Genomic DNA, 56,476 nt, shown 5'->3' with positions numbered 1-56,476 from the left:
CCACGTCGACCACGATATAGTCGGGACGCAGTACCGGCAGCAGCTTCTTGGCCTGCGGCACGAAGATGGCCGGGGAATACGAGGTATATCCCGCATTGTAGGTCTTCAGGCAGGAACCGCGCTCTGTCTTGAAGTATTTTGCAACGTGATACGGCAGCGTGTTCTTGTCGTCGTAGCCTTCCATAAAGGAATCGCCGAGGAACAGGACCGAAACCGGGTTTTCGCACTCGGCCTGCTGTGCCGAATCGTCGGTGATCCTGATGCCGTTCGCGTCAAACGATCGCTTGTAGCTGAAGCCGGTCGAATCGCCGTAGATGCACAGATTCTGGTCTTGCGGTGTCGGCTGATGGTTCACCACGTCGGATTGCCAGTTCAAATTGACACCAGCCATTTCGAGATCGTACAGCGGACCGAAATACTGCTGCAGCCGAAACCCAATCTCAAAGATCACGGCCCACGTGATGACCAGCAGTACCGCCGATCCGACGAGGTGAAACCCCCGCTTCATTGAACGTCTCCGGCATGAATTCCGAACAGATCAGTAGATACCCAAATTCGTTGCATGGCGATGGGTCTGTCGATTGGCGATCACCAAAGCAGACCGGTCGTGCTGGCAAAAAGAAGCGGTGACCGGGGTGGCGGCCCGGCCTCCAGCAATGGCAATAAGATCAATTACCACGTTGCGGTGCCGCGTTGAACTTATCGTTCGTAACCGCTAAGGCATGACCCAAATTGGGGAGGGGACGCAGTGGATACGGTACAGCCTACGGCGGTCGCGCTTGATGAGGCGACGGTGGCATTCCGCTTGGCCGACGCGCGGGTCTATACGGCGGTGGAAAAGGCCCGGCTTTCGGTCGCGCATGGCGAGTTCGTCGCCATCGTGGGTCCCACCGGATGCGGGAAATCGACGCTGCTGAACGTCGCCGCCGGCTTGTTGAAGCCGGCCGCGGGCGCGGTGCGGATTTTCGACCAGCCGCTCACCGGGCTCAATCGGGACGCCGGCTATCTGTTTCAGGCCGATGCGCTGTTTCCCTGGAAGACCGCGATCGACAATGTCGCCATTGGCCTCGAGATCAAGGGCGCGCCGCGGGCGATGGCGCTGGAGCGCGCGCAGGGCTGGTTGACGTCGGTCGGGCTCGGCGCGTTCGGCAATCGCTATCCGCATATGCTGTCCGGCGGGCAGCGCAAGCGCGTTGGGCTCGCGCAGGTGCTGATCCGCGATCCCAAGATCCTGCTGATGGATGAGCCGTTCGGGCCGCTCGACGCCCAAACCCGCCAGATCATGGGCAATCTCTTGCTGGAACTATGGACCGCCGACCGCAAGGCGGTGCTGTTCGTGACCCACGATCTCGAAGAGGCGATCGCGCTGGCCGACCGCGTGGTGATCATGTCGGCGGGACCCGGCGCGCGCATCATCGGCGACTGGAAGGTGGCCTTGCCGCGCCCGCGCGACATCTCGGAAGTGCGGATGGAAAAGCAGTTCCACGAGCTGCACCGGGAAATCTGGGGCGTTCTGAAGGATGAAGTGATGAAGGGTTACGCGCAGTCTTCGCAAGCGGCGGAGGCCTCCTGATGTCCCGCCTGACGCTGCTGTTCTGGCAATTGATGGTCGCCGTGGTCGCGCTCTCGCTGTGGCAGTTCTTTGCCACCGTGCCGGTGTTCGGCCGCATGCTGCTGCCGCCGTTCTTCTTCTCGACCCCGGTCGATGTCGCCAGCCAGATCTACAAATGGTTCGCGACCGGCGTGATCTGGAAGCATCTGATGATCACGCTGTGGGAGTCGGTCCTGGCCTTCGTGATCGGTTCGGTCGGCGGCGTGCTGGTCGGCTTCTGGTTCGCGCGCCAGCCCCGCGTCGCCGCGGTGTTCGATCCCTATGTCAAGATGATGAACGCGTTGCCGCGCGTGGTGCTGGCGCCGATCTTCGCGCTGTGGCTCGGGCTCGGCATCTGGTCCAAGGTCGCGCTCGGCGTGACGCTGGTGTTCTTCATCGTGTTCTTCAACGTCTATCAGGGCGTCAAGGAGGTCAGCACCACCGTGCTCGATAATGGCCGCATGCTCGGCATGAGCGAACGGCAGTTGACGCGGCATGTGTACTGGCCCTCGGCGCTGTCGTGGATGTTTTCCTCGCTGCATACCGCGGTCGGTTTCGCCGTGGTCGGCGCCGTCGTCGGTGAATATCTGGGATCGGCGGCCGGCCTCGGCTACCTGATCCAGCAGGCCGAGGGCGTGTTCGACGTCGGCGCTGTCTTCGCCGGCATGTTCGTGCTGTCGGCCTTCGTGATCCTGATCGATTTCGGCGTGACGCTGGTCGAGCGGCGGCTCTTGGTGTGGCGGCCGGCGCCCGTGGCGCGGGATTGATCGACGCCGTCGGAGGCCGCGGCCTTGTTACAGACGTCTGCTTAATTGTTACTCGCCTTCGGCGAGCGAACTGACGCATGATCAAGCCGGGCCGACCCATGCGCGGCTTCGATCGGCGCGACCGCCCGAAAGCAAATGATCCCCGCACAGGACGCAACCCAATCCGATGAGACATTGCTGCGCTACGCCGGCTGGCGTGTCGTGCTCGCCTGTTTCCTCATGGCGCTGTTTCTGTTCGGCTTTGGCCTTTACGGTCATGGCGTCTACCTGGCCGAGCTGCAGCGTCTGAACGGCTGGCCGGCGGCCCTGATCTCGGGCGCGAGCACGGTGTCGCTCCTGCTTGCCAACATTTTCGCGATGTTTACAAACGAACTCATGACCCGGCTGGGTCCGCGGCGGCTCGTCTTGTTCGGAATTGCGGCACTGGCGACGTCGATGACGCTGCTCGCGTTCGCGGTCACTCCGTGGCAGCTCTACATCGCGTTTGCCCTGATGTCGCTTGGATGGATCGGGATGGGGACGATCGTGAGCGCGACCATCGTAAGCCTCTGGTTCGTCCGCCGCCGCGGTCTCGCCATCAGCCTGGCCTTCACTGGCGCCAGTTTTAGCGGCGTCATCGTGACGCCCTCGCTGGTGTATCTGGTCGAACGGTTCGGCTTTGCCGCCGCGATGCTGACCGGAACCGCGGTCATGGTCGCCGTTCTCGTACCTGTCACGGTCGCCTGGATCGGCCCGCCATCGGCCGGAGGTCCGGCTGATCCGCTGCATGCCGAAACGGCTTCCGCCTCGAGCGACATTTCGCGCGCGCAGCTCATCCGCCGTGTCGCGTTCTGGACCATCTCGATCCCGTTTGCACTGGCGCTCGTGGCCCAGATCGGTTTTATCGTGCACCAGATCGCCATGCTCGAGCCGAAGATCGGCCGCGCCAATGCGGGTCTGGCGGTTTCGGTGATGACATTGATGGCGATCGCCGGCCGCTTCGGCCTCGGCATGGTCGTCGACCGATTCGATCCGCGGCGCGTCACCGCTATCTCGATCGTCAGTCAGGCGGCAGCACTCCTGAGCATCCTGTATTTCGATGCGATTCCGATTGTACTGGCTGCCTGCGCGGTATTCGGCTTTTCGGTCGGCAATCTCATCACACTGCCGCCGCTCATCATGCATCGCGAGTTCAGCGCCGCGAGCTTTGTCGTCGTCATGGGGCTGTCGAATGCGATCAGCGGAACCATTGGCTCATTGGGGCCCGCCTTTCTCGGTGTCGTTCAGAGCTGGACCGGCGGGTACGAGACGCCCATTGCGCTCTGCATCGCGCTACAGCTGATCGCGGCGGTAATCGTGGTCCAGCGCGGGCGGCCGGCCGCGGCGGAGGGGCGGGGGTTGGGTCTCTCGTCGTCCCGGCCTTGAGCCGGGACGACGGTGATACCCTCAGTTCAAGATCTTCGTGTCATCCGGCGCCTGCGGCGGGGTCTTGATCGCGATCGCCTTGATTGTGCGGCCGACAGGCTTGGTACCGCCATGCGGGGTGCCTTTGGGGATGACGACGAGGTCGCCCGGCTTCACCGTCACTTCCTTGTCGCCAAGCCAGATCGTTCCGGTGCCTTCGAGGATGTACTGAATCTCGTTGGCGTTGGCATGCAGATGCTTCGGCGGGCTGCCATCCTGGATCGCGATGGTCACGCCATCCGCGGAGACCAGCATTTTGTTGCGCATGCCGCCGGCGTTGAGAGGAGACAGCTTGTCCCCTTCGAGATCGCCGGTCGAGATGACCTGCGCGGTGATGTTTTCGGCGGCAAGGGCCGGGCGCAGCAGATGCGTGACGCCGCAGCCGGCGGCAAAGGCGGTGGCAATTGACAAGGTGATGGCGATACGATTCATGGATAGTCCTCCCAGGGAAACTTTTGCGGCGGAATGCTACGCCGCGAAGCCGCACTTCGCCAGCGCGACGAAAGACCACGCATCCGCGATGGAATAAACCGCAGCGAGCGGACCAGCGTTGCAATAATGGCCCTCGCATTGTCGGCAAAGTCGCCTTCTCAAGGCCTGTGCACTGCATTATCCTGTCGGCAACCCATCGGAGGAAACCATGAAGAAAATTGTTGGCCGGCTGGCCGGGGCGCTGCTGGCGCTGGTCCTGACGTCAGGCTTTGCCGCAGCGCAAAGCAAGGTCACCATCGCGATCGGGGGCGGATCCTGCCTGTGCTATCTGCCGACGGTGCTGGCCAGGCAGCTCGGCGAATACGAAAAAGCCGGCCTTGCCGTCGAGCTGGTCGATCTCAAGGGCGGCTCGGATGCACTGAAGGCCGTGCTGGGCGGCAGCGCCGACGTGGTTTCCGGCTATTTCGACCATTGCGTCAATCTGGCGGCCAAGAAGCAGGAGCTGGTGTCGTTCGTGGTCTATGACCGCTATCCGGGGCTGGTGCTTGTCGTGTCGCCCTCGCACAACAAGGAAATCAACTCGATCAAGGATCTAGCCGGCAAGAAGGTCGGCGTCAGCGCGCCGGGATCCTCGACCGACTTCTTCCTGAAGTATCTGCTCAAGAAAAACGGCCTCGATCCGACCAGCGCCTCGGTGATCGGTGTCGGCCTTGGCGCCACCGCTGTCGCGGCGATGCAGCAGGGCCAGATCGACGCGGCCGTGATGCTGGATCCATCGGTCACGGTGCTGCAGGGCAGCTATCCCGACCTCAAGATCCTCAGCGACACCCGGACGCAAAAGGATACGCTCGAAGTGTTCGGCGGCGAATATCCGGGCGGCTCGCTCTACACCACGGCGGCATGGATCAAATCCCACGAGAAGGAAGTGCAGGCTTTGACCACGGCGATCGTCAACACGCTGACCTGGATTCGCTCCCATTCGCCGGAAGAGATCATGGCGAAAATGCCGGAAGAGATCGTCGGCAAGAACAAGGAGCTGTATCTGGCGGCGCTGAAGAACACGATCCCGATGTATTCGCTGAACGGCAAGATGGACCCGAAGGGCGCGGATGCGGTGCTGGCGGTGTTCAGCGAAAGCTCACCCGAGGTGGCAAAAGCCAACATCGACGTCACCAAGACCTACACCAACAAATATGTCGATCAGGTCAAGAAGACGACCGGCTCGAGCGCCAAATAACACGTGAAGTCGTGCGTGACGCAATGTCGGAAGTGATGCGGCGATGAATGGCACGACACCACCGGTCATTCATCGCGTTACCTCGCTCGATCTGCCGGTCGAATCCTGGTCATGGCCGTTCGCCGCCGCGCGGCGGGCGGAGATCGATGCGCATTTCGCGCAGGCGCAGCGTGACAATCCCGAACTGTGGAACGGGCGCGTGCTGCTCGGACGCCATCCTGTGTTTGCCGGCAGTCACCTCACGGCCGGCTATTTCGAGACTGATTTCGCGAGCTTCCTGGCCTTGCGTGACTGGGGCTTTCCGGACCGGGACGTGTTCAACGGTTTTGGGATGGGCGCGCTGCGCTGCGCTGACGGCGCATTCGTGCTCGGCGAGATGGGCCAGCACACCTCGAACGCCGGACGAATCTATTTTCCGTCAGGCACGCCCGATCTCGACGACGTCAGGGATGGCGCGCTCGACATATCCGGCAGTGTGGCGCGCGAGCTCGAGGAAGAAACCGGTCTCGTGCCGGGGGAATACCGGAGCGATCCGGATTGGCATTGCGTCTACACCGGCCCGGCGCTGGCAATGATCCGGCTGTTGCACGTCGATATATCGGGCGAGGCATTGCGCAGCCGGATCGAGGCCAATCTCGCTTTGCAGCAATCGCCCGAATTGTCGGCCATTCATCTGGTGCGCGGAACGCGCGATCTCACCTCAGCGATGCCACGCTTCGTGACGGCGTTCATTGAGGCGCAGTTTGCGGCGTAGCGAGGACATGGGTCGAGCGTTTCATACTACGACACGTGGCGCTTTCGCTTTTTGTTGGCGCTCGCCTTCTTGACGATTGCTCTTTTCGTTGGCGTGCTTGCGACCGTGCCGGCCGACCGTCGCTCGGCGGCGGTCGCCGTCTTGCGGTTCGACAGCTTGAGTTTGGTGTAGCCAAGCACCCGCTCCATCGCGATCCGCGCCTTCTCGGCGTCGCCGCTCTCGATCGCGCGTGCGGCGGCGGCATGATTGGGCAAATTGTCCCGGAACCAGCCGGCGCTGCCCACCGCGACAATGAAAACCGTGCTCAGGATGGTGTCGATGGCGCCACGGAAGCCTTGCAGCACCGGGTTGTGCGTGGCGTCGAGGATCGCGAGATGAAACGCCTTGTCCGCGGCGATGGTGCTCGCCTGATCCTGCGCGGTTTCCATCGCGGCCAAAGCCGCATTGATGCGCCAGCGGTCGTTCTTGGTGGCGCGCTCGGCGGCGAGCGCTGCGGCCGCCGGCTCGATAATCGAGCGGACTTCCTGGATTGCCAGCAGAAGATCGCGGCCCGGCTCGTCCTTGCCGACCAGCCAGCTCAGAACGTCGCGGTCGAGCAGGCTCCATTCACTGCGCGGCAGCACGTGGGTGCCATGCCGGGGGCGGACGCTGACCAGTCCTTTTGCGGCGAGCGTCTTGATGGCCTCCCGCACCACGCCGCGTCCGACGCCGAAGCGGGTTTCGAGATCCGGCTCCGGTGGCAGGGCCGCTCCGACCGGAATGAGATCCTGCGCAATTTCGCGGCCGAGTGTCGTCAACACGTTGCGGATGCGCCCCGGCTTGACACGCTTGTCGGCGCTCTTCGGCTTGGCCACCTCCTTCTCCTCTTGACGTTGTTGAGATTTGGCTGAGATTGCGATTTGCTAGCATGGGTGATGTATGCTAGCAATCATCCGATGTTTAACATCCGATGATTGAGCGGCTGCGCGCATCGGTTGTGCTGCGACTGATATTTTTTGGATGCCGAGGTGCCGCGACAGTGTAACCTTGGTTATTGCCTTGACATCACACGGCGCTACCCGTGTGATGTCGAAAAGAGATACGACAAAAACAAAAAGGTGCATCGCACCATATACAGGGAGGATTTGATGCCGGGGCACAAGGTTGCGCGCCTGTTTGTCGGGCTGTCCGCCGCGGTGGCGGTGCTGGGGATGGCGGTTGCCGCCGAGGCCCAGGAAAAGAAAATCAAGATCGGCGTGATTTACGACCTGACCGGCCCGCTGGCCGGCGGCGGTTCCGAGCTGCAATACACCGGCGCCAAGATCATGCTCGACCATTTCAGCAAGACCGGCGTCGAAGGCTACAAGATCGAGGCGGTTTACGCCGACGCGCAGAGCAAGCCCGATGTCGCCATCAACGAGGCGATCCGCCTCGTCGAGCAGGAAAAGGTCGACATGCTGCTCGGCTTCTTCTCGTCGGCGCAATGCGTGCCGGTGGCCGCCCGCGTCGAGCAGCTGAAGAAGTTCATGTGGATCACCACCTGCATTTCCTCGGCGGTGCTCGCCGACAAGAATTTCAAATATATCTTCCGCCCGCAGGCCAGTGGCGATCAGTTCGGCTTGATGACGATGGATTTCATCGCCCAGAACTCCAAGGAAAAGTTCGGCAAGGAGCCGAAGGACCTGCGGGTTGCGATCATCCATGAAGACGGCGCCTATGGCGTCGACGTGTCGAAGGGCAACGAGGCGGGCGCCAAGAAGGCCGGCTTCAACGTCGTCCTGAAGGAGGGCTATTCCGCCACCGCGCCGGATCTTTCCGCGCTCGTCACCAAGCTGAAGCGCGGCCGGCCCGACGTGGTCTTCCACACCGGCTACAACCCGGATATCACGCTGCTGCTGCGCCAAGCGCGCGAGCAGGGCCTGAAATTCGGCGCGCTGGTCGGCCATGGCGCGGGCTACGGCGTCTACGAGAAGCTGAAGGAAGGCCTCGGCGCCGACGTCAACTACGTCTTCAACACCGACCCGATCTCGATCTGGCTTGCCAACCAGAAGTCGATGGATCCGAAGCTGCCGCCGATGATCAAGATGGTGGGTGAGGAGTTCGACAAGGCCAAACCCGGCGTCGCCATCCGTTCCGCCCATGTCGGCATGGCCGCGTCCAACACCTACGTATTCATGACCGAGGTGCTGCCGCGCGCGATCAAGAAGTATGGCGGCGTCGATCCCGAGGCGTTGCGCAAGGCCTCGCTCGAAGTCGATTTGCCGGAAGGCGGCACCATGCTCGGCTTCGGCGTCAAGTTCTACGGCGAAGGCCAGCAGATGGCCGGCCAGAACGAACGCTCGTTCCCGGTGGTGATCCAGTATGTCGACGACAAGTCGTATGTGGTGTGGCCGAAGAGCCAGGCGCAACGCGAGGCCGTGTTGCCCCTGCCGAAGGGCACCACCTTCAGCAGCCAGTAGGTTAGCGGAGTATCTGGGGTGCTGACGGTGAACGGGTTGGTGAAGCGCTTCGGCGGCTTCACCGCGGTCAACAACGTATCGTTCCGGGTCGAACAGGGCGAGATTCTCGGCCTGATCGGGCCGAACGGCTCCGGCAAGAGCACGATCTTCAACATGCTGTCGGGCACGCTGGTCCCGACCGCCGGCTCGATTCTGTTCGACGGCGCGGAGATCGCGGGCGTCGCGCCGCATCGCATTATCAACCGCGGCATCGGCCGCACCTTCCAGATCCCGCGGCCGTTTCACCGGCTCAGCATCTTCGAAAACGTGGCGCTGGCCGGTTACTACGGCCAGGGCAGCCACAGCCGCGCCAAGGCCGATGAGGCCGCCGAAAAGGCGCTTCATATGGTCGGCCTGACCACCGATCGCCATGCCACCGTCGACGGCCTCGGGGCCGCCGGCCTGAAGAAGCTCGAACTTGCGAAAGCGCTGGCGACCGGGCCGAAACTTCTGCTTGCCGACGAAAGCCTCGGCGGCCTCGACGAGAAAGAGATGGATGCTGCGGCGGACATGCTGCGCAGGATCCGCGACGAACTCGGCATCACCATCATCTGGGTCGAGCACATCATGGGCGTGCTGATGCGCGTGGTCGATCGCGTCATGGTGCTCGACCACGGCGAAAAGATTTCCGAAGGCTTGCCGAGTGCGGTGTCGAGCGATCCCCGCGTGATCGAGGTCTATCTCGGCACCGATGCGGATTCGACTCTAGCCGCGGCCGGGGAAGCGCGCCGGCGGGCAGGGGACTAGGCATGCTCGAATTGAAATCGGTCGATGCGGGTTACGGCACTTTCCAGGCGTTGTTCGGTGTCAGCCTCGACGTCAAGGCGGGCGAGGCGGTCGGCGTGATCGGCCCCAACGGCGCCGGCAAGACCACGCTGATGCGGGTGATCTCCGGCCTGATCCGGCCCACCAGAGGCTCGATCTCGATGGAAGGCACCGACGTGCTGGCGACCCCGGCGCATCGCATCGTCAGCCTCGGCATCGCGCATGTGCCGGAAAACCGCCGGCTGTTTCCGCGGCTCACGGTTGACGACAATCTGAAGATGGGCGCCTACATGGAAGGCGCCCGCGCCAAATATGCCGAGCGGCTGGAATTCGTGTTCGACCTGTTTCCGCGCATGAAGGAACGCCGCAGCCAGATGGCGGGCACCATGTCGGGCGGCGAACAGCAGATGTGCGCGATCGGCCGCGCGCTGATGTCGAACCCGAAACTGCTGCTGCTCGACGAGCCGTCGGCGGGTCTGGCGCCGGTCGTGGTTCAGCAGGTGTTCGAGCTGGTGAAGCGGATCCGCGCCAGCGGGCTGACGGTGCTGATCGTCGAGCAGAACGTGCAGCAGGTGCTGCGCGTGGTCGATCGCGCCTACCTGCTCGAGGCCGGCAGCATCCGCGCGTCCGGTACCTCGGCGGAGATGATGAGCAACGATACGATCAAGCAGGCGTATCTCGGGGTTTAGCATGATGACGTTTGGCGCGTTCAGACAGTCTCTCGTCATCCCCGGGATGAACGCAATTGCGTTCACCCGTAGGTGCGCGCTCTTGCGCGCCTCGAAGGATAAGTACCCGTGGCCCATCCTTCGAGGCTCGCTGCGCTCGCTCCTCCCGAGTGAGCGCGAATGCGCTCATCCGGGGATGACGGCTGCGCCAACTCAACCAAATGTCGTCACGGTCTAGGGCAAAGCGATGCAGGGATTTCTTGATATCTTCGACATCTATCTGCTGGAAGCCGTGGTCAACGGCATCCTGCTCGGCGGGGTGCTGGCGCTGTTGGCGCTCGGGCTCAATTTGATCTTCGGCGTCATCGACGTGACCTGGATCTGCTATGCCGAGCTGGTCATGATCGGCATGTACGGCATGTACTATCTGGTCCAGTTTTACGGCCTGCCGTACTGGGCGGCGGCGCCGCTGACCATTTTGCTGGTGGCGCTGCTGGGGGCAGCATTGCACTACATCGTGATCGCGCCGCTGCTCACCGCGCCGCCGATCAACCAGCTGCTCGCCACCGGCGGCGTGCTGTTCATCCTGCAGAGCTTTGCCACTGTCGCCTTCGGCATCGACTTCCGCAATCTCGGCATCCGCCTGCCGGTACTGGCGCTCGGCGAGATGCACTTCAGCTATTCGCGGCTGTTGTCCTTTGCCGCAGCCCTGATCGGCATGGTCAGCGTCTATTTCTTCATGACACGCACCTATACCGGCACCGCGATCCGCGCCATCTCGCAGGACCGCCAGATCATGTCGCTGATGGGCGTCGACACCAAGCGCATCTACCTCGTCACCTCGGCGCTGGGCGGGGCGCTGGCGGGGCTGGCTGCCTGTCTCCTCGTGCTGCAATACGACGTGCATCCTTTTGTCGGCCTGTCGTTCGGGCCGATCACCTTCCTGATCTGCGTGCTCGGCGGGCTCGGCAACTTTGTGGGCGGCTTCATCGCGGCGTTCGTGTTCGCCGAGATCATTTCGCTCGGCGGCCTGTTCTCCGACCTCGAATGGGGCTACGTGCTCGCCTTCGCCTTCTTCATCGTCATGATGTTCATCCGGCCCGCGGGCCTATTCGCGAGGCGCTCGTGAACGCGCGAACCATTGCCTGGGTCGTCGGAATAGCGGCGCTGATCGCGCTGCCCTTCGTCTATCGCCAGCCCTATCATCTGCACATCCTGGTGCTGATCCTGATCTGGTCGTTCGCCTACACGTCGTGGTCGATCATGGGCCGCTTCGGCCTGGTGTCGCTCGGCCATGGCGGCTTCATGGGAGTCGGCGCCTACGTCACGGCGCTGCTCTGGAACCATCTCGGCGTCTCGCCGTGGATCGGAATTCCCCTCAGCATGGTGTGCGCGGGTTTGCTCGCGGTCATCGTCGCCTATCCCTGCTTCCGCTACCGCATCACCGGGCATTATTTCGTGCTGGTCACGCTGGCGCTGTCCGGCATCGTGCTGCAGGTCATTACCGCGACGCGCGACTACACCGGCGGCTCGCTCGGTTACACGCCGAACCGCACCAAGGGCAGCCAGTTGCTGGCGCTGCAGTTCGACGACAAGACGACGTGGTATCTGATCGCGCTGTTCGTCTGGGTGGTCGGACTTCTGATCTGGCAATGGGTCGACCGCAGCATGAGCCGCTACGCCATGGAGGCGATCTCGGACGACGAGGACGCGGCGGCCGCCGCCGGCGTCAACGTGACCTTCGAAAAGCTCAAGATCACCATCATCAGTGCGCTGATGACGGCGCTGGCGGGCGCGCTGTACTGCCAGTACCAGATGTTCATCTCGCCCGACACGGTCAGCGGCATTGCGGTGTCGCTGCAGATGGTGTTCGCCGTCATCGTCGGCGGCGTCTACGTGTCGTTCGGGCCGACGGTCGGAGCCATCATCACGATCCTGCTTGCCGAATTTTTGCGCATCTGGTTCGGGACCAAGGCGGTGGGCTGGGACAATCTGGTCTACGGCGTGCTGCTGGTGCTGTTCATCATATTCCTTCCCAAGGGCATTCTTGGTAGCGTCATGGATCGGTTCAAGACGCAACCCAGGAAGAAGCCCGTAGCCTCATGAGCAAGAAATCACAGCAACCGCTTGGCGATACGCTAAAACCCTTTGTCGCCCCGTTTCGCGTTGACGGAGGAGAGTTTCACCTGAAATCGCACAAGACCAGCGAGAAGGGCGGTCTCGACAAAGACAAGGGCGAGAAGATCATCGAGGCCAATCGCAAGCGGCTGAGCGAGTATCAGGAAAAGCTTTACGCGCAGGACAATTGGTCGATGCTTCTGGTGTTTCAGGGCATGGACGCCGCCGGCAAGGACTCGGCGATCAAGAGCGTGTTCGACGGCATCAACCCGCAGGGCTGCGAGGTCACCTCGTTCAAGCAGCCGTCGACCAAGGAGCTCGACCACGATTTTCTCTGGCGCAGCATGATCGCGCTGCCCGAGCGCGGCCGGATCGGCATCTTCAACCGCTCCTATTACGAGGAATGCCTGGTGGTGCGCGTGCACACCGAGATTCTCGGCAAGCAGAAGATTCCGAAAAAGCTGGTGACTGGGAATATCTGGCGCGAACGGTTCGAGGATATCTCGGCCATGGAGCGTTACCTCGCGCGCAACGGCACCGTGATCCTGAAATTCTTCCTCAACATCTCCAAGGCAGAGCAGCGCGAGCGCTTTCTCGCCCGGCTGGACGAGCCCGCCAAGAACTGGAAATTCTCGCTGGCCGATATTGCCGAGCGGAAGCTGTGGGCAAAGTACCAGGCCGCCTATCAGGACATGATCCGTCACACGTCGGCGCGCCACGCGCCATGGCATGTGGTGCCGGCCGACCACAAATGGTTCGCCCGCGTCGTGATCGGCTCGACCATCGTCAGCGCGCTCGACCGGCTGGATTTGCGTTTCCCCGAGGTCGACAAGGCCGACCGCAGCGAGTTCAAGCAGGTGCGTGAGGCGCTGCTGGCGGAGGAGAAGGGCGAGGTTGCGAAGAAGTAGGATGGGTAGAGCGCAGCGAAACCCATCGAGGCTTCCGCGGGTGAGATGATGGGTTTCGCTGCGCTCTACCCATCCTACTGACCCTCAGTCCCGACCACCCTCCAGGCCGTACTCCCGGTAGATCGTCTCCGGGTCGGTTTGTGGGAACAACCGGCACTTCGCCTGGGCCAGATGCAGACCCTCGCTACCGGGGGCGCAGCCGGCAATCAGGAGTTTCCGAAGATCCTCCATATGGGGTCGCGGCTGAATCTTCTCCGGAAGCTGTTCGAGCGCGACCAGGGCCGTGGCGAGTGCCTGGGTCACCACCCACTCGTCATGGCCCGTAACCCCCTTCTTTGGCATGAGACAGCCTCCTGTCGGATCGGTACCGGCAGCTTACGTCCATAAACCGGCTTTACGCAAAAGTTGAGGCAGCGGCTAACGCAACAATGCACCTTCAGCTGTCACCCCGTCAGGTCCGATCGGGTTTGCCGCCTTCGCCTTCATCGCTCTCATCCTTGACGAGCGTCAGGAGGCGCAACGTCAGGAAGGTGAAAATGGCAACCGTGACGGCGACGTCATAACTGCCGAGGCCGACGGAGACGCCGATCGCGCCGGTCGCCCACAGGCTTGCCGCGGTCGCGGTGCCGTGAACGGAGGTGCCCTGTTTGAGAATGGCGCCGCCGCCGATGAAGCCGATGCCTGTAATCAGCCCTTCGATGACTTTCGCCATGCCGTCGGGGGAGTGCACGAGCAGGTTTTCGCTGGCTTGCACGAAGCCGCAACTGGCCAGGGCGACGAGCGGAAACGTCCTTAAGCCGGCGCTTCGTGCGCGCTTCTCGCGATCCCAGCCGATCGGCACCGCGAGCGCGAAGGCGGCGGCCAGCGCAATGATGTGACTACCGATCTGAAACCTGTCCAAACGCGTGCCCCGTCCATGAACCGATCACCGGTCATACAGTCGGCATCCGCGTATCACCATGCGGCTTTAAGCGCTCAGGGATGGTGGAACAAATGTGGCATCCGCGTAAGGCGTATCCGCGGCGCTCAACCCCGGTGCAGCGGTTGTGTGATCGCGGACGTTTGGATGTGCAACTGCCGGACCGTTGTGAGCGTTGCAAACAGAACCGCAAGGCCAAAGGCCGCCAGCAAGGTCAGCAGGAGAAACCGAGGGCTCATGCGCCGCTCCATTTTACAAATCTCCACCCTGGCTAGAGATGGTTCGCGCGCCCTGGCTTTCAACCCGGCGCAACGACGGGGAAGGGGAGGCTGACCCCTCACGGCTGCGTGTCCGGGGGATGCTAAGGGGAGGGCGCCGTTTACCCTGCGATGCTTTTGCCCCGTTAGGTCATCCATCCTGACCATCTTTTGGCATTGCGGCCGGCCATATTTCTCGTCTAGAACGGCCATGGAACGTGGTCCCGGCAACGAACTGTCAATGGTTTTGGCTAAGGATTTCGTCTCCTCAAGGGTCTGGCAATGCTGATTCGCAGCGAAAATGTTGGAGTTCAGGGTGGATCGGCCTCGGCCGTTCGTACCTGCGCGATTCCGGCTGCGTCCTTGCCCACCCTCCTTATTGGCGGGCTTCTGCTTCTTATCGGCCCCTGAGGGCCGTCTGGGCGGTTGCGCCTGGGCACTCAGGGGTTGCGTGAGATCAAGGAACCCTTCAGCGCCCAAAAAACGGCGCACCACCCAAAGGAAGTTGCAGATGACCACAGCCAATAAGTCCGAGAAGGACCGCGTAATCGTATTCGACACCACCTTGCGCGACGGCGAGCAGTGCCCCGGCGCCACCATGACGTTCGAGGAAAAGATCGAGATCGCCGAGATGCTCGACGACATGGGCGTCGACGTCATCGAGGCCGGCTTCCCGATCACCTCCGAAGGCGACTTCCAGGCGGTCAGCGAGATCGCCCGCCGCTCCAAGAACTCTGTCATCGCAGGTCTGTCGCGCGCCAATCCGAAGGACATCGACCGCTGCGCCGAAGCGGTGAAATTCGCCAGGCGCGGCCGCGTCCATACCGTGATCGCGACCTCGCCGCTGCACATGCGCGTCAAGCTGAACATGACGCCCGAGCAGGTGATGGAGCTCTCGATCGCCAACGTCACCCGCGCCCGCAACCAGATCGACGACGTCGAATGGTCGGCCGAGGATGCCACCCGCAGCGAGATGGATTATCTCTGCCGCATCGTCGAGGCCGTGATCAAGGCCGGCGCCACCACGGTCAACATTCCGGACACCGTCGGCTACACCACGCCCGAGGAATACACCCGCTTCATGCGCACGCTGATCGAGCGGGTGCCGAATTCCGACAAGGCGGTCTTCTCCGTGCACTGCCACAACGACCTCGGCATGGCCGTGGCGAATTCGCTGGCCGGTATCGCCGGCGGCGCGCGCCAGATCGAATGCACCGTCAACGGCATCGGCGAGCGGGCCGGCAACGCCGCGCTGGAAGAAGTCGTGATGGCGATGAACGTCCGCAACGACGTGTTTCCGTGGTGGAACAAGATCGACACCACAATGCTGACGCGGGCCTCGAAACTGGTGTCGGCGGCAACCTCGTTCCCGGTGCAGTACAACAAGGCGATCGTCGGCCGTAACGCGTTCGCCCATGAAAGCGGCATCCATCAGGACGGCGTGCTGAAGGACGCCTCGACCTACGAGATCATGCGCCCCGAGATGATCGGCCTGAAGAAGTCGTCGCTGGTGCTCGGCAAACATTCCGGACGTCATGCCTTCGTGCACAAGCTGGAGGAGATGGGCTACAAGCTCGGCGCCAACCAGCTGGAAGACGCCTTCGTGCGGATGAAGGCGCTGGCCGACCGCAAGAAGGACATCTACGACGAGGACATCGAGGCACTGGTCGACCAGGAAATCGCCAACTCGCATGACCGCATCAAGCTGACGTCGCTGACGGTCATCGCGGGCACCCATGGGCCGCAGCGCGCCACCATGAAGCTCGACATTGGCGGCCAGACCAAGATCGAGGAGGCCGAAGGCAATGGCCCGGTCGATGCAGTGTTCAACTGCATCAAGGCGCTGGTGCCGCACGAGGCCAAGCTCGAGCTGTACCAGGTCCACGCGGTCACGGAAGGCACCGACGCGCAAGCCGAGGTCTCGGTGCGGCTAGCCCATGAAGGCCGCTCAATGACCTCCAAGGCGTCAGATCCGGATACGCTGGTCGCTTCGGCAAAAGCCTATCTCGGCGCGCTCAACAAGATCGTCATGAAGCGCGAGCGCGACATGCCGTCGTCGGCGGTGGCGAGCTGACGGCGCTAGTTGCGCCGTCATTCCGGGGCGCGAAGCGAACCCGGAATCTCGAGATTCCCCGGTGCGCAATTGCGCACCTGGGGTTCGTCCTTCGGACGCCCCGGAATGACGGCGAATGAAATGGGAGAAAACGAAACGCGGCGCCCTCGGCGCCGCGTTTTTGCTTTGCCCTCGGGTCGAGCGCACTCGCTCGATGACACCGTGATTCCGATCACAGCACAAACATCCGGTTTTGGTCAGCCTCGATGCCGACCCTCGACGATCTCGGTCCCTTGGATGGGCGTCGAGGGATGGACGGCCTATTGAAGGAGACAATGATGGCCAACACGCAAGCAACTCTGAACGCCGACGGCCTTGCGCCGTTGCCGGATGCCAAGCTGGACCAGGTCAGCGGCGGCTGGTTTCCCTTCATCGCCTTGGGCGTTGCATTGGGAATCGGCTACTGCATCGCGGATGGAACGCTCGACCCGAAGCCGGGCCCGAAGGGCGATTTCCCGATCGGCCCCAAGAACGTCGGTTGATCGGTCGGCCAAGGTTGCCGCAAGCGACGCCGCGCCGGACAGGTGCGGCGTCGTGCGTTTGAACGTCGCGAGACGTCGCGACTGGCGCAAGCGCGCTCTACTTCCGGTCGGCGGCAGGCAGCTGGACCGGGACGTGCGGCGAGGTGCTGATCACCCGGGTGCTGCCGTCCGAATAGGTCGGGCTTCGCTCGGCCTCACTCCGGAGGGTCTCCAACAGCAGAAAGAATTTTTCTGAAAGCATGGCGTGTTCCACTTCGTTGAGGATGCCACCGCTGGTCTGGTGAAATTGCTTGTTCAGGAACGCCTCAGTATGCCTGACAATGGTTTCAGGAAGTGTTCGCCAGATCACTAAAATGGCTTCGTCGGTGGACAGAATTGTTTCATCAAAGCCGTTCCGCGAAAAACTTATCACGGAAACGCGACGGCCGACGCCCGTAAGAACCCGGTGATCTAGCTCGCATCAAGCCGCCGTCTTGCGGCCCCGCACCATCAGGACGAAGATGACGGCGAGGCCCGACGTCACCGTGTACATCGTGAACGCATTCAGATAGCCGATCATCATCGACTGGCGGGCGATCTCTTTTGCCACCTTGGCAAGGCCCGGCACGGTGTCGAAATTCCACCCGCCGGTAAGGCCCGGCGTCGTCAGCGCGCGGTTATAGGGTGAGATCATCTCGGTCATCCGGCTGTAATTGGCGCCCGAGGTACGCACGATTTCGGCGATCGACAGCGAGATGAAGAAGCTCGAACCGATATTGCGCAGCAAATGGAAGATCGCGGATGCTTCCGCATAATGCTTGGCGTCCAGCGTTCCGAACGCCACCGCCGTGATCGGCACCCAGACGACGCCGACCGCAAATCCCTGGATCATGCTGTTGATGACCAGGATCTCCATCGTGACGTTGAGGTCGAAGGTCAGCATCCACAGCCCCGCCACGGTCTGCAGGCCAAAGCCGAAGGCCATGGTGAGGCGCGGATCGAGCCGGTTCATCAAGCCGGCGATCATGAAGCCGACCAGCATTCCGAGACCGCGCGATCCGATCACCTGTCCGACCAATGCGTCGGGATAACCGGCCTGCTGCTGCAGCAGCGGCGGCAGCAACACCATCGGCGTGAAGTTCAGCATGCCGTAGATCGTCACCAGCGCCAGCCCGATCGCATAATTGCGGTCGGTCAGGAGTTTCAGGTTCACGAACGGATTGCGGGCGTCGAGACTGTGGATGAGAAAAACATAGAACGCGATGCCCGCAATCAGGCATTCGACCACGATCTCGGTCGAGTCGAACCAGTCCAGCCGTGCGCCGCGAGCGAGCACCAGCTGAATGGCCGCCAGCGCGGTCGCCAGCGCGAGGAAGCCGGTCCAGTCGAAGCGGACCTTGGTCAACTGGTTGTCGGAGGGCAGCGTCCAGGCCATGCCGATCGTGGCCGCAATCCCGATCGGCACCAGCATGTAGAACGACCAGCGCCAGCTATGCGCCTCGGCGAGATAGCCGCCATACACCGGGCCGAACACCGGCGCGACCGCGACCGCCATGCCGAAGATCGACATCACCATCGAGTGCTGGCGGCGCGGGAAGGTCGCGAACAGGATCGACTGCGACAGCGGTACCAGCGGCGCCCCGGCGCCGCCCTGCAGGATGCGCCACAGCACCAGCCCCTCGAGCGATTGCGCCATGCCGCACAGCAGCGTCGCCAGCGTGAACCATCCGACCGACCACACCATCACGCGCCTGCTGCCGAAGCGGGACACCAGCCAGCCGGTCATCGGCGTCACGACCGCGGTCGCCAGGATGTTGAAGGTCATCACCCAGGCGACCTCGTCCTGGGTCGCCGACAGCGCGCCCTGCATCTGCGGCAGGATGGTCGACGTCGTCAGCAGCGCCGTGCCGTACAGCGAAGAGCCGAGCACGACCGTCATCAGCGTCAAATATCGCTGCGCCGTTGACATGGTCCCGGCAGGGTCCTCGGCCTCCATGCTGGTGGAACTCAGGGTGATGTCCCTTGCGGCAGCTGATGTCAGATACTAACCTAGCTTACTAATTTCAGGGCTGCCACAACAGCGCCATGCCGAATACCGACGAATATATTGGGGTTGTGATTTCGGACGTTGCCCGCCTGTTGCGGACCGAGTTCGATCGCCGCGTGCGCCGCCTCGGCATCACGCGGGCACAATGGCTGGTGTTGACCCGCCTGCACCGCCGTCCCGGCGCCTCGCATTCCGAACTGGCCGAGATGATGGAGGTCGAGAAGGCCACCGCCGGCCGCATGATCGACCGCCTGGTGGCCAATGGCTGGGTCGAACGCCGCACGCAAGCGGACGACCGCCGCGTCAAGCGCGTCTATCTGACCAAGGAGGCCGAGCGGGTCCACAAGCGCATCTGGCGCGTCGCCGAGGACACGGTCGATGCCGGGCTCGCCGATCTCGCAGGATCCGAGCGCAAACAGCTGATGGCCCTGTTGCAGCGCATCAAGAAAACCCTGGTGTCGGCCGATGACGGCGAGGCCGCGCGGGGCGAGTTGGCGACGGCCCCGCGAAAGCGAGTTCCATTGGCGACAGGCCGGCTCAACGGCAGGGCCGCGCCATGACCAAGCGGATGAAGCGATTGGCGCTGGTCGGCGTGCCTCTGTTGGTCCTGGTGGGCGCGCTGGCCTTCTGGCTGCAGGGCGGCCGCCACATCTCGACCGAGAACGCGTTCGTCAAGGCGGACATCGCCCAGATCGCCAGCGAGGTTCAGGGCCGTATCACCGAGTTGCGGATCCGCGATCATTCGGCCGTCGCCGCCGGCGACGTGCTGCTTCGCCTCGATCCGACGCAATACCAATTGGCGCTCGCCAAGGCCGAAGCGGAAATTGATTCCGCGCGCGCCGCCGTCGAGCAGCTCAAGGCCAGCCTGCGCGAGATCCGGGCCGAGACAAAGGAGGCGGAGAACAAGCTGGCGTATCTCCAGTCCCTGGCCAGGCGCCAGCGTGAGCTGTCCGGACGCGGCGTCGCCTCGACCGCGAAGGTCGAGCAGACCAACAGCGAGGAGCAGGAAGGCGAAGATCGCGTCGCCGTGCTGCACCAGCGCATCGCGCGCGTCGAAGCAGCCCTCGGCGGCAAGCCCGACCGGCCGACGGATCAGTTCGCGGCGGTGCGCGAAAAACTGGCGGTGCGCGATCGTGCCGCGCTCGACCTTGCCTATACCGAGATCAAGGCGCCGAAGGCGGGCGTGGTGGTCAATTTCAAGCTGCAGCTCGGCGAGCAGGTCAAGGCGCAGACGCCGCTGTTCGCGCTGGTCACCGACCGCAGGCCCTGGCTGGAGGCCAACTTCAAGGAGACCGACCTGACCTATGTGACGGTGGGGCAGAAGGCCAAGGTCGTGCTGGATATGCATCCCGACGTTACCTGGGACGCCGTGGTGGAGAGCATCAGCCCGGCGACCGGCGCGGAGTTTGCGATCCTGCCGGCGCAAAACGCCTCAGGCAATTGGGTCAAGGTCGTGCAGCGCCTGCCGGTGCGGCTGCAGCTGGTTGAACGATCAGGCGAGCCGCCGCTGCGCGCCGGCATGACCGCCTATGTCAGCATCGACACAAAGCGCGCCCGCAGCCTCGCAAGGCTGCTCGGCGGCGGACCTGCGGTTGCGGCGAATCCTGCAACGCAAGAGACCAGCAAGTCGGAATAACGCGGATCAACGCGCGCTGCCCTGGCCCGTCCGGCAGGAAGGGCGCGCCGGGCATTCGTGATATTCGTCACGGCAGCAATCCTTGCAGCATCCTAACGTTGCAGTCGTTGGAGGTCGGGAATTCCCCCGCCGCTATGGGAGCGCGACATGAGCAAGGAAATCAACGAACTGACCATGGACGAACTCGATGCCGTGAACGGTGGCGCAGTCACCGTCGTCGTCGACAAGCGCTACGTCGGAATCGAAATTACGGTTGGAGGCTACGGGTTTGGGGTCTGGGTTACCGGTGGCTCGCTCTGCGGCGCCCTGTTTACGCCGGGGCACCGTGGCGGGACCTGCATCCCATAATCGCAGTATGCGTGACGCCGTGGGCTGGTCTGCTGGGCCGATCTTTTTGTTGTCAGCCCGGCAGAAGCCGCTTCACGCGTTTCCAGGCGGGCGCCACGGCATATCCGATGATCGGGATTGACGCCGCGCCGACCACCAGACCGATCACGCCTGAGATGGCCGCCTCGACGATCCATTTGAGCAAACCGGCGACCGCCGGCAAGGCGTGAGCCGCAGCGTTGGTCGCGGCGTGGACGGCATGACCGATCGAAGGCGGGCCGTACGCCTCGATGCCATGCAAGATGATGCCGCCGCCAACCCAGATCATGGCGGCGGTGCCGACGGCGCTGAGAAATATCAGGAAGACGGGCATGCCCCGGACAAGAGCATGTCCCAATCCGCGGCCGATACTGGCAATGACCGAAACATTGTCGTTTCGCGCCAGCGCCACGCCGGCGTCGTCCGCCTTCACGATCAGAGCCACCAGGCCATACACCGCGACGGTGATTCCGATTGCGACCACCGCCAGCACAATGGCCTGCTTCAGGATGCTCCCAGCGGGCAGGGCCGCCAGTGTGATCGCCATGATCTCCGCCGACAGGATGAAGTCGGTCTTGATGGCGCTCGCGACCTTCTGGTCCTCGAGCGTCTGCGCCTGCAACGCCACCGTGCCGAGCTCGGCCTCATGCTGGTGCGCATGATGGGGCATGACGGCTTCGTACAGTTTTTCAACGCCTTCGTAGCAGAGATAGGCCCCGCCAAACATCAGCAGCGGCGTGATCGCCGAGGGCAGGAAGTAGCTGAGCGCCAGCGCAACGGGAAGCAGGATCAGGAGCTTGTTGCGAAGCGATCCGGCCGCGATCTTGCCCACGATCGGCAGTTCGCGCTTGGCCGCGAAGCCGATCACGTAACCAGGCGTGACCGCGGTATCGTCGATGACGACGCCGGCCGCCTTTACCCCCGCCTTGGCGGCCTGGCTGACCACATCGTCAAGGGAAGCCGCTGCCACCTTTGCGATCGCCGCGATATCGTCGAGAAGGGCGATCAGTCCGACGCTCATCGATAAATCCCGTTCATTATTCGCGGGTTCCTCGCCGAGCGTGACCCTCCGCAGATTGAGCTTTGACAGCGGATCAGCTTTTACAGCATCGGGCGGCGTTTCACGACCTGCTTTTTCGACGCAATCCAGACTTGCAGTTCAGCGCGCGAGGTTTCAACGCACAGAGACGTCGGCTATAGCGTTTTCGAGCGAAGTGGATACCGGTTCGCGTCAAGAAAACGCGTCAAGAACAGGGATCTAGGGCAAGATCGGTTCTGATTTGATCAGGACCGATCTTGCTCTAGTGTGCGCGCGATCCAATGGGGAATGTCATGAACTTTTCTGCAATTTTTGCGCGCATCGTCGCGCTGATCGGTGCTGGGGCGCTGTTTTGGCGCAAACTGCAGGGCGCGGCGCCTGCGCCTGCCTGGGGCAGCACGCCCGTGGTGCCGGAAGCGAAGCCGCAGGGCGCCATTCCGACGCTCAAGATGCCGTCGGCGAGGGGCTGGGACGACGGGCAGAAGCCGACGGCAGCACCGGGGCTCAAGGTCAATGCATTTGCGACCGGCCTGAAACATCCGCGCTGGATCAACGTGCTGCCAAACGGCGATGTCCTGATTGCGGAATCGAACCAGGTCGCAGGTCCGGTCAGAAACGTGTTCGGCTATGCAATGCAGGCCACGATGCGACGGGCCGCGGCGCTTGGCGATAGCGCGAACCGCATCACGCTGCTCCGCGATGCGGATGGCGACGGCGTCGCCGAAAAGCGCGGGGTTTTCATGGAGGGGCTGAACCAGCCGTTCGGCATGGCGCTGCTCGGCGACACCTTTTATGTCGGCAACACCGACGGCGTGGTGGCGTTCCCCTATGTGGCGAACGCCGATCGCATCACGGCAACAGGGCGCAAACTCGTCACCTTCAAGCCGGGCGGGCATTGGACGCGGAGCCTGCTGCCGAGCCCGGATGGCAAGAAGCTCTACGCCGGTGTTGGCTCGCTCACCAACATTGCCGACAACGGCATGGAGGTGGAAGAGGGCCGGGCCGCGATCCATGAGCTCGATCTTGCCAGTGGCTCCAGCCGCATCTTTGCCGGCGGCCTGCGCAATGCGGTGGGCATGGCCTGGGAGCCGCAGACCGGCGTGCTCTGGACTGTCGTCAACGAGCGCGACGGTCTCGGCGACGAGACGCCGCCGGATTACCTGACCTCGGTGCGCGATGGCGGCTTCTACGGCTGGCCCTATTGCTACTGGGGCCAGACGGTGGACGACCGGGTGCCGCAGGATCCGGCCGCGGTCGCCAGGGCGATCACGCCGGACTATGCGCTCGGCGGTCACACCGCGTCGCTCGGTCTTTGCTGGGTGCCCGCTGGCACGCTGCCGGGTTTTCCCGATGGCATGGCGATCGGCCAGCACGGCTCCTGGAACCGCAGCACGCTGAGCGGTTACAAGCTCGTTTTTGTGCCGTTCGAGAACGGGCGTCCGTCAGGGCCGGCGCGGGATATTCTCTCCGGCTTCCTCGCACCCGACGAGAAGGAATCCTATGGACGACCGGTCGGGGTGGTGGTCGGTCCCGACGGCCGGTCGCTCCTGATGGCGGACGATGTCGGCGACGTGATCTGGCGCGTCACCGGCGCGTAGCAGAACTGAGCGCGCCCGCGACGGCTGGATCGGCGAACGAAAGCGCCGCCCGGCCGTCACCGGATGTGGCGGTAATCTTGTGTTGCGCAGCTTGCCGGAAGCGTTGAGAATTAGCGCTCGTGTTTAGCAATTGAATTTGGCCCTTGTCGCCAAGAAAGCCTGTTAGTGCGCGTTGCCGGGTGGATATTGCTGATTGCCGGGGCTCTGCTTTGCGCCACTCTGGTATGGGCGACGGTTGGGTTCCTGCTGATGGGCGTCGGCCTGCTGTCACTCCTGGTGGCAGAGAACAAGCGACGGCGGGTGAGTGTCGCAACGTTAAGCCGCGCGCCAGCCGATGAGCGCTTGGCGCAGCCTAAGGTCCCTGAACCGGTCGTCTCTTACGACGAACCCCCGAAGCCGATAAGCCCACCGGCGGTTTCCTATGACAGGCAGGCATGGCGTCAGCTTGTTGAAAGCGATGTCGATCTCGCGCGGATAACCTCCGTGTTGGCCGACTACGGCCAGCAATATGTGGACGAGCTAGCCGGCGAATACCTCGCTGACATCGACAAGCAGCGCCTTCCCGCCATCGTTGACGGCATCATCGGAAGAGCAAGCAAGAGTGTTGTGCCGCGTGGCAATGGCAGGCTGGCTGTCGACGCCAGGCCGCCCAATCCGGTTGGCAGTGCGACGGCGGCCCGTCGGCCGGATCGGCCATCGACGCCTTTGCGGGAGCCGACATTAAAGCTTTCCGAAAAATCGTCCGATTCCGCTTCCTCGCCGGTCGAACCGGCCAGACGACTGGAAGCTATTGGCGCACCCGCCGAGCCGCCGACTGCAGTGGATCCTGCACCGGGCGAGGGAGACAGCAACAAGACGATCATCAGCGCCGATGAGGAACTCACCGTCATGCTCGGCAAATTGTCTGCGGACGCGGCCACGCCAAGCAAGAGCTGAGCGCTGTCGCGGTTCAGCCATCACATTGCCGCGATAGGCCGGCCTATCTTGGATTAGCCATACTTCGACCACGAGCCGCTGGCTTGATTTGCGCACACCCGAAAACAAAAACGGGAGATCGCAATGAAGCGAGACATCGGGGTGATCAGCGGCGCGACGCTCGCAATTGGCGTGGTCATGTGGGCGTTTGTGGGCAATCCGGCCAGCACGAAGCGAACCAATATAGCGCAGCACGTGACCCAGGCGATGGACGCTGCGCCGGAACTCAAGCATGTGACTGAGCACAGTCCGTATATGCGGTCCGAGCGCTGACCAGGCTGAGGTGAACAATACTTCGTGCCTCGCGCCGGTTTTGCCGGCCCCAGCTGCGACAGTTGCTCGCACCGGCGCAGTGATCGCCTTGCCCGGAAACTGTTTCGAACGCAGTGAATTCAGCCCCGGATGTTGCTAGGCTGCCCCAGAGATCGGTGACCCGAGTCGTTGGATGCCGTCATATCCAACACTACCGGCGCTTGCCGACGACCCCCACAAAGGGGAACGTTTCTGAATGCAGCCAGCGAGGCAGGCCATGGTGAAACCGTTTCCGTCCAAGACCCACATCGGCAACCACATGCTGCATCCGGAAACGCTGATGCTGAACTACGGCTACGATCCGCAATTGTCGGAAGGCGCCGTCAAGCCGCCGGTGTTCCTGACCTCGACCTTCGTGTTTCGGACCGCCGAAGACGGTCAGGATTTCTTCGATTTCGTCTCGGGCCGGCGCGAGCCGCCCGAGGGGATGGGCGCCGGCCTGGTCTATTCGCGGTTCAATCATCCCAACAGCGAGATCGTCGAGGACCGGCTTGCGGTCTACGAGCGCACCGAGAAATGCGCGCTGTTCTCGTCCGGCATGTCGGCGATTTCGACGGCGATCCTCGCCTTCGTCCGCCCCGGTGACGTCATCTTGCACTCGCAACCGCTCTATGGCGGCACGGAAACCCTGTTCACGAAAACGCTTGCGGGGCTCTCGATCGGCTCGGTGGGTTTTGCCGACGGCATCGACGAGGCCGCGGTGCAGCTGGCGGCGGAGGACGCCATGCGCAAGGGACGGGTTTCGATGATCTTCATCGAGACCCCGGCTAACCCCACCAACGGACTGGTCGATATCGCGATGGTCCGCCGCGTCGCCGAGAACATTGGCGAGGCGCAGGATCACACGCCGATCGTCGCGTGCGACAATACGCTGCTCGGACCGGTGTTTCAGCGGCCGATCGAACACGGCGCGGATCTGTCATTGTACTCGCTGACCAAATATATCGGCGGCCATTCCGACCTGATCGCGGGCGCGGCGCTCGGCTCGAAAGCCCTGATGAAGGACATCAAGGCGCTGCGCGGCGCCATCGGCACCCAGCTCGACCCGCATTCCTGCTGGATGCTTTCCAGGTCGCTCGAGACCTTGAGCATCCGCATGGAAAAGGCCGACGCCAACGCGCGGCTGGTGGCGGATTTTCTACGCGACCACGCCAAGGTGGCGCATGTCCATTACCTCGGCCACCACGATGCGAACTCGCCGGCCGGGCGTCTGTTCGCAGGGCAATGCACCGGCGCGGGCTCGACGTTCTCGTTCGACATTGTCGGCGGCCAGGCCGCCGCCTTCAAATTCCTCAACGCGCTGCAGATCTTCAAGCTGGCAGTCAGTCTCGGCGGCACCGAGTCGCTGGCCAGCCTGCCGGCGAGCATGACGCATTCCGGCGTTCCAGCCGACATCCGCCAGAAAATCGGCGTGCTCGACTCCACGATCCGGCTGTCGATCGGCATCGAGCACCCGTCCGATCTGATCGCCGATATCGCGCAGGCCTTGAACGCGGCGTAGCTGTGCGCCTCGCGTGATGCCCGCTTGTGCCGGGGGGACGAGGTTCCCTCTGGGTCAGCTTTGCCGCGGGCCGTGCCCAAAGAAACCTCCATGGTTAATGAAGTACGATCGCATTACGTAACATCCGATCCGGTGCGAGGGTAAAGCGCTCACCCACTCCGCCGTTGCTGTTGTAGAGGCAACGCGGCGTTAAGCCCTCCATGGAAGTTTGCCCGGATCGGAGCAGCCTTAAGATGATCACCAGCCGACGGGAAATTGGCAAAGCACATATCCCGTTGTGGGCGGCGGGATTTGTGGCGTTGGCTTGCGTTGCAATTCTCGCGCTAAGCGGCTGGCGCGAATGGGAGTCCCGGCAGGTCGACCTGAAGAACGCAGAAGTGGACATGGCCAACCTTGCCCGTTCGCTGACGCAGCATGCCGAAGATACTTTTGATCTGGCTGATACCATCCTCGCCGGAATGGCCGACCGCATGGAGACCGGAGGAACCAGTCCCGCCGCGGTCGAAAAAATCCAGACGTTTCTCAAATCGCGCAAGTACAACCGGCAACGTATCCGCGGCATCTTCGTCTATGATGAAACCGGTCGCTGGCTCGCAACCACCGAAGACATCAATCTCGCCGGTCTCAACAACGGCGATCGCGACTACTTCCAACAACATCGCGCCTCCACCGACCGCGGGACGCTGGTTGGCCGGCCGGTTAAGAGTCGTTCGGGAGGACAGTGGATCATCACCCTGTCCCGTCGCTTCAATCATCCCGATGGCAGTTTTGCCGGCGTGGTGTTGACCAGCATCGACGTGGCCTATTTCACGCAATTCTACCGGCGGTTTGACATCGGGCCGAACGGCTCGGTGTCGCTCTTGAGTGCAGATGGCATCATGCTGGCGCGCAGCCGCGACGAAGACGGCAGCAATGTCGGACGCGATATGTCCAAGGCGCCATTGTTCCGGAACCTGAAAGACCGCCCCAGTGCCAGCGTCTATTACTTCAAATCGCCGCTGGACGGACTTGAGCGGTTGAGCTTCTACCAGCTGAGCAGCCGATATCCCATCTTGGTTCTGGCGACCAAGGCGCAGGACGATGTGCTGGAGCCATGGCGCCAGCAGTCGTTCACACGGCTGGCGGTTGTCGCAGGCCTCTTGCTGGTGATCGCTCTGACCGGCTTTGCCTTCGTGCGTTACCTGCTGCAGCGCCAACGCATGGCGGCAGCCCTTGTGGCCAAGGAGGCGGATTTTCGCCTGCTGGCCGAACAGTGCAGCGATGTGGTGATGCGTATCGGGCTGGATGAGCGGATTCTCTACGTTTCGCCATCATGCGCCCGCGTTTTCGGCCACGACCCCGCCAAGTTGCTGGGAGCGCCGGCCCTTGCGGCAATCAATGAGGAGGACCGGCCGCGGGTTGAGCAAGCCATCGCTTCATTGAAAAACGGCGAGGCCGAAGAGGCGCGGCTCATCTATCGCGTCCGTCACCGCGAGAAGAACGAAATCTGGGTCGAGACGGCGCTGCGCGTGACGCGGGCGGCCGAGACCAACAAGATCGACGGCGTGGTCGCAATCTCGCGCGACATGACAGAGCAGCAGGATTTGCAGAACAAGCTGGCGGCGCTTGCCACGTCCGATGGCTTGACGGGATTGGCCAACCGACGGCATTTCGACGAGCGCCTGTCGGAGGAATGGGCGCGCGCCAGGCGCGATGGCACGCCGCTATCGCTGTTGTTGATCGACGTCGACCATTTCAAGAAATTCAATGATCACTATGGTCATCAGGCCGGAGACGCCTGCCTGCGCGCGCTGGCGCGGATCCTGGACGCGCAAATTCGCAGGCCGGCAGATCTGGCAGCCCGCTACGGTGGCGAAGAGTTCGTGCTGCTCCTGCCCAACACCGATTCGGAGGGCTGCATGCAGGTCGGCGAGAAGGTGCGTGAAGCGCTTCTTGAACTCGGCATGCTGCACGCGCTCAACCCGCCTTCCAAACTCATTACGGTCAGTCTCGGCGGTGCGACGAATGTCCCGGCCCAGAGCATGACCGAGCACGCGGCCCTGATTGCCGCAGCGGATCGGGCGCTCTATTCGGCCAAGAATGGAGGACGTGATCGGCTGGTCATGTCAGGACAAGTCGTCGCCTGGCCTGATGTCAAAAGCGCTTGATACAAGACCGCGTGAGGCGAGACGCCTCGCCATTTTCGATCTGGCGCTTGGCTGACTTCACGAAGTCTTTTTGGCCCTGACCGAATACGACAACGGCATGCGCGGCACGTCATCGGCAAGCCGCCACAGCCTTTCCGATGCCGGCACCAGGCTTGGCAGGCCGCGCCAGGGCAACACCTCGTGCTCCCTGAACATCGTAATCGTCAGTCCGGCATCGATCAGGCCGCCGAGCACGGCCGAGAGCGAGTGGATCCACTCGCGGGTCGATCGATGCGACATGATCGTGGGATCGCCGGTGTAGGTGGTCTCATTTGCGAATTGTAGCGGCCGGTCGGCAGGCGTTTGAAAATCGTAGGTGGGAACAAACCTGCCGGCGAATTCTTCCATCACCGTGAAGGTAGGGTGCGCGTCCGCGAAATAGAGCTCGCCACCCGGCGCGAGCACGGACGCAATGGTCTCTGCCCATTTCTTCATATCGGGCAGCCAGCAAATGGTGCCCCAGGTGGTGAAGACGAGATCGAACGGGCCCGGCGTCAGGGCAGGGGCCTGATCGACGGTCCCCTCGACGAAGTCAGCCTTCAGGCCGGTCTCATCGGACAGGCGCCGCGCCACATCCAGCGCGGCCGGAGAAAAATCCAGCCCGGTCACCGTCGCGCCGCGCCGCACCAGGCACAGCGTATCACGGCCGATATGGCACTGCAGATGCAGAACGCGCTTTCCCCTGATGTCGCCGAGTTCCGCTACTTCAATCGCGCTCAGCGCATCCTCGCCAGCCCGAAACCGGTCGAGCATGTATTCACCGTTGGTATCGCGCGCATGAATGACGGTGCGCTCGTCCCAGTTCCGGCGGTTGATGTCGACGGGGTCGGTCATGTCTGCTCCATCTTGATGACCCCTAGCAGATTTCAATGTCCTTCGCGAATGTCCGCTTTCGCCATCGTGGACGTCGATTCATTCCTCTGGCATCTTGTCGAGATGTCGTTGGCCCTGATCATCCTGATCGCTCTCGCCGTGCTTTGGTTTGCGGAACGCAGCCTTGAGTACCTTGCATTGGCTGCGGCCGCGCTGTGTTTGTGCACCGCAATGCTGCTGTTTGTCGTTAGCGATCTGGAACGCGCGATCCTGTTGTCATCCATCGTGGCGGCGGCAATTTTCGGAGCGTCGAGAGTTAAATATAATCACAGCGGGATCAAACTCATTGCAACCGATTTGCCGCTGGCTTTTGCGGGAACAGTTCCATTTTTATTGGTGCAATATCCGCTCGCCCTGACGGCTGCTCTGGCGGGAAGCATCGCACTCATGCTGGCCGCGGTCGCGACCCTGATTTACGTGCGCGGACCGCCAGTCCCGTTTGAACTCCAGATCCTGTTTTTCGGCTTGGCTTGTATTGGCCTCGTGGCGGCCTACAAAGCGAGCGGCGGGCCGGTAACTTTCCAGCGCAATGCGGCGCTCCGCCGCTGTTTTCTTTCCAGCTTCATCGCTTCGCTTCTCAACCCCCTTTCCTGGCGGCCGTCCGGCGGGCTCGCGCTGAGCGATATCGCCAAAGACCCGCTGCCGCTGATGGCGGCCGTACCGGCGCGCAGCCTCGACTATCCCGACATCATCGTGATCCAGCACGAGTCGATCTTCGATCCGCGCCTGTTTGGTCTCCCGGTTGAGCCGATTGTCGAATCGCTTCTGTCACCGAAAGACGGACTCCATGGCAGCCTCAACGTGGATATTTTCGGCGGAGGATCGTGGCAATCGGAATTCAGCCTGCTGACCGGCCTTTCAAGCGCGAGCTTTGGTTCGAACGCCTATTTTCTCTTCAAGCGCGGGGCCGGCCGCTTCCACAGCAGTCTTCCAGGGACGCTCTCGGCGCTCGGATACAGAACGATGCTCACTTCGAGCTGCCGCCGCAGCTTTCTCAGCTATGACAGGTTCTACCGTTCAATAGGCATCAACGAGCGTCTCTTCACGGATGATTTTGAGCCGCCCTTCGACGTCGATCGATTCGAAGCCACAAATTCGGATGCGTTGTTTCTGGACGCCGCGCTCAATGCGCATATGAAAGGCATTGCCGACGATGCCTCACCTCGCTTTCTATATGCGCTGACCAACTTCAATCACGGCCCGCACAACCGAAACCTGGTTGCCCCCGGGCGCTTTGAAGGCGAGCGGGCGTTTGCTGCCGCGAGCCTTCCCGATGCACATTATGCCGAGTATTACGCGCGGCTGGTCGAGACCGCCGTGACCTGGAATAGACTCAAGTCCGAGCTTTCCTCCCGTTTTCCCAAGCGTCCGACACTCATTGTACACTATGGCGATCATCAGCCCGTCATGACCCGGCGGATCGAGAAAAAACTCAAGCTCGGCTCGGACGCGAGGCGGCAGTTCCGCACGTTCTACGCCATGGAAACCTTGAATGATTTTCCTGATCGAATTCCGCGTGGACGCGGCCCGGACCTGGATATCGCCTTTCTCGGCACCGTGGCCTTGCAGCATGCCGGTCTGCCGCTGGATGAAATCTTCGCGACGCGAGCGAGCCTGCTTGAACAGTGCGGCGGCGCCTACTTCGCGTCATCGTCGGAACGGAAACGCCGGTTTCACCGTACCCTGGTCGATCTGGGCGTGATCGACGTGGCACCAGCGGTGCGATACCAGCGCTAATCCTTCCCCGCAGGGCCCACGTCGTCCGCTTGCCGAACGTCCGCTACTGCGCCAGCAGCTTCGTCCCGCTCCGAGCTTCGCGAATGCTTGTCACTGTGGGATACGGCCCATGCTTGGTTGCTTCAGCAAGATTTGTTGCATACCCTCGTGAGGTTCATCGTTAGCTTCCTTTCAGGCGAGATCATAATTTAAGCGATACGGGAGAAGTTGGTGGCTGCGCGATTGCTGTTTACGAGCGCGGGTAACGGTTCGAGTAACAATTTGGTCCGCAGCATCCGGGCCGGCGTCGGCTCTTCCTTTATCGTTGGCTGCAACGAAGACGAGTTCGCCCTGAAGAAATCCGACGCCGACAGGAATTACCTCGTCCCGCCCGCCGATCATCCGGAATGGAGCGAGGTGCTGCGCTGGATCATGAAGACCGAACGCCTGCATCTCATTATTCCGACCGTTGATTCCGATGTTGAGAGCCTGTCGCGCGCACGGAAGACTCTCGGCGAATATCTGTTCCTGCCAGGCGAAGCCGTGCTGAGTGTTTCCCGCGACAAGTACCGTCTCGTTTCACTGTTGCGCCGCAACGGCATCGACGCTCCCGAAACCTATCCGGTGGAGGACCTGAAGAGCGTCACCAAAATCTTCCAGCAGCTCAAAGGCGGCAGACCATTATGGTGCCGCGTCCGGAGCGGGGCCGGCGCGCTCGGCGCGCTGCCGGTCCAGACCGCCGAGCAGGCACGGAGCTGGATCAGGTACTGGAAGGAGATGCGCGGCGTGCCGGTTACGGCTTTTTTGCTGTCGGAGTTTTTGCCGGGCCGGGATTTCGGCTGCCAAAGCGTCTGGAGGGACGGCGAGCTGGTGCTCATCAAGACCTTCGAACGGCTCTCCTATCTTGGCATGGGCAGCCAACCATCGCGGGTCTCCTCGGTGGCGGGGCTGGCAAAGACGGTCTTCGAACCGAAAGTCGTGGACACCTGCGTGCGGGCTATCAAGCTGCTTGATGCAAGGGCGTCCGGAGTTTTCAGCGTGGATCTCAAGGAGGATGTGCGCGGCATTCCCTGCATCACGGAAATCGGCGTCGGCCGGTTTACGTCTTCGACCAACATTTTCGATATGGTCGGAAAGCATAACATGGCCAGGACCTTCGTTCAGCTGGCGCGAGGCCTGAAGGTCAAGATCGAAGACAGTTACGAGGCCACGCCGGACTGGTACATGATGCGAGACCTCGACGGCGCGCCGCGCATCTTCCACGCCTCCCAATTCGCTGATAACATTCGAAGTACTTGGCAAGGGGCAGCCTCGGGTCGGGGCCGGCTGAAAACAACGGGAAGGGGCGAAAGCGGATGGCGTACATTCAAGTCAACAAGAAGATAAGCACCACAGGCCGTACCTATATTCGGGTGGCGGTCACGCCGAAGAGCGCCGAAGGGAAGGCGATGCTTCGTCAGTTCGTGGCGTGAGTGAAGGATTTTGAGAAAAAGTGGAAAGCGACCGCGGCCGCAAAAAAGGACCGCCTTGCAAGGGAAGCAAGAGCCAAGAAGAGAGCTGCCAAGAAAAAGAAAGCCGCCAAGAAGTAAGTCTCTCGAGATCCGGGATCCGGTCGTCACCGCACTCGCAATCGATGGAGGCCTCGATAGCCATGAGCTCGAGGCCCTTCAACTCGAACTGCGAGCGCTCGCCAGCGCTTGCGGACTGGAGGTCACCGCCCTGGAAGTTGCAGCCCCGGAAGCCAAGGCTGCGAAGCAGCCCCGGAAGCCAAGGCTGCGAAGCGCCGCTAGGACATGATGCGTTTAGGTCGGAGCGACGGATCCTTACGATGCGGCGCACGTCAAAAGCAGTTTGAATGATCTCAAGGAATTGAAAGAGGAAAAGGATAACTGACACGAAAACGCCCCCGCCAGGGGCGCCTTTAAGCCACCAGTGCTTGAAGCTCTACCGCCTGTTCCCGGTTATGCACGGCAATAGCGGTGTGACTATAGAGGGCATTCGACTGAAGGGTAGCGAGGCGGTCAAGCAAACTGCTGCCCTTGACGACGTGCAGGCCCATTCCCTCTTCCGAGGGGAAGATACCCAAAACAACATCATAGGCCGCGACCACATCCCTCAATGCGGCGGCCGGGTTTTTTGAACTTTCAATGAATGTGCGAACGTCCGCTGCGAGATCGCGCAGCTCGTCAAGATTTTCCAAAGCGGTACTCCAACGCAACTAACTGCCCGAATCTTGAATGCAGAAGATTACCGAACCGTCAACAAATCCCTCGCAAGGGGGTTTGCGCTGGATATGGCGTCTTCCTTTTCCGGCACTTCTCTTCGACCTTGGACTAGGACAATGAAGCAAGCTGCGACTGCGTCTGCTCCAGCCAGAATTGCATGCCAAGTTGCTGGAACAGGGCTGCGGCCGCATTGAGATGCTGCTCGGCGCTTCCGCTCTGGCCGGCCGATCTGTAGCGTTTTCCGAGCCCGAGGTGACATTGAGCCGCCAGGGGGCGCAGATCGAACGCCTCGGCCTTTCGGAGGGCTTCGTGAAAATTGGTTTCGCTCTCGTCGAGGGGGGAGGGGTCACTCAGTCCAAGCTCGGCAAGGAGCCGGAGCGCGTAGGCTTCATAGATGATCGCTCCCGGCGCGGGCGGTTCGCGGATGTTTCAGATGCGGGCCCCGATGATGGCAAGCCGCCTCTATGAACCGGCAACGATGCGGATCTCGACCTGGAAAAAGGACATGGCTATTATCGCGGAGTTCGCCAGCGAGGTCGGCTGTGAAACGCCGCTCTTTGCGATGACGCAACCGGTTTACACACAGGCCATGGCGATGGGATTGGGCGATCAGGATACGGCCGCGGTGTTCGAAGTGTTGAAGGCGGGCGGCCCGTAACGGGTCAGCGCCGAACGGCCATTTGGCGTCAGGAGCGGTTATTCCAGAACCAGCGGCGAGGCGAACCCACCGGAAATGACGATGTCAGCCGGTCGCACGATATGCGCCCTAAACCAAGGGATAGCCCGCTCCATCCCAATTGCGTAGGGGGAGGCTACCTCGGGACGGCCGAACCATACCCGCGTGCAATGGTGTCCGCCGACGCGTCGCGCTACCAATCCAGCACGACGAAATGCAAAGCAACGGAACCGGACCCCCGAGCCGGCAGTTGCAAGACAAGGTCGGCGGCGTAATGCCCGCCGGCCTTTTTCTTTTTATCGCGCCGCGCGCCGAACTTCTCGCCATTGCGATTCATGATGCGTTCTTGATGGCTTGCAACGAATGCCCGCTGGGCGCGCCAGCAGCAGACGTTCCCTCTGGTCCTTCTTGACCCTAAACACTTCACGCCGTTCTGGGACCAGGTGCAAAATACAAAAAAACAATCTACGCTAGGGATATCGCTCTCAGTTGAGAAAGGCCGCGATGTCCATTTCACGCAGACGGTTGCTTCAGACTTCGTTACTTTGTGCTGCAGGAATGGTCCACGGATCGTCCCCGGCTCTTCCTCAGGAGCCCGCCTCGGCACCGACGCCGGATGAGCGCAAGAGATTGGCTCGGTTGGCCGCCGCTTTCATGGAAACCTATGAGGTTCCGGGTCTCTCGATTGCGATCGCAATCAAGGGAAAGCCTGCCTACGTTGAGGCGTTCGGCGTTGCAGATCGTGACACTGGCGAAGCATTAACGCCGCAACATCGATTTCGCGTAGCGAGCATATCGAAGCCGATTACGTCCACCGGAATTTTCACACTCATCGAAGCAGGAAAATTGCAGCTGGATCAGCGCATTTTTGGACCAAATTCCATTTTTGGTGATGATTACCCGTGGTCGGCCGATGGATCTGAAACACGAATTACAATTGAGCATCTGTTAACTCACACCACCGGTGGCTGGAAAAACGATGCTCGCGATCCAATGTTCTTGAACAAGGAACTGAACCATCGGGAATTAATTACCTGGACATTGAAGCAAATGCCTCTTGCCATCCCTCCAGGGACATCCTTTGCCTATTCCAGTTTCGGCTACTGCATACTTGGGCGCGTGATTGAAAAACTTACTGGTCAGACCTACGAACAATTCATCAAGGAAAACATTCTAAAGCGCTGTGGAATAACCGAAATGCAGATTGCCGGAAACAGATTGGTGGACCGGGCGATCAACGAGGTAAAATACTATAGTCCGGCTGGGGGCGATCCTTACGGGATGAACGTCGCCCGAATGGATTCTCACGGTGGTTGGATTGCGACACCGAGCGAGATGACAACATTCTTCGTTCATATCGATGGGTTCAAGACTACGAAACAACTGCTGACCGACGACACGCTCCGCACAATGAGCACCCCTACCGCCGCAAATCCCCGTTATGCCAAAGGCCTGTTCGTTAATTCGGCCAATAATTGGTGGCATGGCGGTTCGTTGCCTGGAACAGAAACCCTTTCTGTACGAACAAATAGTGATTTTTGCTGGTCCGCGTTTACCAACACGCGGCCCAAATTCCGGGACATGACCGCCGCTCTTGATATGCTGGGATGGCATATGGTGCGTTCGGTGGCTGACTGGCATCCATGAGAAATGGGCCCAGACCGTAATACGCTCCGGTCGGTGATGCCTTCATTTCGTGTGCGCATGTGCGTTCATTGCAGCCAGCCGCAGCCGTTCGGCCCGGTGGAACAGCGAACCACCGCCTTCCGTGGACGGAACAAACTTCAAAACTCGGCCGTTTTACATACCACTTTCCGATCAACCAATCGTCCCGCTACTATCGGTTCCGTGGCCCTCGACCCTGCCTTCCGGACAAGAGAAGGTGTCGGGGGCATGCGTTGTGGTTCCCAGGGAGGACAAAAATGGCCATCGTCAATGAACCGCTTTCACGCCATGCGCTCGCCTTCGTTCTTGCGGGCGGTCGGGGAAGCCGGCTCCTGGAGCTGACCGACAGGCGCGCCAAGCCGGCGGTCTATTTCGGCGGAAAATCGCGCATCATCGATTTTGCCCTCTCCAACGCGGTGAATTCCGGAATTCGCCGGATCGCGGTTGCAACCCAATACAAGGCCCACAGCCTGATCAGGCACCTGCAAATGGGCTGGAACTTCTTTCGACCGGAGCGCAACGAGAGCTTCGATATCCTGCCGGCGAGCCAGCGCGTCTCGGAGACGAACTGGTACCTCGGAACGGCGGACGCGGTTTATCAGAACATCGACATCATCGAGTCGCACGACGCCAGATTCATCGTGCTGCTCGCCGGAGATCACATCTACAAGATGGACTACGAGCGCATGCTGAAGCAGCATGTCGAGCAACGCGCGGACGTCACCATCGGCTGCCTGGAAATGCCGCGTGCGGAATCCAGCGGCTTCGGGATCATGGACGTGGACGACAATGGCATCGTGAAATCCTTTCTCGAGAAGCCGGCCGATCCGCCGCCGATGCCCGGCAAGCCCGACAAATCATTGGCCAGCATGGGGATCTATGTATTCGATTCGAAATTCCTGTTCGACGAGTTGCGGCGCGACGCGAACGACCCGAATTCGAGCCATGATTTCGGCAAGGACCTGATTCCCTACCTCGTCAAGAACGGCCGGGCGGTGGCGCACCAATTCTCGACCTCCTGCGTCAGGTCCGACGGCGATCCACGGAGCTATTGGCGGGACGTCGGAACAGTCGATGCCTACTGGGCCGCCAACATCGACCTCACCGACGTTTTACCCGAACTCGATATTTACGACCGTGCATGGCCGATCTGGACCCATGCCGAGATCACGCCGCCCGCCAAGTTTGTTCACGATGAGGAGGACCGGCGCGGACAGGCGGTGACTTCGCTGGTCTCCGGAGGATGCATCATATCCGGCGCCGCATTGCGCCGCTCCCTGCTGTTCACCGGGGTGCACGTCAATTCCTATGCAAACATGGAAAATGCCGTCGTCATGCCTTATGTGAATGTGGGCCGGCATGCGCGGTTGAAGAATGTCGTGATCGATCGCGGCGTTCGAATCCCGGAAGGTCTCGTGGTCGGCGAAGATCCCGAATTCGATGCGAAACGGTTTCGAACCACGGCGCAGGGTATCACGCTGATCACGCAGCCGATGATCGACAGGCTTGATGCATGACGGAGCTTCGCGTCCTTGCGGTCGCCTCTGAAATCTATCCGATGGTCAAGACAGGAGGTCTTGCCGACGTCGTCGGCGCGCTCCCGACCGCGCTACAGGCGTATGGCATCGAAACGCGGACCCTGGTGCCGGGATATCCCGACGTCATCAAAGGGCTGACGGTCGCGGAGGAGTTCCTTCATGTGCCGGAGTTTTTTGGCGGACCGGCCCGCCTGCTCGGTCGCGTGCATGGCAACCTCAACTTGCTCGTGCTCGACGCGCCGCATCTCTTTGCGCGGCCCGGCAACCCCTACGTCACCCCTGATGGCAAGGACTGGCCTGATAACGGCGTGCGCTTTGCCGCGCTTTCGAAGATGGCGTCCGAAATCGGCCAGGGCGCCATTCCGTCGTTCGTGCCTGATGTGGTGCATGCCCATGACTGGCAGGCTGGCCTCGCGCCTGCCTATTTGCACCTTGCCCATCAGCGCCGGCCCGCCACCGTGATGACGGTCCACAATCTGGCCTACCAGGGCAAGTTTCCGCATCACATGCTCAGTGTGTTCGGCTTGCCGCCCGAGTCTTTCTCGATTCACGGCGTCGAATATTATGGTGAGATCAGCTTCCTGAAAGCGGGCCTGCAATTCTCCGATCGCATCACGACGGTTTCGCCGACCTATGCGCGCGAGATTCAGACAGATGAGGGAGGTATGGGGCTGGGTGGGTTGCTGCGCGAACGGTCGCAGGTCCTGAGCGGCATCCTCAACGGCATCGATATGTCGGTCTGGAACCCGGAGACCGACCCCGACATCGCCGCGCGTTTCAGCGCGAACGAGCTGGATCCCCGTGCGGCAAATAAACTGGCCCTGCAGCGCCGGTTTGGTCTTGATCCATCCTCAAACGCACTGCTGCTCGGCGTGGTGAGCCGGCTGTCCTGGCAAAAGGGACTGGATATCCTCCTCGAGAACCTGCCGACCATCCTCGGGGAGGGGATGCAACTCGTCTTGCTCGGGAGCGGAGAGGCGGATCTCCAGCATGCTTATCAGGCCGCCGCAAAAGCGCACCCGGGCCGGATAGCGGTTCTGATCGGCTACGACGAAGCTGTCGCCCATCTCATTCAAGCCGGCGCCGACGCCCTCGTCGTGCCGTCGCGCTTCGAACCATGCGGCCTGACCCAGCTTTGCGCCTTGCGATATGGCGCTGTTCCGATCGTATCGCAGGTCGGCGGCCTTTCGGATACCGTCATTGACGTAGGTGAGGCAGGTGGCGCAGCAACCGGCTTGAAGTTTGGGCCCGTCACGGCCGACGCCCTCGCTGGCGCGCTGCAACGAGCCAATATCCTGTGGCACGACCAGCAAGGCTGGCGAAGGTTGCAGTACAATGGCTTGTCGACGGATGTATCATGGCGCAGTCGGGCGAGCCGCTACGCCGCCCTGTATCGCGATGTCGTCGCGGCCCGCCGGAATCAATAGCACCGCATTTGCTGAGCGGCCGCTTTGCGCCAGAAGCGGTCGTACAGATGACGCCCGTTTTGATGCCAAGCGGCACTGCGAACCTGTGGATGAGCGTTCGCGACGAACGATGCCGCCGCCGCCGGCGAGTTCTGTCACGGGCGTCGCTTAAGGAACCCGCAATACTTCAAGGTTATGTTTAGAATCCTTGGACGGAATGCCGTAGTGGGCGGATCTTCGTCTAGTTCGCCTTCTGGGGCGGCTCTCGCTGATCTCGTCGCGGGACGCGATCAATGCTTCCATTAGTGAGAATTTCGGGCCTGTTGAAGGTTTCCGCAGAAAGTACTGAAGCGCAAAACACGACTGCCGCCGGCACCGCATCTGCCGAAGCGGTCAACATGATTTGAGAACTGCGCGATGCGGCGCGCGAGATCCCGACGAGCCAGGAATATCCGAATTCAAAGATCAGTTTCTAAACTAACTCATTTTCCGACTTGTGTTCTTTCAACCGGGGAGACCGGTTATGGTCGAAACTCGTATTGCGCCCCGCTATCGTGTTACGAAGCCCGCGAAGATAGAACACGGCGGCGATAAGATCGGCTGCGTAATTCGCGACATCTCGGCAACTGGGGCAGCGATCGAGATATCTGATCTGGTTCGAGTGCCCAGAGAATTCACATTAATAATTCCTGAAGACAGACTGAAGCTGCGGTGCCGCGTTGTTTGGCGCAAAGAATACCGGATTGGCGTTGCATTCGATTAGTGCAATCCGGCCGTGATAGCTGGAAGCTCCGGCTCCGCATTCCTGTGGCCCACATACGACAGGCGTGATGCACGATGTCTACGAATGCAGAAATTGCCTGAGCACGCAAAGCGTTGTCACTGCCGTCTTACGGAAAGGTTCGCACATAGCGAACATCGCCGGTTTGCCAAATGACCGCTTCGCGCGGCCGATAGCGGTCGGCGCAGCGACGCGCCCGGCGCTGTCGGTTGGTCGCCATTCGATTTCAGCAGATTGACCCCCGCGGTGACAATATCCATATGGGGGCAGAAGAATCGGATGAAGCCTGCCGTTTCGGACTAGCAAGCATGCGGCCTTGTAGCTTGGGCGGCGTCATTTCAAGTGGTTTCGTTCGGGAGTTTTCATGACTGCACTGTCTATCCTCGATCTCGTCCGCGTCACCGAAGAGACCGATGCGCGCGGCGCGCTCTATAACGCCCGCGATGTTGCGGTTCATGCCGAGGCCTGGGGCTATCGCCGCATCTGGGTGGCGGAGCATCACAACATGGCCGGCATCGCGAGCGCGGCGACGTCGGTCGTGATCGGGCATATCGCCGCGGGAACCAAGACCATCCGGGTCGGCGCGGGCGGGATCATGCTCCCGAACCATGCGCCCTACGTCATCGCCGAGCAGTTCGGCACGCTGGCGCGGCTGTTTCCCGGCCGCATCGACCTTGGGCTCGGCCGCGCCCCCGGCACCGACCAGCTCACGCTGCGCGCCTTGCGCCGCACGCCTGAAGCCGCCGAAAATTTTCCGCAGGACGTTCTGGAGGTGCAGGCCTTCCTGGCGCCGGCCGGTCCCAACCAGCGCATCCAGGCGGTGCCGGCGGCTGGAACGGAAGTGCCGCTATGGATTCTGGGATCGAGCAATTTCGGCGCGATGCTGGCGGGCGAACTCGGGCTTCCCTATGCCTTCGCCTCGCACTTTGCGCCCGAGCTCCTCATACCCGCGCTGCAGATCTACCGCAGCCGCTTCAAGCCGTCCGAGCAGCTCGATCGTCCCTACGCGATGGTCGGCGTCAACATCATCGCCGCCGGCAGCGATGACGAAGCGCGCCGGCTGGCGACGACGCAGCAGATGTCCTTTACCAACATCTTCCGCGGCGCGCGCGGCCTCAGCCAGCCTCCGATCGACGACATCGAGAGCTATTGGTCTCCGGCGGAAAAGAAACAGGCGATGGGCATGCTCGCGCGCTCCATCATCGGTTCGCCCGATACGGTTCGCGCCGGCATCGATGCGCTCGTTACGGAAACCGGCGCCGACGAACTCATGATCGTGTCCGATGTCTACGATCACGCCAAGCGGCTGCGTTCCTTCGAACTGATCGCCGGCGCCGCGGGGATCGCGGGCTGAATGATACATTGTTGCCGGTTTTTCCGGGCACGGTTTGATTCTTGATCCAACTCGGAAGCCCGCCGGAATCTCATATTGCAGCAATGAGTCGGATTTCATCCTATCAAAGCACTCGTCTCAACCGCTAACATGCCGTCTCCAGCATCTGGGGCACGACATGCGGCGCCGTGATTTCATGACACTGCTGGTCGGAGCTTCGGGTGTGGCTTGGCCGTTTGCTGCGGACGCCCAGCAGGCGGCCAGGATTGCGAGAATAGGCTACCTTGCGACCAATCTAATCAACCACGGCCTGCTTGAAGCTTTCCGTCAAGGACTGCGTGACCTCGGTTACGTCGAGGGACGTAACGTCTTGATCGAATACCGGGATGCCCAGGGAAAGCTCGAGCCGCTCCCGGCCCTTGCGGCCGAACTGGTCGCGCTCAAGGTGGATGTCATTGTGGCCTCAAGCACGGCGGCCGCTCAGGCCGCCAAGCAAGCGACCGCGGTTATTCCCATCGTCTTCGCGACGGTTCCCGATCCGGTTGCGACCGGGTTGGTCACCAGCCTTGCGCGACCGGGCGGCAATGTCACGGGGTTGTCTAACCTCAACGCAGACCTTGTCGGCAAGTGTCTGGAATATCTCACGCAGGCCGTCCCGCGGGTCAGTCGCGTCGCCGTCCTCTGGCAGCCAGGCGCCTTCGGCGAACGCACGGAGAAGGAAATGCTGCAGGCAGCGGCAGCGGCCGCGCGGGCGCTCGGGATCCAGCTTCAATTCGTGGAGGCGCGAGGTCCCGCCGATATCGACAAAGCGTTTTCGGAAATCACCGGCGCGCGGGCGGATGCGCTGACTGTACTCGTAAGCGGCATGCTGCTTGGCGAGCGACGACGCCTCGTGGACCTCGCTGCCAAGAACCGGCTGTCGGTCATCTACACATTCAGAGAGCTGGTAGATGCCGGCGGCCTTATGTCCTACGGACCGAGCCTGGATGGTTTGTTTCGGCGCGCTGCCAGCTACGTGGATAAGATACTCAAGGGCACCAAGCCTGCCGACCTGCCCGTTGAGCAGCCAACCAAACTCGAGTTGGTCATTAACCTGAAGGCCGCGCAGGCGCTCGGTCTCACCGTGCCGCCAACACTGGTTGCTCGCGCCGACCATGTGATCGAATAGACTTACATGCAACGGTGGTTGGCGGCGAAAGACCGTGTCACCCGTGCCTGCGTGGGCGAACAAGCGGCCGCTCAAGCCATTCCTGCCGTGCGACAACAAGCAGGCGGCCGGGGCTGGAGATTGCAGCTTGCTGAACTAGATTTCGCAGCCGGCTGTATTCAAGGCCTTGCGCAAGCCACCAAACGCGCTCAGCCGACAGTGCAGGGGCTCGCTGGCGGCGGCTTTCGAACGCTCGGAATTGGCAGTTCGCCTGATATCGGTAGTTCGCCTGATATTGGTGGCCTTTGGCTTCGGCTTGGGAAGGGCAGCGGTAGTGACCTTCTTTGATTTGGTATCGTGCCGGTGGCGGTTAATCCTCGGGGCCTCCGAAGGCCATATGAAGGTGGCTTCCGGAGGCGGCGAGGGAGAAACGCGTTCGTTGACCAGAGCAGGCTGCGCTGGCGTCTCGGCTTTCGCATAGTTAACTTCAAGCTTATCAGCCTTCGCCAACGCACCATGTGAATCGGAAATGCCGACGGTTGTTTCGGCAGGGGGCTGAACGACCGCTACTGCAGTACGCGGCGGAGTTCTGAGTTCCATTGCCGCAAGTGCTCCTATGCCCAATGGGATGAGGAGGCCCAACAACACCATTCTCAACATGATGCTTCTCCGGCCATGATAGTGCCGGTGCAAATTCTCCGATCTAATGGGGCAACTTGGCGGCGGACCACGCAGGAACCTCACCCACGTGCAGGATGTTTGCCGACAGGGTTAACCGCCCGCCGATGTCGCCTTACCGAGAGTATCAGCCGATCAAGTATCAGCCGATCAGATGAATGGTGGGCGCGCCCATCACACCGGCCTTTTGCATCGCAGCCTTCAAATCATCACTCGCCGTCCAGGCGCGCGCCTTGGCCAGGTCTGACACGTTGGCTACGATCACAAGGTCATTAGGGTCTTCCGCGTTGCGGTAGACGCGGCAGTGAGTGACTCCAGCCGCGGTCCGGCTCGATTCGTGGGCGTCATAGCCCGGACGCCATGCTGCGTAGTCGCGGACTCTGTGATGGATAATCATCGAAGCCATCGGTCCCTCCCGCATGTTGTTTTCCAGCGAACGGCTGCACCGGTCGCCGGTCAAGATCGTAAGCGTTTTTGTACCTGGCGTCTAATGGATGGCCTGCTGCACCGCAATTGCGGGTCGATATGGCGCTTCGATCAGCAACGACGCGCGCCGCGATTGGAGCGGGCCCTCCGCCCGAAAGAGTGTAGCCGTTATGACGTCTATCACCCGAAGCGCTGCAATCCGAATTGGCGACTCGGCTTTTGACTGGCGCAGGGCGACATTCCTTCCTTGGGTCGGGAGAGTCCCGTCGAGTTGTGCAGTGCGATTGCGACGAGGGAGGCGACCATGAATTTTTGGCAGATGTCCGACGGAATCCGGCTGCATCATCAGCAGCCCCCTCATCATGACGGGTACGACGGCCACGACGTTCGAGACGTGGCATGGCTGGATCCTTCACTGAATTTCGCGATCGGCACCCGTTACAATGGCGCTGGCGACGGCGGCTATGGCTCCTTCTTCGGTGCGGAGATGCACCCGCCTGTCGCGCGTTCTGATTGGCTTGATGCAGAACACGGAGGTATTCAAAGCAAGGCCGATGCCCAGTCCAATGCGGTGCACGCCGATCAACACGCCGGCCAGACGGGCCGCAACGATGGAGGCGGCAGCGCGACGACTGGCGCAGAGGTATCAGCCCTCAATTCTGGTTCTGGCCCAGGCTATGGCTGGCTTGATTCCACCACGATCCAGAGCGGGGCCAATCAGGCGGGCAACGGCGGAGATGGATATTTTTATGGAGGCATCATCCACGCCTCCTTCCTCATTTATCAGCCGATCAACATCGCGGTGGCGGTCGGATATGGCTCCAGCGCCCACGCTGAACAAACCAACAATGTGAGTATCGATCAATCAGCCGTTCAGATCGCCGGCGTCGGGGGAAACGGCGGCAATGGCAACGCCGCATCGGGGGGAAACGTCGGCAGTTCTTCTTCTGGCGCCGACCTGATCGCGACCGGCGGCAATGGCGCCGGCAATGGCGGCGACGGCTACTTCTTCGGGAGCCTGGTGAACGCTCCCGTCGTTATCTACCATCCCGTAAATATTGCCATCGCCGGTGCTGGAGGGACGGCCGAGGCTACTCAGTCCAATACGGTTGTGATCGATCAATCCGCCGTCCAGATCGCAGGTGTCGGTGGCAATGGCGGTAACGGAAATGCGGCAGGCGGCGGCAACGTATCGATGCTCGGACACACTTCCGGATCGGGCAGCGGCGGGACTGACTGGCTGATACATACTGGCGACAACCATGCGGGCAATGGCGGCGACGGTTACTTCTATGGAGGCCTCGTCCACGCATCCTTCGCGATATATAACCCGGTCAACATTGCGGTGGCCGGGTATAATTCCAGCGCGCATGCCTTCCAGGCGAACAACGTGCAGCTGGATCAATTCTCCTTTCAGATGGCCGGCCTCGGAGGAAATGGGGGCAACGGCAATGCCGCAGCGGGCGGAAACGTCTTCTCCGGCTTCGGAGGTGGCTCCAATGCCATCGCAACCGGGGACAACACTGCCGGCAACGGTGGCAGCGGCCATTTCACGGGCAGCATGATCGATGTCAGCATCGCGATTTATGCGCCGATCAACATTGCGATCGCTGGCCCCAATTCGACGGCCCAAGCCGACCAGATCAACAACGTGATGCTCGACCAGAGCGCGGTCCAGATCGCAGGAATCGGCGGGTACGGCGGCCACGGCAATCTTGCGCTGGGTGGTGATGTCGCCACGCATCTTCTGTCTGAACTTCATTTGATAGGATAGGGCGAGAATTCGCTGCCGCTCCGATGGTGAGGCCGAAGCCGCTCGCGTCCCGCTGATCGACCAGGCGCGCTCGCAGCTTCGCCATGCTGCGTCGCCATCGAGAGGCGCCAAGGCATGTAAAAGGCATGTAATCCTTTCGTGTGTAACGCCTACCGAACAGGATGGCACTCCATTTGCCATCTATCCGGCTCATGCAAGTGGGGATCAGACTTGTTGACACATCCGCTATCCTGATCCGGACGGATGGTGCGTGAAATTAAACACAGGACGGAGGCTGACATGATGGCCAAGGCAAAGGGACTGATCAACGTTTCCGACTCCATCGAGTTCAAATCGATCAACACCGGGGGCAACAACGCCGGAAATGGCGGCGACGGCAGCTTCTCGGGAAAAATCGTCAACCAACCGAGCATCAGCTTCGATCCATACAACAAGGCGAGCGGTGCCAGCGTGGACGTGAAAACCGGCGATCACGTCAATCAAAAGGCGGGATGGGATGCCGGGGGCGCAAACGGAAAGGCTTCGTGGTTTGCGAAGGCCGAGGGAGGAAAGGCCACGTCGAACGGAAACCAGGACTCCGACAGCGGCCATAATACCTCCAAGGTATACGCCAACACGACGGCGCAGCAGTCAAACTCGCTGAAGGCGGACATGCATCAGGAAGTGGTGGCTGGTATCGGCGGCGACGGTGGAAACGGCAACATCGCGCTGGGTGGAGACGTCCACTTTGAATTCGATACCTTCTGATCGGCAGCTTGTCCGACTGGCAAGACCGGCGGCAGCGGCCGCCGGTCCACGACTCGCCGCCGATCAATGCGGCGCCACGCCGGACTGACGGTGGAACGAGAAGGTCGAATCCTCAGGGCTCTGGCGGTGACGACAATGCTGATGCCGCCCCTCCGATTACACCTCGCAGCACAGCCACAGACAAGGCTGCAGGCGGCGCTCTGGGCCTGCGCCAGCACGCTTGGCATCGTGTTCGCGTACAGTTGCAGCTACAATTTGCTGCTCTTCGCTCCGTCCATCTACCTGCTTCAGATCTATGATCGGGTTTTGTCGAGCCGGAGCGGCCACACGCTTCTGATGCTCACCCTGATCGTCGCGCTCACCGTTGTGGTTGGTGGCGTACTTGACGCGCTGCGCCGCGCCGTGTTGGGGCGGCTCGGGGCATGGCTCGAAGATCGCCTTCGTCCCTCCGTGCTCTCGGCCAGCCTCGAATGCGCCAACCGCGGCAACCCGGCGCAGGCATCGCAGGCGTATCGGGATCTCACTGTTCTGCGTCAGTTCGTCGAATCCAATGCATGCCCGATTCTGTTCGACGCGCTCTGGGTACCTTTGTTTCTAAGCGTGCTTTTTCTCGTACATCCTTTGCTGGGAGTGATAGGAGCCTGCAGCGTGCTCTTCCTGTTCGGCCTCGCTCTGGTCGGCGATGTCCTCACCGAGGATGCGCAGGCCAGGTCCGGAACTGCCTGGGCCAGAAGCCATAGCCGGTTCGCGACGGCTGTCGATAATGTTCAATTGATCCAGGCCATGGGGATGCGCGACCGCGCCGCGCGCCTGATCTGCCAGGCCGCGCAGGACGCGCGAAGCGAGCACGACGAGGCCCAGCGGCGATACGAGATCATCATGCTTGTCGCAAAGCCGGCACGCGCATTGTCGCAGGTCCTGATCATGGGAGCCGCCGCGTGGCTGGTGCTCGACTACAACAGAAGCCCCGCCATTATCTTTGCCTCGACACTGCTGTTCAGCCGCGCGCTCGCACCCGTCGAGGGTGCCATTGCTGGCTGGAAAGCTTTCGCGACGGCCTTGAGCGCCTATCGGCGGCTCACGGACGTCCTTGTCGTCATCCCCGCTGTCCCGGAGAGCGCGGGCATTGCGTCGAACCGGGGCCGTCTCGTCGTCGACAATGTCGGCGTGGCACTGCCAGGCTCCGGCGTATTCCTGCTGAGAGAAGTCTCGTTCAGCCTCGCGCCTGGTGAATGCCTTGGCATTATCGGTCCGTCCGGCTCCGGCAAATCAATGCTCGGCCAGATCATTGCCGGAATCTCGACGCCAACTCAGGGGCGCGTCCTGCTCGACAACGTCGACGTATCGGTCTTGCGTGAGGGAGGGGGCGATCGTCACCTCGGATATCTGCCGCAGGACATCAACCTGTTTGGGGAGACGATAACGGATGTCATCGCAGGGCTGGATGATAGCGATCCGCAGAAAGTCATCGCAGCCGCGAAGCTCGCCGGAATCCATGACACCATCGTGGGGCTGCCACAGGGGTATGACACCGTCATTCCCGGCGGCGGCTGTGCTTTTTCGCGCGGGTATCGCCAGCGTCTCGGCCTTGCGCGGGCTTTCTTCGATGACCCGCGCCTTGTCGTGCTCGACGAGCCGAACGCCAGCCTCGATTACGTAGGCGAGCGCGTGCTGTTCGATGCCATCGAGCAGCTGAAGAAAGCCAACATCACGGTGATCATCATCACCCATCGAATGGGTATTCTCGCGGCCACGAACAGAATTGCCATCATGCAGGGCGGCGCGGTCACGGCATGTGGCGAAAGCGAGGAGATTTTCGAGAGGTATTTGAGCCGACCGCAAGTCACATCACAGGTCACGTTGCCCGAGAGTACGCCCGCAGCCGCCAACGTGTCACCGCAGCGAGTTGTCCCGTGACCGACGTTCCAGACAAGCCGCCGCACTCGTCTTCCCTCGTCCCGGAGCGGCGAACCAAGGTCGTGATTACCGCGATCGACGATATCGAGCCTCTGGAGTTTGCATGGTGGACGGCCCCGACGCCAGCTTCACCTCGCGCCGCACTCCGCGGCTTCACCTGGGCAGGCAATCTGCTGGTCGTCTGCTTTGTGCTGGGCCTGGGAATCTGGTCGGGCTTTGCGCCACTCGAGAGTGCCGCGATCGCTTCCGGCGTCGTGGAAACGGAATCGAGCCGGAAGACGATTCAGCACCTTGAGGGCGGCATCGTCAGGGAGATTCTGGTTGCCGACGGCGACGCGGTGCGCGCCGGTCAGGTGCTGATCTGGCTGGACGACACCAGGGCCCGCGCCGAGGTGCAGAGCCTTCAGGGCCAATTGTGGGACGCAACGGCACGTGAAGCAAGGCTCCAGGCCGAGATGCAAGGGCAAGAGCATGTGTCGTTTCCGGCCAGGATGGCGACTGCGGGGAAAGAGAATTCATCGGCCGCAGATGTCCTCACCGCGCAGCGAAACATCTTTGAAACGCGCCGGCAGGTCTTCCGGTCTCAGCTCGCCGTCGTCCGGGAGAAAAGCCTCCAGGTCGACAAGGAAATCCTGGGCCTCAAGGCGCAGGAAACCGCCGTCGCGCAGCGGGCGGCAATCGCCCGCGAGGAACTGGACATGGTGGCCACCCTCGTCAGCAAGGGGCTCGAACGGCGGCCGCGCCTTCTGAACCTCGAACGGGAAGTGGCTGAAATACAGGGGCGGCGGGGCGAGATCGCCGCGCATATTTCGCGCGCCGAGCAGGTCATTAGCGAATCGCAGGCGACGCTGCTCAAGCTCGAGAGCGACCGGCAAAACGAAATCGCGCAGTCGCTGCGCGAGGCACAAAATCAGATGTTTCAGCTACGCGAGCGATTGCGGGCGGCCGAGGACCAGCTGTCGCGAACCGAGGTCAAGGCTCCCGAGGACGGCGTGGTAACCGACCTCCGGATTCATACCCCCGGCGGCGTGATCGGGGCTGGTGCCCCGCTTATGGATATGGTGCCCCGGCAGGATCGCCTCATCGTGACCGCGCGCATCAGGCCCGAGGACATCGATGTGGTTCATCCAGGACTGAATGCCGACGTGCACCTGCTGCCCTACAATCAGCGCCGCGCACCGCGTCTCAGTGGGACAGTGACGCACGTATCCGCCGATCGCCTCGTCGACAAGCGTACCGAGCAGCCCTACTACGCAACCAAAATTCGCGTGCAGGATGCGCGGATCGCCGAGCAAGACATCCGGATCATCCCCGGAATGCCGGCACAGGTGTTCATCACAACCGGGCGCAGCACCGTGGCACTCTACGCCCTGAGGCCCCTGCTCGACAGCTTCAACGGCGCGTTCAAGGAAGATTGAGCTACGATCTGCCTCAAGATGCGCCTGGGCTGGTATCGCGTTCATGGCCCGACAGCCGGCCGCTCCAGCGGAGCACCGCCTCAGTGCGGTTGCGAGCGGCACACTTCCGCATGATATGATGAATATGCATTTTAACGGTGTTTTCCGAAAGATTCAGTTTAGCCGCAATCAGCTTGTTCGGAAGACCGAGTTCCAGTTCCGCAAGCACGTGTTGCTCGCGAGGCGTGAAATCGATCAGGTGTTTTTCTGCCACGTCTTTCGCAGCGTCGGCGGCCAGGTACCCCGACGGCAACTCGGCAGCAGAGAGCAATTCCGGCGCTGTCGTCCCATTTTGCGCGATGATCGGAAGTGGTCTGTAGACCCCGCCGGCGAGAACAAGACGCAGGCCGGCAACCGCGACCTCGACCGGGATCGAGGTCGGGAAGAAGCCCCGTACTCCCCTGTGCATTGCGGCCAATGCCGTGGCCTCGTCGTCACGGTTCGACAAGAGCGCGATGGAGGCATTGGGGCAGTAGTCCACGAGGAGAGCAAGATCGTCCTCGACGGATGGATCGGCGATGGACTTGTCCCCGGTACTCAGCGCCACCAGGCAAACATCTCGTCCCGACACGAAATCCAGACCGTCCGTGGTCGCCATTTCGACGATTTCGAACCCCGGCAATTCCCGCCGGAGAATGCTTAGAATGCAGGTACGCGTTAACGTGAGAGGCTCGATGATCACCAGGGCCGGCATTTGCGGCGATCCATTGAGCCGTTCAGCGTGGTTGACGACTTGGTCCATAATAACCCCGAATTCAAAAAGCTGTTGGGCCACCCCACTGATTCCAAATCTCCACCGATCATAATCGCGTGGCGCCGTGTCCATGAGAGATGCCCGATTCAGCAATCGGTGCTCAGAGATCTCAGGGATATCCACGACGCTACAGTTGCAGGAGGAAATTCTTTCCACACAACTTCACTGCCGGGCACGATGCGATTTCATCGCACCGCGCGCATTCTGGCTTCTGATTGAGCATGATAGAACCGGTATCCGCAATCCCGGATCATGCCTTAGTTGCAGATGTTACGATACGCGATCGCCGCCGCTGAGTCTGCCTTGCCAGCAACGACGTATGCATCATCCTCCTTCACGAGATATAGAAACGGCCTGTCTCCGGTATCTGAACCGGACGCATTCTTCCCTCTGACGTGACCGCAGATGGTGTCCACCGGACGCCCCCACATATTCAGTCTGACGGCCCGCTTCATGTCGCCAAATTCGGCGGATGCCGGATCGTCCATCTTTGCGGCGACTGAGATCTTTGCCTTGGCCAGGACGGGATCCGGGCGTTCGGCGGATCGATAGCTTGGCGAGGCCGGGGTCGTCGATGGCGCGTGTGCGGTCTTGACGATTTGAGCCCGTCCGCGCGACCCGGCCGATGATGGTTTCCTGGACTTGGCCGCAGCGGATTTCGCTCCAGCTGTTGCGGGATATGGCTTGGGCGCCGCTGACTTCTGCGCCATCGGCGGACCGGTCGGGGGTCCTTCGAGGCAGCCTTGTGGCGCGCACTCCCGGAGGCTTGCCTGCGACGGGCCAAGCCCATAGCCGATCAGGAGTCCAGCCAGTACGCCAATGAAAAGCAGTCCCATGCAATTCCCCTCCTCGAGGGCGGAATTCCCATTGCACTCTTGCCGCAACTTCTTGATTTTACTGCTGAGGAGCTATCTGTTGCGCAAAAGCGTTAAGCGCTCATTAAGCGTGCATCCCGTGCGAAATCACCCTCCCGCATGGTTAACGTTGACGCACCGCCGAGCGGTCGATTGCCTGACGGATCTGTCCGCTCAATTCAAATCTGACCGGCTGCCCGGTTTACTTTGTTGGACCGTTGCGCGATCGGCCGCGTAGCCGCTCGCAGGTGGCGGTTGCTTCGTCAGCCTTTTCGGTGAATGTCCCGCTGTCCCGCTCTGCGCCAGGAGCAGCCATGGCCAATAGCTGAGCCCGGTTGCGCCATTTCCCGGCTCGATGCCCAGCGAAAAGTGCTAGGCTATCGCGTGGGGGCGCACCGGACATCAATCAAATGGATCGGTATCCAGGCGATCAATTCCCTTATGCGGCGTTCTTCTGGCCTGCGATGGTCGCTGCATCGGCCGCTGAAACCGCCTCGTCCGTCGCCGCGCAGCTTCTTGGATTCTCAGCCGACGCTGGTGGCGCCAATCCTGCGCAGGAGCCGGAAGGAGCCACGCCAAGCACGATCGCGCTGGAGCTGCATGCCGTCCGGCTTCGTGACTTTACTGTCGGCGGAAGCGGCGTTCCCACCCTGCTGTGCCCACCGCTCGCGCTGCATGGAGCCGCTATCGCCGACCTTGCAGCCGGCCACAGTCTCGTTGCTGCCCTCCATGGCGCTGGAATTGAACGGCTGTTCATGGCCGATTGGCGCTCTGCCAGCGCTGACATGCGATTTCTCGGAATCGACGAATATCTTGCCGATCTCAATGTCCTTGTCGATCATCTCGGCGGCCTGGTCGATCTCGTGGGGCTTTGCCAGGGCGGCTGGTTATCCCTGGTCTATGCGGGACGCTTCCCGGCCAAGGTACGCAAGCTTGTGATGGCCGGCGCGCCGGTTGATATTGCCGCGCGGCAATCCGGTTTGTCTGTTATCGCCGAGGCGACCCCACGGTTCGTGTTTGAGAGCCTGGTCAAGTCAGGTGATGGTCTCGTTATCGGCCGCAACGTCGCGCCGTTCTGGGGGAACGAGACTGATCCGAACGATATCCGCAACTCTCTGCAGACCGTGCAGCCGATCGGCTCGCCGGAATTCACCCGACTCGAAGCCATCTTCAAGAACTGGAATTCCTGGACGATCGACGTTCCCGGAAAATACTATCTCGAAGTTGTCGAGAAACTGTACAAATGCAACGCGCTCGCCAGCGGAAATTTCGTCGCCCTGGGAAAAGAGATCGACCTCTCGCGGCTGCTGCTTCCGATGTATCTTCTGGCCGGGAGCGCCGACGAAGTGGTCGCCCCGGAACAATTGCTTGCAGTGGAACGGCTCGTGGGAACGCCGGCGGAATCTCTGCGCCACGCGGTCGCCCCGTGCGGCCATCTAAGTCTGTTCATGGGGAGGCGCACGCTTGAGGAGTATTGGCCCGGGATTGTGCGCTGGATGAAGCAAGCTGAATGAGCCCGGGGGTCATCCCGTGCAAATGCTTGAGTGCGCTCGGCTTGAAGCTGGTCGTGGGGTCATGGAAGTCCGATACCGTCACTGCAATTGCAAACTGATCAGTTTTTTGCTGCGATGCGTTCGTCTGCATCTGGCTCTTGGCGAACATGTTCAGTGTATGGAATGTCCGCCTTGCGCCAGGTACGGACCTCCCTGGGAGGTCAGGTTTTTTCACCCATCCCAGGTCTCGGTCAGCCGCCACGCTGCTGCTGCGAAGCTGAGTTCAACCCCTATCGACGTCCCCGGTTGAGCAGTACGATGCGGATTGAATGAAGCGGCGGAAGACTGCTCGGTGGCGGCAACGAGACAAAGGGGGCGGCAATGGTGCGGCTGGAACATGCGGTGCTGGCGGCGGCAATGATGGCGGCGATGGGCACGCCCGTCGCGGCGGAAGTGCTCGACGCCACCTATCGCGGCACCATGGTATGCGACAAGCTGCCGTTTACCAGCGACAAGATGCGCGAGGCCATCGAGGTTACGATCAGCGGCAGCACCGCGCGCTACACGCATGTGGTGCGGCTGCGCAACGCCGCCGTCGAGGCCACCGCCGAGCAGGGCACCGGAAAAATAGACGGCCAGAAGATCGATCTTCAGGGCACCTGGAAGAGCGGCAGCCGCGAGTACCAGGCGAAATACAGCGGCAGCTTCGTGCGGCGCAGCGCCGGGCTGAAGGGCACGCAGACCTGGAGCGACGGCGGCAAGACCGTAACCCGTGCCTGCGCGGGCGCGATCAAGCGACCGCTCAAGCCATTCCTGCCGCGCGACAAGAAGCAGGCTGCCGCGAAGTGAGGAGCGGGTGCGGTCGCGGCAGCCAACTTCTCGATGGGCTTGTAGGCGCCCCGCAACCCCCCGTCATCTGTGGGCAAGGAAAGATCTCGCCTCCTTGGCCAAGGGAGGCGAGATCAGGCAATTCAGCTCTCGGCTTGCTGAAATCAGCTGCGGGGGATCGGGGGGCTGAAGCCGCCGTTGAACGAAAGCAGCTTTGCGATCTGCTGCGGCGTCAGCAGGTCGTGATTCCGGGGAATGTGCGGATGCGCAATGGTGCTGGTGCCGATCAGGGAAGTGACGCCACCTGAAGCGTTCGCAAGCTCGGTGTCGTTCAGAAGTCCGGTATGGCTGGTCATCGGTTTGCTCCTTCGTGTCCGACCGGGGCGATCATCGCTCCGTTTCATCGGTGAGCCGCACAATGCCCCCGTCTGCCGCGCCGCGCTGTTCCCTGGGGAACAAGCCTTGCGTTGGGCGCAGTCTGCTTTTGGCAAGAGCGGCATCAGCCAGTCATCGCTTCTCCTGCGTGCGCGCACGCACAAACACGACTCACCTTCGCGGCACAGTGAAGACTTCGCATGAGGAGGGGCACCGTGTTTTTACGGGGTGCGAGGCTTGGGCCGTTCAAGGTGCATTCATCATCGACTGCCTATTCAGCGCCTGGGGCGGCAGACTGCTTGTGATGGGACCGTTATGTCGCTTGCCCCTGATGACTTCGATCCGCTGGCCGTTGTTATTGACTGGCTCGACGCATGTCGATCAGGCGACCTCGACGCGTTGCTCGATCTCTACGACGAGCGCGCCACTCTTGAATGCGATTGTGAGGGTGCGCGCCTGACCGGGCGAGAGCCGTTGTCGGCTTACTGGACCGGCAAACTTCAAAATCTGCTCCCGACTGCCTTTACCCTCGACGATCTCACGGTGACGGAAGACGGCATTTGGGTCGATTATCGGAACAACAAAGCCAGTCTGGTGCGGGCGCATTTTCGTTTCAGCCCGTCAGGCAAGATTGAGCGCACCCACTGCGGGCCGGTGGACCGACGTCTGTCGGCATAACCGACGTTCGCGAACCGTCGATGATCGCTATCAGGTTCAAAGCGGACGGCGATTAAGCGACAGACTTTCCAGAGAGTATCCTGCCGGGAACAAGTGGCAATCCGGGACGTTAGTGCCGACGCTAATACGCTCGCAGACCCTCGATGGGCCACCAAGTCCCCTCTTGCCGTCCGTCGACTTCTCTGCGTGATCCCTGCCGAGCACCCGCTCGGCAGGGCTTTTTATAATGCTCGGCAGCGCTGCTCATCATCGCGACGACAAGCTTTTTCGGACACTGCATCAGCATGCTCGAACGAGGCGCAAACCTCAAGCACGCCTTCTCCGCTATTGAAGTAGAGGATTGGTATACAGCGAGAGTCATTGATCTCAACATGGGAAGCCACGTTCTGAATTGCGCCGCGAGTCGTGCACAAGCACTACGAGCGGGTAAGGATAGCGGAGGCAAAGGAAACGCCGGTTACCTATTTTTCCCGGCTCGGAACCTATCTCGAGATCACGGTGTTGACGTGCATTCTTGGAGACACGGTCATGGCATCTAGCGCGCGCATTTTTTTCGCAGGGGTGGGAACTACTTTTGTCATCCTGGGAGTTGGCTTTGGCAGCGGACTCCTGATGGCTAACTCGGCGCTCAAGGAACGCTCCGGCTACCAGGCACGTACGATCGCGGAACTGCCGTCCGCCGTCAGGGTCATCCTGCCTACCACGGCCGAGGCGGCCCAGCCGCCGCAGCCGCCCCAACAGACATCGCAACAGGCTCCGGTGGTGGACTCGGCACCCGAGCCGGTGCAGGCAACGCAGCCGGAAAAACGCATTGAGAAGCCAGACGCGAAGAAGGCTGAAGCCGAAGTGCGTGAACGCCGCAAACGCTACGCCGAACGCAAATCCAGGCGCGAGGCTGCCCGGGCGAAACAGCGACTGGAACCACGAGAGCACGAAGAAGCCCCGGTCATGGCTTTTGGTGGTGACGCCACTTCGCGCCTGGTGATGTTCGGCAACTAGACGCCACGAACGCTTGAACGCGTGGGCGGCTCCTCAAGCTCGTCCGCCTATTTGTCCGTAAAAAACGTCAGTAAGACTTTGCCCTTTTCGCCGATCAGGCAGAGAAAGGTTCGGCGCGTGTCCTGCTTGCCTTTTTCGAGATAGGCATCGCCAATAACAATGGTTTTGATGGGCGTGTCCTCGACCTTCGTATTGGCCTTTGCAACCGTCATTCCGTCAACGTCGAGAGTCACGTCCTTGATGCCGGGATTGCGCTCTCTCAGTGCAATTAAACCCGTCGACCGGCACGCCTCCAGTTCGGGGTTCGCAACTTGAGCTGATACATTTTCGACGGAAATGCCGATAAACAATGTCGCGAGAGAGATTGCAATTTTTCCAACGCGCATTTTGGTCTCCAACATGAAGTTTCAATACGAACAAGTGCCGGGATGTCGCCGCTGCTGGCCAGGGGGAAGTTGCGCCGTCACCGCGGATTCGTGTCAGAGACCCGTGAGCGGCACCGTGGATGCCCACCGCTGTCGCGTTTTCGAGCGAAGCATGCCCTCGGACTTGATCCGGGGTGGATACCGCTTCGCAGAGCAATCAAGTTTACGCAGATTGCGTAAACTTATCTGCGGTAGAAAACGCGTCCAAGACAACAGTCTGGAGCTTCGGTTCTCATTCAATCCTAACCGATAAGACTCTAGGCCGCGGCGATCGTCTTTTCGATATCGTGCACCGCATGACCGGTAAGGTCCTTCGAGATCTCGCCGCGAAGAACCTCCGACAGCTTTTTATGATAGCTCTTGCGAAGCTCGCCGAGGGTGCGCGGGGCGGCGATGATTATGAGATCCGAAATTTCGCCATCCAGAACCCGTTTGTTGAGTAAACCCGCTATTCCGCCGGCGAAGCCGTCTTCCGCGGCCTGGCTTTCGTCAGGATTGGCGGAACTGCTCTGATGGCCCGCGCCGGACCCCTTGTTTACGTTTTCGATCTCCGATTCAGGCATCGCCGTCAGCGCTGGGCTGGCTTCATCGCCGGTATTGCTAAAGAGGTTGAACTTTTCTCCGTCGGCGACGGCCACGATTGTTCCCTTGGGAAGCAACATGAAATCTCCAGAGTGTGAGGAATGCACTGAGATGCAGGCTTCACGTCAATCGATCAGGGCGCGCTTGGTTCCGGCCCGGTAATGGCACGGTTCGCACGAACGAACTATTTGCGGGGTGTCCGGTCGCTTTTCGACTGTATCTGCTGGCGGCAAAGTACTGCGCAACTTCCGTTTAACGATCACCTTCGCGGTGGTGGGGGCAGTAAGCGTGACATGGTCCAATGCGATCCGTCTATGGCTTCCGGGCGTGACTGCGCAGCCCCGGAAGACCGACGGGGAGGAAGGTCGCGATGCGACAAATTGGCCCGACGGGCAAATCAGTTCCGATTATCGGAATTCGTGTCAAGTCCTGAAATAAAAAATATTTCTGTTTACCAGAATACAAATCAGGGGCATATATCTGCCCATCCCGTCCTACTCAGAAGGGCGTCGGCCGTCGTCACGGACGTTGGACGGGTTGCGGTGGACGCTGGTTTGCG

Annotated in this window: 55 protein-coding genes and 1 pseudogene (1 of these 56 cut by a window edge); 39 read left to right on the top strand and 17 right to left on the bottom strand. The window is 61.4% G+C overall.

The genetic code is table 11. The annotated features are described in order from the left end of the window. Positions 1–508: the start of a hypothetical protein gene (locus tag JQ611_RS14270; RefSeq protein WP_212465797.1), read on the bottom strand. 632 nt of this gene lie to the left of the window's left edge; 508 of the gene's 1,140 nt are visible here — the first part of the coding sequence; the start codon lies at positions 506–508; the stop codon falls past the left edge of the window. Positions 509–748: 240 nt separating this feature from the next. Here JQ611_RS14270 and JQ611_RS14265 point away from each other — a divergent pair, with 240 nt between their 5' ends. The 3 genes from JQ611_RS14265 (at position 749) to JQ611_RS14255 (ending at position 3,762) form a co-directional block, all read left to right on the top strand. Beyond that, a complete protein-coding gene (locus JQ611_RS14265) occupies positions 749–1,573 on the top strand; it encodes an ABC transporter ATP-binding protein (protein ID WP_212465796.1) in 825 nt (274 codons plus the stop codon). Beyond that, positions 1,573–2,358: an ABC transporter permease gene (locus tag JQ611_RS14260; protein WP_192737957.1), complete on the top strand. Its 786-nt coding sequence runs from the start codon at positions 1,573–1,575 to the stop codon at positions 2,356–2,358. The genes JQ611_RS14265 and JQ611_RS14260 overlap by 1 nt, the downstream gene beginning before the upstream one ends. 135 nt (positions 2,359–2,493) lie before the next feature. Next, positions 2,494–3,762 (top strand): MFS transporter, encoded by a 1,269-nt coding sequence (locus tag JQ611_RS14255; protein ID WP_212465795.1) that lies wholly within the window; start codon positions 2,494–2,496, stop codon positions 3,760–3,762. Positions 3,763–3,783: 21 nt separating this feature from the next. On the opposite strand, the gene JQ611_RS14250 is transcribed toward JQ611_RS14255, so the two are convergent. Then, a complete protein-coding gene (locus tag JQ611_RS14250; RefSeq protein ID WP_212266521.1) occupies positions 3,784–4,233 on the bottom strand; it encodes a cupin domain-containing protein in 450 nt (149 codons plus the stop codon). A gap of 208 nt (positions 4,234–4,441) precedes the next feature. On the opposite strand from JQ611_RS14250, the gene JQ611_RS14245 reads away from it, so the two are divergent. After that, positions 4,442–5,470, top strand: a complete 1,029-nt coding sequence (locus JQ611_RS14245) for an ABC transporter substrate-binding protein (RefSeq protein ID WP_212465794.1) — start codon at positions 4,442–4,444, stop codon at positions 5,468–5,470. A 43-nt stretch (positions 5,471–5,513) separates the two neighbouring features. Continuing rightward, entirely contained in the window at positions 5,514–6,224 is a 711-nt protein-coding gene (locus JQ611_RS14240) for an NUDIX hydrolase (RefSeq protein WP_212465793.1), read from the top strand. A gap of 26 nt (positions 6,225–6,250) precedes the next feature. On the opposite strand, the gene JQ611_RS14235 is transcribed toward JQ611_RS14240, so the two are convergent. Beyond that, the gene (locus tag JQ611_RS14235; protein WP_212465792.1) at positions 6,251–7,078 is read right to left on the bottom strand and encodes a FadR/GntR family transcriptional regulator; all 828 of its coding nucleotides are present in this window, start codon (positions 7,076–7,078) and stop codon (positions 6,251–6,253) included. A gap of 273 nt (positions 7,079–7,351) precedes the next feature. Between JQ611_RS14235 and JQ611_RS14230 the strand changes: the two genes are divergently transcribed. The 6 genes and pseudogenes from JQ611_RS14230 (at position 7,352) to JQ611_RS14205 (ending at position 13,160) form a co-directional block, all read left to right on the top strand. Continuing rightward, positions 7,352–8,662, top strand: a complete 1,311-nt coding sequence (locus tag JQ611_RS14230) for an ABC transporter substrate-binding protein (protein WP_212389904.1) — start codon at positions 7,352–7,354, stop codon at positions 8,660–8,662. An 18-nt stretch (positions 8,663–8,680) separates the two neighbouring features. Next, positions 8,681–9,448: an ABC transporter ATP-binding protein gene (locus JQ611_RS14225; protein ID WP_212266533.1), complete on the top strand. Its 768-nt coding sequence runs from the start codon at positions 8,681–8,683 to the stop codon at positions 9,446–9,448. A gap of 2 nt (positions 9,449–9,450) precedes the next feature. After that, positions 9,451–10,155, top strand: coding sequence for an ABC transporter ATP-binding protein (locus tag JQ611_RS14220; RefSeq protein WP_212034425.1), 705 nt, complete (start codon positions 9,451–9,453; stop codon positions 10,153–10,155). Positions 10,156–10,381: 226 nt separating this feature from the next. After that, positions 10,382–11,263 carry a branched-chain amino acid ABC transporter permease gene (locus tag JQ611_RS14215; protein WP_192737948.1) on the top strand — a complete coding sequence of 294 codons (882 nt, stop codon included), beginning with the start codon at positions 10,382–10,384 and terminating at the stop codon, positions 11,261–11,263. After that, positions 11,260–12,304: pseudogene (locus tag JQ611_RS14210) on the top strand (branched-chain amino acid ABC transporter permease). Before JQ611_RS14215 ends, JQ611_RS14210 begins: the two are co-directional and overlap by 4 nt. Beyond that, a complete protein-coding gene (locus tag JQ611_RS14205; protein WP_212465790.1) occupies positions 12,237–13,160 on the top strand; it encodes a polyphosphate kinase 2 family protein in 924 nt (307 codons plus the stop codon). Before JQ611_RS14210 ends, JQ611_RS14205 begins: the two are co-directional and overlap by 68 nt. Positions 13,161–13,244: 84 nt before the next feature. On the opposite strand, the gene JQ611_RS14200 is transcribed toward JQ611_RS14205, so the two are convergent. Beyond that, complete coding sequence (locus JQ611_RS14200) at positions 13,245–13,502, bottom strand: hypothetical protein (RefSeq protein ID WP_192737945.1); 258 nt, start codon at positions 13,500–13,502, stop codon at positions 13,245–13,247. A gap of 109 nt (positions 13,503–13,611) precedes the next feature. Continuing rightward, positions 13,612–14,061, bottom strand: a complete 450-nt coding sequence (locus tag JQ611_RS14195) for an MgtC/SapB family protein (RefSeq protein WP_212389901.1) — start codon at positions 14,059–14,061, stop codon at positions 13,612–13,614. Positions 14,062–14,847: 786 nt separating this feature from the next. Between JQ611_RS14195 and JQ611_RS14190 the strand changes: the two genes are divergently transcribed. Beyond that, entirely contained in the window at positions 14,848–16,410 is a 1,563-nt protein-coding gene (locus JQ611_RS14190) for a 2-isopropylmalate synthase (protein WP_212389900.1), read from the top strand. 245 nt (positions 16,411–16,655) lie between these two features. Further along, positions 16,656–16,931, top strand: coding sequence for a hypothetical protein (locus JQ611_RS14185; RefSeq protein ID WP_212465789.1), 276 nt, complete (start codon positions 16,656–16,658; stop codon positions 16,929–16,931). Between the two features lie 97 nt (positions 16,932–17,028). Here the strand turns inward: JQ611_RS14185 and JQ611_RS14180 are convergent, their stop codons facing one another. Both JQ611_RS14180 and JQ611_RS14175 read right to left on the bottom strand, forming a co-directional pair. Beyond that, on the bottom strand, positions 17,029–17,343 hold the full coding sequence (locus tag JQ611_RS14180; protein ID WP_212465788.1) for a hypothetical protein: 315 nt from the start codon (positions 17,341–17,343) through the stop codon (positions 17,029–17,031). Between the two features lie 48 nt (positions 17,344–17,391). Further along, the gene (locus JQ611_RS14175) at positions 17,392–18,879 is read right to left on the bottom strand and encodes a DHA2 family efflux MFS transporter permease subunit (RefSeq protein ID WP_212465787.1); all 1,488 of its coding nucleotides are present in this window, start codon (positions 18,877–18,879) and stop codon (positions 17,392–17,394) included. A 116-nt stretch (positions 18,880–18,995) separates the two neighbouring features. On the opposite strand from JQ611_RS14175, the gene JQ611_RS14170 reads away from it, so the two are divergent. The 3 genes from JQ611_RS14170 to JQ611_RS14160 all read left to right on the top strand — a co-directional run bounded on the left by JQ611_RS14170 (position 18,996) and on the right by JQ611_RS14160 (position 20,941). Next, positions 18,996–19,517 (top strand): MarR family winged helix-turn-helix transcriptional regulator, encoded by a 522-nt coding sequence (locus JQ611_RS14170; RefSeq protein WP_212266550.1) that lies wholly within the window; start codon positions 18,996–18,998, stop codon positions 19,515–19,517. Further along, positions 19,514–20,593: an HlyD family secretion protein gene (locus tag JQ611_RS14165; protein ID WP_212465786.1), complete on the top strand. Its 1,080-nt coding sequence runs from the start codon at positions 19,514–19,516 to the stop codon at positions 20,591–20,593. The genes JQ611_RS14170 and JQ611_RS14165 overlap by 4 nt, the downstream gene beginning before the upstream one ends. Before the next feature lie 147 nt (positions 20,594–20,740). Then, entirely contained in the window at positions 20,741–20,941 is a 201-nt protein-coding gene (locus tag JQ611_RS14160; protein WP_212465785.1) for a hypothetical protein, read from the top strand. A 52-nt stretch (positions 20,942–20,993) separates the two neighbouring features. Here the strand turns inward: JQ611_RS14160 and JQ611_RS14155 are convergent, their stop codons facing one another. Continuing rightward, on the bottom strand, positions 20,994–21,980 hold the full coding sequence (locus tag JQ611_RS14155; RefSeq protein ID WP_212465784.1) for a DUF808 domain-containing protein: 987 nt from the start codon (positions 21,978–21,980) through the stop codon (positions 20,994–20,996). 311 nt (positions 21,981–22,291) lie between these two features. Here JQ611_RS14155 and JQ611_RS14150 point away from each other — a divergent pair, with 311 nt between their 5' ends. The 5 genes from JQ611_RS14150 (at position 22,292) to JQ611_RS14130 (ending at position 28,531) form a co-directional block, all read left to right on the top strand. Continuing rightward, the gene (locus tag JQ611_RS14150) at positions 22,292–23,596 is read left to right on the top strand and encodes a sorbosone dehydrogenase family protein (RefSeq protein WP_212465783.1); all 1,305 of its coding nucleotides are present in this window, start codon (positions 22,292–22,294) and stop codon (positions 23,594–23,596) included. 165 nt (positions 23,597–23,761) lie between these two features. Beyond that, the gene (locus JQ611_RS14145; RefSeq protein ID WP_212465782.1) at positions 23,762–24,532 is read left to right on the top strand and encodes a hypothetical protein; all 771 of its coding nucleotides are present in this window, start codon (positions 23,762–23,764) and stop codon (positions 24,530–24,532) included. 123 nt (positions 24,533–24,655) lie between these two features. Beyond that, on the top strand, positions 24,656–24,844 hold the full coding sequence (locus JQ611_RS14140) for a hypothetical protein (RefSeq protein WP_212465781.1): 189 nt from the start codon (positions 24,656–24,658) through the stop codon (positions 24,842–24,844). Positions 24,845–25,100: 256 nt separating this feature from the next. Then, positions 25,101–26,384 carry a cystathionine gamma-synthase family protein gene (locus JQ611_RS14135; protein ID WP_212271870.1) on the top strand — a complete coding sequence of 428 codons (1,284 nt, stop codon included), beginning with the start codon at positions 25,101–25,103 and terminating at the stop codon, positions 26,382–26,384. 233 nt (positions 26,385–26,617) lie between these two features. Beyond that, positions 26,618–28,531, top strand: a complete 1,914-nt coding sequence (locus tag JQ611_RS14130; RefSeq protein WP_212465780.1) for a diguanylate cyclase — start codon at positions 26,618–26,620, stop codon at positions 28,529–28,531. 57 nt (positions 28,532–28,588) lie between these two features. On the opposite strand, the gene JQ611_RS14125 is transcribed toward JQ611_RS14130, so the two are convergent. Continuing rightward, the gene (locus JQ611_RS14125; RefSeq protein ID WP_212465779.1) at positions 28,589–29,404 is read right to left on the bottom strand and encodes a bifunctional 2-polyprenyl-6-hydroxyphenol methylase/3-demethylubiquinol 3-O-methyltransferase UbiG; all 816 of its coding nucleotides are present in this window, start codon (positions 29,402–29,404) and stop codon (positions 28,589–28,591) included. A 48-nt stretch (positions 29,405–29,452) separates the two neighbouring features. Here JQ611_RS14125 and JQ611_RS14120 point away from each other — a divergent pair, with 48 nt between their 5' ends. Together JQ611_RS14120 and JQ611_RS14115 are read left to right on the top strand one after the other, a co-directional pair. Next, positions 29,453–31,180, top strand: coding sequence for a sulfatase-like hydrolase/transferase (locus JQ611_RS14120; RefSeq protein ID WP_212465778.1), 1,728 nt, complete (start codon positions 29,453–29,455; stop codon positions 31,178–31,180). A 210-nt stretch (positions 31,181–31,390) separates the two neighbouring features. Continuing rightward, positions 31,391–32,545 (top strand): hypothetical protein, encoded by a 1,155-nt coding sequence (locus JQ611_RS14115; RefSeq protein WP_212465777.1) that lies wholly within the window; start codon positions 31,391–31,393, stop codon positions 32,543–32,545. 535 nt (positions 32,546–33,080) lie between these two features. On the opposite strand, the gene JQ611_RS14110 is transcribed toward JQ611_RS14115, so the two are convergent. Continuing rightward, positions 33,081–33,359, bottom strand: a complete 279-nt coding sequence (locus JQ611_RS14110) for a hypothetical protein (RefSeq protein ID WP_212465776.1) — start codon at positions 33,357–33,359, stop codon at positions 33,081–33,083. 190 nt (positions 33,360–33,549) lie between these two features. Between JQ611_RS14110 and JQ611_RS14105 the strand changes: the two genes are divergently transcribed. Continuing rightward, a complete protein-coding gene (locus tag JQ611_RS14105) occupies positions 33,550–33,852 on the top strand; it encodes a hypothetical protein (RefSeq protein WP_212266680.1) in 303 nt (100 codons plus the stop codon). Next, positions 33,779–34,042 carry an NAD-binding protein gene (locus JQ611_RS14100; RefSeq protein WP_212465775.1) on the top strand — a complete coding sequence of 88 codons (264 nt, stop codon included), beginning with the start codon at positions 33,779–33,781 and terminating at the stop codon, positions 34,040–34,042. Before JQ611_RS14105 ends, JQ611_RS14100 begins: the two co-directional genes overlap by 74 nt. Before the next feature lie 211 nt (positions 34,043–34,253). On the opposite strand, the gene JQ611_RS14095 is transcribed toward JQ611_RS14100, so the two are convergent. Then, positions 34,254–34,397 (bottom strand): hypothetical protein, encoded by a 144-nt coding sequence (locus JQ611_RS14095; RefSeq protein ID WP_212266582.1) that lies wholly within the window; start codon positions 34,395–34,397, stop codon positions 34,254–34,256. Positions 34,398–34,564: 167 nt separating this feature from the next. Here JQ611_RS14095 and JQ611_RS14090 point away from each other — a divergent pair, with 167 nt between their 5' ends. The 6 genes from JQ611_RS14090 to JQ611_RS14065 all read left to right on the top strand — a co-directional run bounded on the left by JQ611_RS14090 (position 34,565) and on the right by JQ611_RS14065 (position 41,951). Next, positions 34,565–35,707, top strand: a complete 1,143-nt coding sequence (locus JQ611_RS14090) for a serine hydrolase (protein WP_212465774.1) — start codon at positions 34,565–34,567, stop codon at positions 35,705–35,707. A gap of 275 nt (positions 35,708–35,982) precedes the next feature. After that, positions 35,983–37,242: a glucose-1-phosphate adenylyltransferase gene (glgC, locus tag JQ611_RS14085; RefSeq protein ID WP_212465773.1), complete on the top strand. Its 1,260-nt coding sequence runs from the start codon at positions 35,983–35,985 to the stop codon at positions 37,240–37,242. Then, positions 37,239–38,690, top strand: a complete 1,452-nt coding sequence (gene glgA / locus JQ611_RS14080; protein ID WP_212465772.1) for a glycogen synthase GlgA — start codon at positions 37,239–37,241, stop codon at positions 38,688–38,690. The genes glgC and glgA overlap by 4 nt, the downstream gene beginning before the upstream one ends. A 502-nt stretch (positions 38,691–39,192) precedes the next feature. Next, positions 39,193–39,432, top strand: a complete 240-nt coding sequence (locus JQ611_RS14075) for a PilZ domain-containing protein (RefSeq protein WP_212389881.1) — start codon at positions 39,193–39,195, stop codon at positions 39,430–39,432. A 382-nt stretch (positions 39,433–39,814) separates the two neighbouring features. Next, complete coding sequence (locus JQ611_RS14070) at positions 39,815–40,804, top strand: LLM class flavin-dependent oxidoreductase (protein WP_212465771.1); 990 nt, start codon at positions 39,815–39,817, stop codon at positions 40,802–40,804. Between the two features lie 157 nt (positions 40,805–40,961). Next, a complete protein-coding gene (locus tag JQ611_RS14065) occupies positions 40,962–41,951 on the top strand; it encodes an ABC transporter substrate-binding protein (RefSeq protein ID WP_212465770.1) in 990 nt (329 codons plus the stop codon). A 135-nt stretch (positions 41,952–42,086) separates the two neighbouring features. On the opposite strand, the gene JQ611_RS14060 is transcribed toward JQ611_RS14065, so the two are convergent. Continuing rightward, a complete protein-coding gene (locus tag JQ611_RS14060) occupies positions 42,087–42,590 on the bottom strand; it encodes a hypothetical protein (protein ID WP_212465769.1) in 504 nt (167 codons plus the stop codon). A 160-nt stretch (positions 42,591–42,750) separates the two neighbouring features. Then, entirely contained in the window at positions 42,751–43,014 is a 264-nt protein-coding gene (locus JQ611_RS14055; protein WP_212389877.1) for an antibiotic biosynthesis monooxygenase, read from the bottom strand. A gap of 324 nt (positions 43,015–43,338) precedes the next feature. Between JQ611_RS14055 and JQ611_RS43020 the strand changes: the two genes are divergently transcribed. From JQ611_RS43020 to JQ611_RS14035, 4 genes are all read left to right on the top strand, one after another. Next, positions 43,339–44,808, top strand: a complete 1,470-nt coding sequence (locus tag JQ611_RS43020; protein ID WP_212465768.1) for a hypothetical protein — start codon at positions 43,339–43,341, stop codon at positions 44,806–44,808. 279 nt (positions 44,809–45,087) lie between these two features. Further along, a complete protein-coding gene (locus JQ611_RS14045; RefSeq protein ID WP_212389875.1) occupies positions 45,088–45,555 on the top strand; it encodes a hypothetical protein in 468 nt (155 codons plus the stop codon). 135 nt (positions 45,556–45,690) lie between these two features. Continuing rightward, positions 45,691–47,472 carry a type I secretion system permease/ATPase gene (locus JQ611_RS14040; RefSeq protein ID WP_212465767.1) on the top strand — a complete coding sequence of 594 codons (1,782 nt, stop codon included), beginning with the start codon at positions 45,691–45,693 and terminating at the stop codon, positions 47,470–47,472. Next, the gene (locus tag JQ611_RS14035) at positions 47,469–48,890 is read left to right on the top strand and encodes an HlyD family type I secretion periplasmic adaptor subunit (RefSeq protein ID WP_212266682.1); all 1,422 of its coding nucleotides are present in this window, start codon (positions 47,469–47,471) and stop codon (positions 48,888–48,890) included. The genes JQ611_RS14040 and JQ611_RS14035 overlap by 4 nt, the downstream gene beginning before the upstream one ends. Positions 48,891–48,903: 13 nt before the next feature. Here JQ611_RS14035 and JQ611_RS14030 read toward each other — a convergent pair whose 3' ends face one another. Beyond that, a complete protein-coding gene (locus JQ611_RS14030) occupies positions 48,904–49,704 on the bottom strand; it encodes a response regulator transcription factor (protein WP_312011957.1) in 801 nt (266 codons plus the stop codon). Between the two features lie 1,297 nt (positions 49,705–51,001). Between JQ611_RS14030 and JQ611_RS14025 the strand changes: the two genes are divergently transcribed. Then, complete coding sequence (locus tag JQ611_RS14025; RefSeq protein WP_212465766.1) at positions 51,002–52,051, top strand: alpha/beta fold hydrolase; 1,050 nt, start codon at positions 51,002–51,004, stop codon at positions 52,049–52,051. Positions 52,052–52,411: 360 nt separating this feature from the next. Continuing rightward, positions 52,412–52,879: a hypothetical protein gene (locus JQ611_RS14020; RefSeq protein ID WP_212465765.1), complete on the top strand. Its 468-nt coding sequence runs from the start codon at positions 52,412–52,414 to the stop codon at positions 52,877–52,879. A 143-nt stretch (positions 52,880–53,022) separates the two neighbouring features. On the opposite strand, the gene JQ611_RS14015 is transcribed toward JQ611_RS14020, so the two are convergent. Beyond that, entirely contained in the window at positions 53,023–53,214 is a 192-nt protein-coding gene (locus JQ611_RS14015; protein WP_212465764.1) for a hypothetical protein, read from the bottom strand. A 334-nt stretch (positions 53,215–53,548) separates the two neighbouring features. Here JQ611_RS14015 and JQ611_RS14010 point away from each other — a divergent pair, with 334 nt between their 5' ends. Together JQ611_RS14010 and JQ611_RS14005 are read left to right on the top strand one after the other, a co-directional pair. Beyond that, positions 53,549–53,911 carry a nuclear transport factor 2 family protein gene (locus JQ611_RS14010; RefSeq protein ID WP_212266614.1) on the top strand — a complete coding sequence of 121 codons (363 nt, stop codon included), beginning with the start codon at positions 53,549–53,551 and terminating at the stop codon, positions 53,909–53,911. Between the two features lie 405 nt (positions 53,912–54,316). Then, the gene (locus JQ611_RS14005) at positions 54,317–54,910 is read left to right on the top strand and encodes a hypothetical protein (protein WP_212465763.1); all 594 of its coding nucleotides are present in this window, start codon (positions 54,317–54,319) and stop codon (positions 54,908–54,910) included. 47 nt (positions 54,911–54,957) lie between these two features. On the opposite strand, the gene JQ611_RS14000 is transcribed toward JQ611_RS14005, so the two are convergent. Both JQ611_RS14000 and JQ611_RS13995 read right to left on the bottom strand, forming a co-directional pair. Beyond that, on the bottom strand, positions 54,958–55,296 hold the full coding sequence (locus JQ611_RS14000) for a hypothetical protein (protein WP_212389870.1): 339 nt from the start codon (positions 55,294–55,296) through the stop codon (positions 54,958–54,960). 296 nt (positions 55,297–55,592) lie between these two features. After that, on the bottom strand, positions 55,593–55,997 hold the full coding sequence (locus tag JQ611_RS13995; RefSeq protein ID WP_212266620.1) for a host attachment protein: 405 nt from the start codon (positions 55,995–55,997) through the stop codon (positions 55,593–55,595). Positions 55,998–56,476: the final 479 nt, after the last annotated feature.

Origin of the sequence: Bradyrhizobium sp. AUGA SZCCT0182 (assembly GCF_018130185.1) — a bacterium.
Taxonomy (GTDB): Bacteria; Pseudomonadota; Alphaproteobacteria; order Rhizobiales; family Xanthobacteraceae; genus Bradyrhizobium.
Note: the sequence above shows the minus strand (reverse complement) of the source record. Positions and strands in the feature narration are given on the sequence as shown.

Excerpts from the sequence above, each read along its gene's own strand:
- JQ611_RS43020 (WP_212465768.1), top strand. The coding sequence starts at position 43,339 with ATGAATTTTTGGCAGATGTCCGACGGAATCCGGCTGCATCATCAGCAG.
- JQ611_RS14125 (WP_212465779.1), bottom strand. The coding sequence starts at position 29,404 with ATGACCGACCCCGTCGACATCAACCGCCGGAACTGGGACGAGCGCACC.
- JQ611_RS14205 (WP_212465790.1), top strand. The coding sequence starts at position 12,237 with ATGAGCAAGAAATCACAGCAACCGCTTGGCGATACGCTAAAACCCTTT.
- JQ611_RS14160 (WP_212465785.1), top strand. The coding sequence starts at position 20,741 with ATGAGCAAGGAAATCAACGAACTGACCATGGACGAACTCGATGCCGTG.
- JQ611_RS14185 (WP_212465789.1), top strand. The coding sequence starts at position 16,656 with ATGCCGACCCTCGACGATCTCGGTCCCTTGGATGGGCGTCGAGGGATG.
- JQ611_RS14175 (WP_212465787.1), bottom strand. The coding sequence starts at position 18,879 with ATGTCAACGGCGCAGCGATATTTGACGCTGATGACGGTCGTGCTCGGC.
- JQ611_RS14140 (WP_212465781.1), top strand. The coding sequence starts at position 24,656 with ATGAAGCGAGACATCGGGGTGATCAGCGGCGCGACGCTCGCAATTGGC.
- JQ611_RS14150 (WP_212465783.1), top strand. The coding sequence starts at position 22,292 with ATGAACTTTTCTGCAATTTTTGCGCGCATCGTCGCGCTGATCGGTGCT.
- JQ611_RS14255 (WP_212465795.1), top strand. The coding sequence starts at position 2,494 with ATGATCCCCGCACAGGACGCAACCCAATCCGATGAGACATTGCTGCGC.
- JQ611_RS14170 (WP_212266550.1), top strand. The coding sequence starts at position 18,996 with ATGCCGAATACCGACGAATATATTGGGGTTGTGATTTCGGACGTTGCC.
- JQ611_RS14215 (WP_192737948.1), top strand. The coding sequence starts at position 10,382 with ATGCAGGGATTTCTTGATATCTTCGACATCTATCTGCTGGAAGCCGTG.
- JQ611_RS14075 (WP_212389881.1), top strand. The coding sequence starts at position 39,193 with ATGGTCGAAACTCGTATTGCGCCCCGCTATCGTGTTACGAAGCCCGCG.
- JQ611_RS14245 (WP_212465794.1), top strand. The coding sequence starts at position 4,442 with ATGAAGAAAATTGTTGGCCGGCTGGCCGGGGCGCTGCTGGCGCTGGTC.
- JQ611_RS14065 (WP_212465770.1), top strand. The coding sequence starts at position 40,962 with ATGCGGCGCCGTGATTTCATGACACTGCTGGTCGGAGCTTCGGGTGTG.
- JQ611_RS14000 (WP_212389870.1), bottom strand. The coding sequence starts at position 55,296 with ATGCGCGTTGGAAAAATTGCAATCTCTCTCGCGACATTGTTTATCGGC.
- glgA (WP_212465772.1), top strand. The coding sequence starts at position 37,239 with ATGACGGAGCTTCGCGTCCTTGCGGTCGCCTCTGAAATCTATCCGATG.
- JQ611_RS14090 (WP_212465774.1), top strand. The coding sequence starts at position 34,565 with ATGTCCATTTCACGCAGACGGTTGCTTCAGACTTCGTTACTTTGTGCT.
- JQ611_RS14020 (WP_212465765.1), top strand. The coding sequence starts at position 52,412 with ATGGTGCGGCTGGAACATGCGGTGCTGGCGGCGGCAATGATGGCGGCG.
- JQ611_RS14135 (WP_212271870.1), top strand. The coding sequence starts at position 25,101 with ATGGTGAAACCGTTTCCGTCCAAGACCCACATCGGCAACCACATGCTG.
- JQ611_RS14250 (WP_212266521.1), bottom strand. The coding sequence starts at position 4,233 with ATGAATCGTATCGCCATCACCTTGTCAATTGCCACCGCCTTTGCCGCC.
- JQ611_RS14070 (WP_212465771.1), top strand. The coding sequence starts at position 39,815 with ATGACTGCACTGTCTATCCTCGATCTCGTCCGCGTCACCGAAGAGACC.
- JQ611_RS14095 (WP_212266582.1), bottom strand. The coding sequence starts at position 34,397 with ATGAATCGCAATGGCGAGAAGTTCGGCGCGCGGCGCGATAAAAAGAAA.
- JQ611_RS14220 (WP_212034425.1), top strand. The coding sequence starts at position 9,451 with ATGCTCGAATTGAAATCGGTCGATGCGGGTTACGGCACTTTCCAGGCG.
- JQ611_RS14190 (WP_212389900.1), top strand. The coding sequence starts at position 14,848 with ATGACCACAGCCAATAAGTCCGAGAAGGACCGCGTAATCGTATTCGAC.
- JQ611_RS14130 (WP_212465780.1), top strand. The coding sequence starts at position 26,618 with ATGATCACCAGCCGACGGGAAATTGGCAAAGCACATATCCCGTTGTGG.
- JQ611_RS14230 (WP_212389904.1), top strand. The coding sequence starts at position 7,352 with ATGCCGGGGCACAAGGTTGCGCGCCTGTTTGTCGGGCTGTCCGCCGCG.
- JQ611_RS13995 (WP_212266620.1), bottom strand. The coding sequence starts at position 55,997 with ATGTTGCTTCCCAAGGGAACAATCGTGGCCGTCGCCGACGGAGAAAAG.
- JQ611_RS14155 (WP_212465784.1), bottom strand. The coding sequence starts at position 21,980 with ATGAGCGTCGGACTGATCGCCCTTCTCGACGATATCGCGGCGATCGCA.
- JQ611_RS14100 (WP_212465775.1), top strand. The coding sequence starts at position 33,779 with ATGATCGCTCCCGGCGCGGGCGGTTCGCGGATGTTTCAGATGCGGGCC.
- JQ611_RS14010 (WP_212266614.1), top strand. The coding sequence starts at position 53,549 with ATGTCGCTTGCCCCTGATGACTTCGATCCGCTGGCCGTTGTTATTGAC.
- JQ611_RS14040 (WP_212465767.1), top strand. The coding sequence starts at position 45,691 with ATGCTGATGCCGCCCCTCCGATTACACCTCGCAGCACAGCCACAGACA.
- JQ611_RS14165 (WP_212465786.1), top strand. The coding sequence starts at position 19,514 with ATGACCAAGCGGATGAAGCGATTGGCGCTGGTCGGCGTGCCTCTGTTG.
- JQ611_RS14015 (WP_212465764.1), bottom strand. The coding sequence starts at position 53,214 with ATGACCAGCCATACCGGACTTCTGAACGACACCGAGCTTGCGAACGCT.
- JQ611_RS14025 (WP_212465766.1), top strand. The coding sequence starts at position 51,002 with ATGGTCGCTGCATCGGCCGCTGAAACCGCCTCGTCCGTCGCCGCGCAG.
- glgC (WP_212465773.1), top strand. The coding sequence starts at position 35,983 with ATGGCCATCGTCAATGAACCGCTTTCACGCCATGCGCTCGCCTTCGTT.
- JQ611_RS14200 (WP_192737945.1), bottom strand. The coding sequence starts at position 13,502 with ATGCCAAAGAAGGGGGTTACGGGCCATGACGAGTGGGTGGTGACCCAG.
- JQ611_RS14060 (WP_212465769.1), bottom strand. The coding sequence starts at position 42,590 with ATGTTGAGAATGGTGTTGTTGGGCCTCCTCATCCCATTGGGCATAGGA.
- JQ611_RS14240 (WP_212465793.1), top strand. The coding sequence starts at position 5,514 with ATGAATGGCACGACACCACCGGTCATTCATCGCGTTACCTCGCTCGAT.
- JQ611_RS14055 (WP_212389877.1), bottom strand. The coding sequence starts at position 43,014 with ATGGCTTCGATGATTATCCATCACAGAGTCCGCGACTACGCAGCATGG.
- JQ611_RS14260 (WP_192737957.1), top strand. The coding sequence starts at position 1,573 with ATGTCCCGCCTGACGCTGCTGTTCTGGCAATTGATGGTCGCCGTGGTC.
- JQ611_RS14120 (WP_212465778.1), top strand. The coding sequence starts at position 29,453 with ATGTCCGCTTTCGCCATCGTGGACGTCGATTCATTCCTCTGGCATCTT.
- JQ611_RS14045 (WP_212389875.1), top strand. The coding sequence starts at position 45,088 with ATGATGGCCAAGGCAAAGGGACTGATCAACGTTTCCGACTCCATCGAG.